60 protein-coding genes are annotated in these 54732 nt (G+C 64.5%); 35 read left to right on the top strand and 25 right to left on the bottom strand.

What is annotated here, in order from left to right:
• Positions 1-140: 140 nt before the first annotated feature.
• Positions 141-842, bottom strand: a complete 702-nt coding sequence (rpe, locus tag IVB42_RS17825) for a ribulose-phosphate 3-epimerase (protein ID WP_247470696.1) — start codon at positions 840-842, stop codon at positions 141-143.
• A gap of 250 nt (positions 843-1092) precedes the next feature.
• Between rpe and IVB42_RS17820 the strand changes: the two genes are divergently transcribed.
• Complete coding sequence (locus IVB42_RS17820; RefSeq protein ID WP_247392679.1) at positions 1093-1887, top strand: EF-hand domain-containing protein; 795 nt, start codon at positions 1093-1095, stop codon at positions 1885-1887.
• A gap of 12 nt (positions 1888-1899) precedes the next feature.
• Here IVB42_RS17820 and IVB42_RS17815 read toward each other — a convergent pair whose 3' ends face one another.
• From IVB42_RS17815 to IVB42_RS17805, 3 genes are read right to left on the bottom strand one after another with little or no spacing between them, the layout of a single operon-like run.
• Positions 1900-2112: a KTSC domain-containing protein gene (locus IVB42_RS17815; RefSeq protein WP_085361687.1), complete on the bottom strand. Its 213-nt coding sequence runs from the start codon at positions 2110-2112 to the stop codon at positions 1900-1902.
• A 49-nt stretch (positions 2113-2161) separates the two neighbouring features.
• Complete coding sequence (locus IVB42_RS17810) at positions 2162-3157, bottom strand: P1 family peptidase (protein WP_085361688.1); 996 nt, start codon at positions 3155-3157, stop codon at positions 2162-2164.
• A gap of 58 nt (positions 3158-3215) precedes the next feature.
• Complete coding sequence (locus IVB42_RS17805) at positions 3216-6026, bottom strand: PAS domain S-box protein (protein ID WP_085385070.1); 2811 nt, start codon at positions 6024-6026, stop codon at positions 3216-3218.
• A 240-nt stretch (positions 6027-6266) separates the two neighbouring features.
• On the opposite strand from IVB42_RS17805, the gene IVB42_RS17800 reads away from it, so the two are divergent.
• The gene (locus IVB42_RS17800) at positions 6267-6653 is read left to right on the top strand and encodes a response regulator (RefSeq protein WP_018455572.1); all 387 of its coding nucleotides are present in this window, start codon (positions 6267-6269) and stop codon (positions 6651-6653) included.
• An 81-nt stretch (positions 6654-6734) separates the two neighbouring features.
• Here IVB42_RS17800 and IVB42_RS17795 read toward each other — a convergent pair whose 3' ends face one another.
• The 5 genes from IVB42_RS17795 to IVB42_RS17775 all read right to left on the bottom strand — a co-directional run bounded on the left by IVB42_RS17795 (position 6735) and on the right by IVB42_RS17775 (position 11826).
• The gene (locus IVB42_RS17795) at positions 6735-7853 is read right to left on the bottom strand and encodes a branched-chain amino acid ABC transporter substrate-binding protein (protein WP_018455573.1); all 1119 of its coding nucleotides are present in this window, start codon (positions 7851-7853) and stop codon (positions 6735-6737) included.
• A 157-nt stretch (positions 7854-8010) separates the two neighbouring features.
• Entirely contained in the window at positions 8011-8751 is a 741-nt protein-coding gene (locus IVB42_RS17790; protein WP_018455574.1) for an ABC transporter ATP-binding protein, read from the bottom strand.
• Positions 8748-9581, bottom strand: coding sequence for an ATP-binding cassette domain-containing protein (locus IVB42_RS17785; RefSeq protein WP_018455575.1), 834 nt, complete (start codon positions 9579-9581; stop codon positions 8748-8750). Before IVB42_RS17785 ends, IVB42_RS17790 begins: the two co-directional genes overlap by 4 nt.
• A complete protein-coding gene (gene livM / locus IVB42_RS17780) occupies positions 9578-10897 on the bottom strand; it encodes a high-affinity branched-chain amino acid ABC transporter permease LivM (RefSeq protein ID WP_018455576.1) in 1320 nt (439 codons plus the stop codon). The genes IVB42_RS17785 and livM overlap by 4 nt, the downstream gene beginning before the upstream one ends.
• Positions 10898-10908: 11 nt before the next feature.
• On the bottom strand, positions 10909-11826 hold the full coding sequence (locus IVB42_RS17775; protein ID WP_018455577.1) for a branched-chain amino acid ABC transporter permease: 918 nt from the start codon (positions 11824-11826) through the stop codon (positions 10909-10911).
• 338 nt (positions 11827-12164) lie between these two features.
• On the opposite strand from IVB42_RS17775, the gene IVB42_RS17770 reads away from it, so the two are divergent.
• The gene (locus tag IVB42_RS17770; protein WP_018455578.1) at positions 12165-12701 is read left to right on the top strand and encodes a hypothetical protein; all 537 of its coding nucleotides are present in this window, start codon (positions 12165-12167) and stop codon (positions 12699-12701) included.
• Here the strand turns inward: IVB42_RS17770 and IVB42_RS17765 are convergent.
• From IVB42_RS17765 to IVB42_RS17755, 3 genes are all read right to left on the bottom strand, one after another.
• Positions 12663-13055, bottom strand: a complete 393-nt coding sequence (locus IVB42_RS17765) for a carboxymuconolactone decarboxylase family protein (RefSeq protein ID WP_085351059.1) — start codon at positions 13053-13055, stop codon at positions 12663-12665. The two genes, IVB42_RS17770 and IVB42_RS17765, sit on opposite strands and share 39 nt — an antisense overlap.
• 107 nt (positions 13056-13162) lie before the next feature.
• On the bottom strand, positions 13163-13945 hold the full coding sequence (gene pcaD / locus IVB42_RS17760) for a 3-oxoadipate enol-lactonase (RefSeq protein WP_018455580.1): 783 nt from the start codon (positions 13943-13945) through the stop codon (positions 13163-13165).
• A gap of 36 nt (positions 13946-13981) precedes the next feature.
• Positions 13982-15337, bottom strand: coding sequence for a 3-carboxy-cis,cis-muconate cycloisomerase (locus IVB42_RS17755; RefSeq protein WP_026232978.1), 1356 nt, complete (start codon positions 15335-15337; stop codon positions 13982-13984).
• A 184-nt stretch (positions 15338-15521) separates the two neighbouring features.
• Between IVB42_RS17755 and IVB42_RS17750 the strand changes: the two genes are divergently transcribed.
• The 10 genes from IVB42_RS17750 (at position 15522) to IVB42_RS17705 (ending at position 23488) form a co-directional block, all read left to right on the top strand.
• Positions 15522-15968, top strand: a complete 447-nt coding sequence (locus tag IVB42_RS17750) for a carbon monoxide dehydrogenase subunit G (protein WP_018455582.1) — start codon at positions 15522-15524, stop codon at positions 15966-15968.
• A 164-nt stretch (positions 15969-16132) separates the two neighbouring features.
• Positions 16133-16618: a (2Fe-2S)-binding protein gene (locus tag IVB42_RS17745; RefSeq protein ID WP_007602418.1), complete on the top strand. Its 486-nt coding sequence runs from the start codon at positions 16133-16135 to the stop codon at positions 16616-16618.
• 33 nt (positions 16619-16651) lie between these two features.
• Positions 16652-17458, top strand: a complete 807-nt coding sequence (locus IVB42_RS17740; protein ID WP_247470691.1) for a xanthine dehydrogenase family protein subunit M — start codon at positions 16652-16654, stop codon at positions 17456-17458.
• A 62-nt stretch (positions 17459-17520) separates the two neighbouring features.
• Positions 17521-18456 (top strand): MoxR family ATPase, encoded by a 936-nt coding sequence (locus IVB42_RS17735; protein ID WP_026232979.1) that lies wholly within the window; start codon positions 17521-17523, stop codon positions 18454-18456.
• A gap of 132 nt (positions 18457-18588) precedes the next feature.
• On the top strand, positions 18589-19791 hold the full coding sequence (locus IVB42_RS17730; RefSeq protein WP_085361694.1) for a VWA domain-containing protein: 1203 nt from the start codon (positions 18589-18591) through the stop codon (positions 19789-19791).
• Between the two features lie 9 nt (positions 19792-19800).
• Complete coding sequence (locus tag IVB42_RS17725; protein ID WP_007602422.1) at positions 19801-20124, top strand: XdhC family protein; 324 nt, start codon at positions 19801-19803, stop codon at positions 20122-20124.
• A gap of 2 nt (positions 20125-20126) precedes the next feature.
• Positions 20127-20828: an XdhC family protein gene (locus IVB42_RS17720; protein ID WP_018455586.1), complete on the top strand. Its 702-nt coding sequence runs from the start codon at positions 20127-20129 to the stop codon at positions 20826-20828.
• Positions 20825-22429: a molybdopterin-binding/glycosyltransferase family 2 protein gene (locus IVB42_RS17715; RefSeq protein ID WP_018455587.1), complete on the top strand. Its 1605-nt coding sequence runs from the start codon at positions 20825-20827 to the stop codon at positions 22427-22429. The genes IVB42_RS17720 and IVB42_RS17715 overlap by 4 nt, the downstream gene beginning before the upstream one ends.
• Before the next feature lie 195 nt (positions 22430-22624).
• Positions 22625-23014, top strand: a complete 390-nt coding sequence (locus IVB42_RS17710) for a DUF4189 domain-containing protein (RefSeq protein ID WP_018455588.1) — start codon at positions 22625-22627, stop codon at positions 23012-23014.
• Between the two features lie 63 nt (positions 23015-23077).
• On the top strand, positions 23078-23488 hold the full coding sequence (locus IVB42_RS17705; protein WP_018455589.1) for a DUF2000 family protein: 411 nt from the start codon (positions 23078-23080) through the stop codon (positions 23486-23488).
• Positions 23489-23531: 43 nt separating this feature from the next.
• Here IVB42_RS17705 and IVB42_RS17700 read toward each other — a convergent pair whose 3' ends face one another.
• The 3 genes from IVB42_RS17700 to IVB42_RS17690 are packed head-to-tail and all read right to left on the bottom strand — an operon-like array spanning position 23532 to position 24753.
• Positions 23532-23945, bottom strand: coding sequence for a GFA family protein (locus tag IVB42_RS17700; protein WP_018455590.1), 414 nt, complete (start codon positions 23943-23945; stop codon positions 23532-23534).
• 11 nt (positions 23946-23956) lie between these two features.
• A complete protein-coding gene (locus IVB42_RS17695; RefSeq protein ID WP_247297309.1) occupies positions 23957-24421 on the bottom strand; it encodes an SRPBCC domain-containing protein in 465 nt (154 codons plus the stop codon).
• Positions 24418-24753: a metalloregulator ArsR/SmtB family transcription factor gene (locus tag IVB42_RS17690; protein WP_018455592.1), complete on the bottom strand. Its 336-nt coding sequence runs from the start codon at positions 24751-24753 to the stop codon at positions 24418-24420. The genes IVB42_RS17695 and IVB42_RS17690 overlap by 4 nt, the downstream gene beginning before the upstream one ends.
• A gap of 108 nt (positions 24754-24861) precedes the next feature.
• On the opposite strand from IVB42_RS17690, the gene IVB42_RS17685 reads away from it, so the two are divergent.
• From IVB42_RS17685 to IVB42_RS17650, 8 genes are all read left to right on the top strand, one after another.
• Complete coding sequence (locus IVB42_RS17685; protein ID WP_018455593.1) at positions 24862-25557, top strand: TetR/AcrR family transcriptional regulator; 696 nt, start codon at positions 24862-24864, stop codon at positions 25555-25557.
• Positions 25554-26342: an efflux RND transporter periplasmic adaptor subunit gene (locus tag IVB42_RS17680; protein ID WP_026232982.1), complete on the top strand. Its 789-nt coding sequence runs from the start codon at positions 25554-25556 to the stop codon at positions 26340-26342. The genes IVB42_RS17685 and IVB42_RS17680 overlap by 4 nt, the downstream gene beginning before the upstream one ends.
• Entirely contained in the window at positions 26339-27268 is a 930-nt protein-coding gene (locus IVB42_RS17675; RefSeq protein WP_247470687.1) for an ABC transporter ATP-binding protein, read from the top strand. The genes IVB42_RS17680 and IVB42_RS17675 overlap by 4 nt, the downstream gene beginning before the upstream one ends.
• Positions 27265-28428, top strand: a complete 1164-nt coding sequence (locus IVB42_RS17670; RefSeq protein ID WP_247337369.1) for an ABC transporter permease — start codon at positions 27265-27267, stop codon at positions 28426-28428. The genes IVB42_RS17675 and IVB42_RS17670 overlap by 4 nt, the downstream gene beginning before the upstream one ends.
• Before the next feature lie 31 nt (positions 28429-28459).
• Entirely contained in the window at positions 28460-29767 is a 1308-nt protein-coding gene (locus IVB42_RS17665) for an adenylate/guanylate cyclase domain-containing protein (RefSeq protein ID WP_085351070.1), read from the top strand.
• A 153-nt stretch (positions 29768-29920) separates the two neighbouring features.
• Positions 29921-30121, top strand: a complete 201-nt coding sequence (locus tag IVB42_RS17660) for a hypothetical protein (protein ID WP_247470684.1) — start codon at positions 29921-29923, stop codon at positions 30119-30121.
• Positions 30122-30180: 59 nt separating this feature from the next.
• Complete coding sequence (locus IVB42_RS17655; RefSeq protein ID WP_018455598.1) at positions 30181-30456, top strand: amidohydrolase family protein; 276 nt, start codon at positions 30181-30183, stop codon at positions 30454-30456.
• Positions 30457-30578: 122 nt separating this feature from the next.
• Complete coding sequence (locus IVB42_RS17650) at positions 30579-31493, top strand: PhzF family phenazine biosynthesis protein (RefSeq protein ID WP_085396321.1); 915 nt, start codon at positions 30579-30581, stop codon at positions 31491-31493.
• A 149-nt stretch (positions 31494-31642) separates the two neighbouring features.
• Here the strand turns inward: IVB42_RS17650 and IVB42_RS17645 are convergent, their stop codons facing one another.
• Positions 31643-32104 (bottom strand): DUF488 domain-containing protein, encoded by a 462-nt coding sequence (locus tag IVB42_RS17645; RefSeq protein ID WP_018455600.1) that lies wholly within the window; start codon positions 32102-32104, stop codon positions 31643-31645.
• Between the two features lie 22 nt (positions 32105-32126).
• Complete coding sequence (locus tag IVB42_RS17640) at positions 32127-32948, bottom strand: DUF72 domain-containing protein (protein WP_085385045.1); 822 nt, start codon at positions 32946-32948, stop codon at positions 32127-32129.
• Positions 32949-33063: 115 nt separating this feature from the next.
• Between IVB42_RS17640 and IVB42_RS17635 the strand changes: the two genes are divergently transcribed.
• The 4 genes from IVB42_RS17635 (at position 33064) to IVB42_RS17620 (ending at position 36638) form a co-directional block, all read left to right on the top strand.
• The gene (locus tag IVB42_RS17635; RefSeq protein WP_247470681.1) at positions 33064-33444 is read left to right on the top strand and encodes a hypothetical protein; all 381 of its coding nucleotides are present in this window, start codon (positions 33064-33066) and stop codon (positions 33442-33444) included.
• An 89-nt stretch (positions 33445-33533) separates the two neighbouring features.
• Positions 33534-33737 (top strand): hypothetical protein, encoded by a 204-nt coding sequence (locus tag IVB42_RS17630; RefSeq protein WP_085351075.1) that lies wholly within the window; start codon positions 33534-33536, stop codon positions 33735-33737.
• A 258-nt stretch (positions 33738-33995) separates the two neighbouring features.
• A complete protein-coding gene (locus tag IVB42_RS17625; protein WP_085351076.1) occupies positions 33996-35129 on the top strand; it encodes a glycosyltransferase family 2 protein in 1134 nt (377 codons plus the stop codon).
• Positions 35130-35135: 6 nt separating this feature from the next.
• Positions 35136-36638 (top strand): glycosyltransferase family 39 protein, encoded by a 1503-nt coding sequence (locus tag IVB42_RS17620; RefSeq protein WP_204511628.1) that lies wholly within the window; start codon positions 35136-35138, stop codon positions 36636-36638.
• Positions 36639-36663: 25 nt separating this feature from the next.
• Here IVB42_RS17620 and IVB42_RS17615 read toward each other — a convergent pair whose 3' ends face one another.
• Positions 36664-38553: an adenylate/guanylate cyclase domain-containing protein gene (locus IVB42_RS17615; RefSeq protein WP_247297313.1), complete on the bottom strand. Its 1890-nt coding sequence runs from the start codon at positions 38551-38553 to the stop codon at positions 36664-36666.
• A gap of 75 nt (positions 38554-38628) precedes the next feature.
• Positions 38629-39153, bottom strand: coding sequence for a FecR domain-containing protein (locus tag IVB42_RS17610; RefSeq protein ID WP_026232987.1), 525 nt, complete (start codon positions 39151-39153; stop codon positions 38629-38631).
• 647 nt (positions 39154-39800) lie between these two features.
• On the opposite strand from IVB42_RS17610, the gene IVB42_RS17605 reads away from it, so the two are divergent.
• Positions 39801-40874 carry a DUF2778 domain-containing protein gene (locus IVB42_RS17605; RefSeq protein WP_018455608.1) on the top strand — a complete coding sequence of 358 codons (1074 nt, stop codon included), beginning with the start codon at positions 39801-39803 and terminating at the stop codon, positions 40872-40874.
• 72 nt (positions 40875-40946) lie between these two features.
• Here the strand turns inward: IVB42_RS17605 and IVB42_RS17600 are convergent, their stop codons facing one another.
• Complete coding sequence (locus IVB42_RS17600) at positions 40947-41765, bottom strand: SDR family NAD(P)-dependent oxidoreductase (protein WP_247470678.1); 819 nt, start codon at positions 41763-41765, stop codon at positions 40947-40949.
• Positions 41766-41787: 22 nt separating this feature from the next.
• Positions 41788-42621 carry a MurR/RpiR family transcriptional regulator gene (locus IVB42_RS17595; RefSeq protein ID WP_018455610.1) on the bottom strand — a complete coding sequence of 278 codons (834 nt, stop codon included), beginning with the start codon at positions 42619-42621 and terminating at the stop codon, positions 41788-41790.
• 135 nt (positions 42622-42756) lie between these two features.
• On the opposite strand from IVB42_RS17595, the gene IVB42_RS17590 reads away from it, so the two are divergent.
• From IVB42_RS17590 to IVB42_RS17560, 7 genes are all read left to right on the top strand, one after another.
• Entirely contained in the window at positions 42757-44049 is a 1293-nt protein-coding gene (locus IVB42_RS17590; RefSeq protein WP_247361922.1) for an ABC transporter substrate-binding protein, read from the top strand.
• A 90-nt stretch (positions 44050-44139) separates the two neighbouring features.
• Positions 44140-45060 carry a branched-chain amino acid ABC transporter permease gene (locus IVB42_RS17585; protein ID WP_085351081.1) on the top strand — a complete coding sequence of 307 codons (921 nt, stop codon included), beginning with the start codon at positions 44140-44142 and terminating at the stop codon, positions 45058-45060.
• Positions 45061-45065: 5 nt separating this feature from the next.
• A complete protein-coding gene (locus IVB42_RS17580; protein ID WP_247470675.1) occupies positions 45066-46109 on the top strand; it encodes a branched-chain amino acid ABC transporter permease in 1044 nt (347 codons plus the stop codon).
• On the top strand, positions 46106-46849 hold the full coding sequence (locus IVB42_RS17575) for an ABC transporter ATP-binding protein (protein WP_247297322.1): 744 nt from the start codon (positions 46106-46108) through the stop codon (positions 46847-46849). The genes IVB42_RS17580 and IVB42_RS17575 overlap by 4 nt, the downstream gene beginning before the upstream one ends.
• Positions 46846-47547 (top strand): ABC transporter ATP-binding protein, encoded by a 702-nt coding sequence (locus IVB42_RS17570; RefSeq protein ID WP_247297324.1) that lies wholly within the window; start codon positions 46846-46848, stop codon positions 47545-47547. The genes IVB42_RS17575 and IVB42_RS17570 overlap by 4 nt, the downstream gene beginning before the upstream one ends.
• A complete protein-coding gene (locus IVB42_RS17565; RefSeq protein WP_204511621.1) occupies positions 47548-48207 on the top strand; it encodes an ATP-binding cassette domain-containing protein in 660 nt (219 codons plus the stop codon).
• A 30-nt stretch (positions 48208-48237) separates the two neighbouring features.
• Positions 48238-49674 carry an NAD-dependent succinate-semialdehyde dehydrogenase gene (locus tag IVB42_RS17560; RefSeq protein ID WP_247297326.1) on the top strand — a complete coding sequence of 479 codons (1437 nt, stop codon included), beginning with the start codon at positions 48238-48240 and terminating at the stop codon, positions 49672-49674.
• Between the two features lie 18 nt (positions 49675-49692).
• Here the strand turns inward: IVB42_RS17560 and IVB42_RS17555 are convergent, their stop codons facing one another.
• The 3 genes from IVB42_RS17555 to IVB42_RS17545 all read right to left on the bottom strand — a co-directional run bounded on the left by IVB42_RS17555 (position 49693) and on the right by IVB42_RS17545 (position 52407).
• Entirely contained in the window at positions 49693-51051 is a 1359-nt protein-coding gene (locus tag IVB42_RS17555) for a caspase family protein (protein WP_247470672.1), read from the bottom strand.
• Positions 51052-51161: 110 nt separating this feature from the next.
• Entirely contained in the window at positions 51162-51800 is a 639-nt protein-coding gene (locus IVB42_RS17550) for a glutathione binding-like protein (protein WP_247297330.1), read from the bottom strand.
• A 13-nt stretch (positions 51801-51813) separates the two neighbouring features.
• Positions 51814-52407, bottom strand: coding sequence for a cysteine hydrolase family protein (locus IVB42_RS17545; RefSeq protein ID WP_018455620.1), 594 nt, complete (start codon positions 52405-52407; stop codon positions 51814-51816).
• Between the two features lie 132 nt (positions 52408-52539).
• Between IVB42_RS17545 and IVB42_RS17540 the strand changes: the two genes are divergently transcribed.
• Entirely contained in the window at positions 52540-53373 is an 834-nt protein-coding gene (locus tag IVB42_RS17540; protein WP_018455621.1) for a LysR family transcriptional regulator, read from the top strand.
• Between the two features lie 109 nt (positions 53374-53482).
• The gene (lepB, locus tag IVB42_RS17535) at positions 53483-54229 is read left to right on the top strand and encodes a signal peptidase I (protein WP_247470669.1); all 747 of its coding nucleotides are present in this window, start codon (positions 53483-53485) and stop codon (positions 54227-54229) included.
• A 115-nt stretch (positions 54230-54344) separates the two neighbouring features.
• Here lepB and IVB42_RS17530 read toward each other — a convergent pair.
• A partial coding sequence (locus IVB42_RS17530) for a TCP-1/cpn60 chaperonin family protein (protein ID WP_275974740.1) occupies positions 54345-54732 on the bottom strand: 388 nt, incomplete at its 5' end.

Raw genomic sequence — 54732 nt, 5'->3', positions numbered from 1 at the left:
CCGCGAAAACAGGCAAGAATCACTTGCGGTGATTTGCGCGAATCAGGGAAGCCCGGAGGAGTACGGATCAAGTTGCAAATTTAGGCATTACGCGCCGCAACACCCGTAGAGGCCGCACGTCTGCGGAGTCGAGCGGGCCCTCAGATCGACTCGCCGCGTGCACCCGCGGCGGCGTTGCGGATTGCGGCGATGTTGGTCTTATAGGCATCCTGCGTGCCGCCCCTGAACACGGACGTGCCGGCGACGAAGGCGTTGGCCCCGGCCGCAGCCAGGGGACCTGCGACGTCGGGCCCGACGCCGCCATCGACCTCGATATCGATCGGCCGGCCCGCTGTCATGGCGCGGATGTCGCGGATCTTGCCGATCGCGGAGGGGATGAAGGCCTGGCCGCCGAAGCCGGGATTGACCGACATCACCAGCACGAGGTCGACCAGGTCCAGGACGTATTCGAGCGCACTGATCGGCGTGCCCGGATTGAGCGAAACGCCGGCCTTCTTGCCGAGTGCGCGGATCGCCTGAAGCGAGCGGTGCAGATGGGGACCGGCCTCGGCATGCACGGTGATGTGGTCGCAGCCGGCTTTCGCGAAGGCCTCGAGATAGGGGTCACAGGGCGAGATCATCAGATGCGCGTCGAAGATCTTCTTGGTGTGCGGGCGCATCGCCTTAATGACGTCGGGGCCATACGAGATGTTGGGAACGAAGTGCCCGTCCATGACGTCGAGATGGATCCAGTCGGCTCCAGCGGCGTCCACGGCGCGCACCTCCTCGCCGAGCCTGGAGAAATCCGAGGCCAGGATCGAGGGCGCGATTGCCAGGGGGCGGGGAGCGAAGGCTTGGGTCATGGCGGTTTCCCGTGGCGGCCGTGGAAGATGGACTCGCCTAACATGGGCCTCTCAGCCGGGCAATGCAGGGGCGGCGTGCTTCCTGTGGGCGGAAATTTCTGCCGCGACCGGCATGAATTGCCGGTGTTCCGGGCCGTGCAAAGTGCGGTGAAAGCGGATTTCATTGAGCTTTTTGCGCTGGCACGGCGCTTGCTGACTTCACCTGAACAGAACATTGGCCGCGGCATGCCGCATCGGTTGGAGTTGTGCAATGTTGTTTGCTCTTGGGGCCGTATCGAGCGCACTCGACGCGATCCAGTCGCTGACGAATTCGAAATCGTCCTCGTCGACGCAGAAGACGGGATCCTCGCAAAAGCCCGCGACCAATCCGTTCGCGATCGAGAGCGGCAGCAACAGCACGACCGGCGCGGCCTCGTCGGTCAATGCGGGCAAGACCCCGCAGATCTCGCCGGAGACGATGAACGCGCTGTTCGCTGCGCAGAGCCAATCCTCGGACAGCACCGGCAGCGCCGCCAGCTCGACCTCGTCGAGTTCGACGTCCTCCTCCTCGACGCGCCGCGACGCCGCCTTGAAGGATCTGTTCTCGCAGATCGATGGGGACGGCGACGGCAAGATCACCAAGTCGGAATTCGAGAATGCGCTCGGCGCCGGCGGCACCAATCTCGCGCAGGCCGACGACGTTTTCTCGAAACTGGATTCGAATACCGACGGCAGCGTCAGCCTCGATGAGATGTCGAAGGCGCTGAAGAGCGGCCATCGCGGCCACCATCACGCGCAAGGTGCGGGCGATGCCTCCGGCAGCGGTTCGGATTCCTCCTCGCGATCCAGCGGCGGCTCGACCTCGACCTCGACGACCGGCGCCGACGGTTCGACCACCACCACCGTCACCTATGCCGACGGCTTCAAGATGTCGACGACGGTCCCGGGCGCCCCCAGCTCCCGTAATTCGGCGTACGATCTGTTCGCGCAGTTGATGCAGCGGCAGGGCGGGCAGGTACAAGGCGCCTCAGCGGCTGTCGGTTCATCGATGTCGATGAGCGTGTAACCTTGCTCACGGCTAGCCTGCATATTCGTGCGTGATGTCACGATAGACATACCGATCACGGATTTCGCGGTTGAAGAACGTACCCTTTGAGCGCACATTCTTGAACGCGGCGGCGACCTCGGGCGGAACGTCCGCGTAGACATAGACGCGTCCGCTGACGAAAGTCACCGTCAGCTCGCGCCTATCGGGGGCGTAGCGGAAAAAGCGGATCACGGAAGACGGCATGGTTGTGCACCTTGTCGGCCAGGGTAACGCCGTGTCAGCCGTTTCGTTTCTATCCGAACCGGTCCTTCCACGCCGGCATTGCGCCGGCAAAGGACAGGGCCGTCGCATTGTAGACGCCGCGAGCGATGGCGCGTGCGACCACGTTGGCGGCGATCGTTCCGAGCTCGGTAAGGCCGACCAGCGGCTCGATCGGCTTCTCGCCCGTTGCGGCGGCGAACAGCACGTCGCCGTCGGTCGGGGCATGCACCGGATAGATCGCACGGGCGAACCCGGTATGCGCGATCATCGCAAGCCGCTTGGCCTGGGGTTTGGTCAGCGTGGCATCGGTGACAACGACGCCGATCGTGGTGTTCTCGCGCGCGTTCGCGGCGGGTCCGCCCTTGATGCGCATCGCCAGCATGTCCGGTGTGAACGTGGACGGCAGGCCGCGCCCGCCGAACTCGCCGTTCTCCTCGAAGGGCGCAGCCCAGAACCAAGGCCCTTCGCCAACGGTTGTGCTGCCGACCGCGTTGACGACCATGATCGCGGCGACCTTGATACCATTGGCCAGGACCGCGGAGGCCGACCCCAGTCCACCCTTGAAGGTCGCGGTGGTGGCACCGAGGCCGGCGCCGACGCTGCCCAGTGCGAAATCGTCGCTGGCGGCCAACGCTGCGGCGTAGCCGAGGTCGCGATAGGGCGCGAAGCGTCCCCAGGCCTTGTCGCCGCCGTTGAGCAAGTCGAAAACGATTGCGCCAGGCACGATCGGAATCACCGCCTCGCGAATCCGCAAGCCGCGGCCTTGTTCGGCGAGCCAGGCCTGGATGCCGCCGCCGGCGTCGATTCCAAAGGCGGAGCCGCCGGACAGCGCGATGGCGTCAACGCGATCGACGGTGCTGGCGAGGTCGAGCAACGCGTCTTCGCGCGTGCCGGGTCCGCCGCCGCGAACATCGATGGCCGCAACCGCGGGGGCGTCGAAGATGATCGCGGTCGTGCCAGTGGCGATTTTCGCATCCTCGGCATGGCCGACGCGGACGCCGGCGATATCGGTGAGAAGGTTTTTCAAGGCGGCTCCGCAGGCTGAAAGGCGCTCGCTTCAGCGATATCGCAGGGATGCCGCAGGCTCAACCCGCGAGCGCGGTCCTCAGCATCTTGGCGAGCTCGGACTTACGGTAGGGCTTTGCCAGCAGCAGCACGCCGGAATCGAGCCGCCCGTGATGGACGATGGCGTTCTCGGTGTAGCCCGAGGTGAACAGCGTCTTCAGGTCGGGGCGGCGGCGAGCCGCCTCGTCGGCGAGCTGGCGGCCGTTCATGTTGCCGGGCATGATGACGTCCGTGAATAGCAGGTCGATGTCCTTGTCGGCGTCGATGATGACGAGGGCCTCGGCCGCGTTGGCGGCTTCGAGGGCGGTATAGCCGAGGCTCTTGATCTGGGTCACGACATATTGGCGCACCAGCGCGTCGTCCTCGACGATCAGGATCTTTTCGTGGCCGCCGGTGACCGGCGCGTTCTGCAGCGCCTCGAATTCGGTCTCCTGCACGCCGCTCGAGCGCGGCAGGTAAATCTTCACGCTCGTGCCGTGGCCTTCCTCGCTGTAGATCTTGATGTGTCCGCCGGACTGCTTGACGAAGCCGAACACCATGCTGAGCCCGAGGCCGGTGCCCTTGCCGACCTCCTTCGTGGTGAAGAAGGGATCGAACACCCGGTCCATCAACTCCGGCGGGATTCCGGAGCCGGTGTCGCTGACGGCGATCATGACGTAATTGCCGGCCACCACGTCGGGATTCATGCTGGCATAGCCGTCGTCGAGGAAGATGTTGCGCGTCTCCAGCACCAGCGTTCCGCCGTCGGGCATCGCATCGCGCGCGTTCAGCGCGAGGTTGAGGATCGCGGTGGAAAGCTGACCCGGGTCGATCAGTGCCGGCCACGCATCCTCGGTGAGTTGCGGCATGATGGTGATCTGCTCGCCGAGCGTGGGATGCAGGAGCTTTGCGGCCTCGAGCGTCAATGCGTTGACGTCGATTTCGCGCGGTTGGAGCGGCTGCTTGCGGGCGAACGCGAGCAGATGCTTGGTCAGTTGCGCGCCGCGCTCGGCGGCGTCGTCGATCAGCTTGGTGATGGCGGCGAGCTCGGGACGGTCAGCGACCGCGTCCGCCAAAATTCCGATCGTGCCGGTGATGACGGTCAGCACATTGTTGAAGTCGTGCGCGACACCGCCGGTCAATTGACCAATCGAATCCATCTTCTGGACGTGCCTGAACTGCGCCTCGGCCGCCTGCTTCTCGGTGAGGTCGCGGCCGATGAAGAAATGGCGCTTGACCGGCTCGGACCAGGTGCCCATCCAGTTCAGCGTGACCTCGTGACCGTCGTAGTGGTAGTAGCGCGCCTCGAAGCTGCGCTTGACCGCGCCACGCCGCGCCGCGCGCATCTCGTCGCGCGTCTTCTGGAGGTCATCGGGATGAATGAACTCGGTGGCGCTGTGCCCGATCATGTCTTCCGGATTCAAGCCGAGAATGGTCTTCACGCTCGGGCTGACCTGGATGAAATTGCCAAAACCGTCGGTGACCAGGATCAGGTCCTGTGAGGTCTCGAAGATCCGCTGCCGCTCCTCGACCTCGCGGCGCAGTTTTTCTCGTGCCTGCTTCTCTTCCGTGATGTCGTGGGCGATCTTGGAAGCGCCGATGATCTGTCCGTTGGCTGATTTCAGCGGAGAAACATTGAGGACGACGTCGACCCGCCGGCCGTCTTTTCGGATCCGGACCGTCTCGTGCTGTGCGATCGTTTCGTTGCCGCCGACCCGGTTCAGGATACCCCTGACCTCGGCCTTGCGGTCCTCCGGGACGATGATGTCGATCGGCTGCCCGATGGCCTCCGCGGCGGCATAGCCGAACAGATGTTCGGCGGCCTTGTTCCAGCCCGTGATGACACCGTCGAGCGTCTTCGTGATGATGGCATCATTGGCGGATTCGACGACGGCGCCGTACAGGGCAAGGCGCTTGCCATAATAGTCGCGATCCAATGCCGACTGCTGGCGCAGCCTGCCGACGAGACCCAGCGTATGCGCCTGGAGGCGGACATTTTCGATCAGGAGCACCGCGAGCACGAAGGTCGCCGCGCAGAGGCCGTAGACACGACCGGCGTAGAAGCCGAGATCGAAGCGTGCCACGTTGACGATCGCCGACAGCGCGATGTCGAACAGCCATGCGCACATCACCACCATGAGCCAGACATCGATGACCGAATGCGGACGGCGGAACCACAGCGAGACCAGCGCGGCGAAGCTCAAGGACCAGACAAAGGACACCACGCCGATCATGATCTGCGTGTAGCCGCCATCGCGCAGCAGGACCGGAAGCAGGTCGTGCTGCGCAGTGACGATCCAGGTCAAGACGATCATGATCGTGACGACGCCGACCACGCTGGCGTAGATCGCCTTGCTTGCCGAGCCCGTGATCCGGGCGCCGCCGTCGGCCTCCTTCAGCCAGGCGTAGGCCAGCACGCAGAGCGGAAAGCCGCCGTGCCAGATCATGTAGAGCCAGACCGTGGTCTGCTGGTTGGCCCCCAGCAGCCCGGTCGGCGAAAAAAGTCCGGGGAAGGTGAGGGCATGGACCACGGCCGCGGCGGCTGTGAACAGATAGCCCGTCGCGAGCACGAGCAGCGCGCTGGTCCTGAGCACCGCAAACTGCGACAACAGCAGGACGGCGGTGACAATGTCCGCGACCACAAGGGCGGATTGATAGCTGGCGACGAAGGCTGGCACGGGCAGTAGCGAGATACCCGCGAAGGGCACGGCCACTGCGAACAGGATCGACGAGACGCCCACGATCGCCAATGCTGCGGTGCGGTCCTTCGGGGTAGCCGGCAACGTCGAAAGGAATGTGCTTCGATCGGTCGTCGCAGACACGTGCAGCTCGCGCAGATCGGTTTTGAGCATCTTCGCCAATCTCATTTGGCCCAATCAATTTCTGCCCATGGTAGCCGGTTCTGGGCACGCATCATGACAAAACCCACTGCGACTCAACCGAAGGTTACAGTTTACTTAATTTTGGGGGGAACGCGCACCGGGGATCGGGTAAGATGCGCTTTACTGGATGGTGCAATAATGCTCTCCCGCAGCTGCGGGTTCCAGGTTTGAACCAGGCATTTTGATTTCAGGATCCGGGAGTTGTTCCCTATGCCCCGCGTTCTCATCATCGACGACCAGAAGGACGTCCGTGCGATGGTCGCGATCGTGCTGCGCGTCAACCGTTATGAGGTCGTTGAGGCCGACAGCGGCGCAGCCGGGGTGAAAGCCTTCACCGAGGTCGGCTTCGACGCGGCAATCGTGGACATTTTCCTCGGCGATACCAGTGGCGTCGAGGTCATCACGACCCTGCGCGAGCTTGCACCGAGCCTCCCGGTCGTTGCCGTGTCGGGGATGACGGCGCTGGACTTCATGGAACAATCGCCCCACCTCGCCAGCGTGGTCTGCCTGCAAAAGCCGTTTCGGCCGAACGATCTTCTTCAAGCGCTGAGGAAGGCCCAAGCCGCGGTGGACGGCGCGATACAAGCAGCAGTCTGATCCTAACGCAGGAAGGAACGCCCCGGGCGAGCCGGGGCGCGATGATGATTGGAGGAGGCCTTCAGGCCCCGGCAAGCGTGCTTAGGTGCCGTTGCCGCTGATCGCGGCGTAGCCGCCCTTGGCGTCCCATTTGTAGACGACGTAGTCGAGCTGCTTGATATCGCCCTTGGAGTCATACTCGATCGGCCCGATCACGGTATCCCACTTGCCGGCCTTGATGGCTGCCATGACCTTCTTGGCGTCGGTGGTGCCGGCCTTCTTGGCCGCCTCCGACCAGACCTGCATCGCTGCGTAGGTGTAGAGCGTGTAGCCCTCGGGGTCGATGTTCTTGGCCTTGAAGGCTTCGACGATCTTCTTCGCGGTCGGCTTGTTGCGCGGATCGGGGCCGAAGGTGAACAGCGTGCCTTCGCCGGCCGGGCCGGTGATGGAGGCGTATTCCTTGTCGGCGAGTGCGTCGCCGGCCATCAGCACGGTCTTCAGGCCCTGGTCGCGCATCTGGCGCAGGAGAAGGCCGCTCTCTTGATGGTAGCCCCCGACATAGACGAGATCGATGTTGTCGCGCTTCAGCCGCGAGACGATCGCGTTGAAGTCCTTGTCGCCCTTGTTGTAGGACTCGTACATCTTCTCGGTGACGCCGGCCTTGTTGAGCGCCTTCTTGGTCTCGTCCGCAAGACCCTTGCCGTAGGTGGTCTTGTCGTTGAGGATGGCGATGTTCTTGCCCTTGTAGTTCTTGGCGATGAACTGGGCGGCGACCAGGCCCTGCTGGTCGTCGCGGCCGCAGACGCGCGCCACGTTCCACAGTCCGCTATCGGTGAACTTCGGATTGGTGGAGGCGGGAGTAATCTGGAGCACGTTGCCGTCGGCATAGGCTTCCGACGCGGGTATCGACGAGGACGAGCAATAATGCCCGGCCACGAACGGAATTTTCGCGCCGGCGATCTTCTCGGCGATCGAGCGCGCCTGTTTCGGATCGCAGGCGTCGTCCTCGACGGACAACGCGAGCTTCTTGCCGTTGACGCCGCCGGCGGCGTTGATATCGGCTACGGCCATCTCGGCGCCGTTCTTCATCTGGCGGCCGAAGGCGGACTCGCCGCCGGTCATCGGACCTGCGACTGCGACGGTGACATCCTGCGCGAATGCCGCGCTCGACAGCGCGATCGATGCGCCGAATGCCAGACCGATGAGCTTCAGTGATTTCATGAGATACCTCGAGGGTGGTCGCCTGTGGAAGTTACCGGGCATGCCCGGTTCAAACCGGCGCCATTCTTGAATGAATTCGAGGAGAAGTCACCGGCAAAATACGGGCATTGGCAGAGATATCGCCAAATTCGGCCGCACGGGTTCGCCTTGGGCGGCCTCAGCCGTGCCGGCCGCCTTCCAGGTAGGCGGCGCGAATCTCGGGGCGCTGCAACAACTCGGCACCGGTCCCGGCCAGGGTGATCAGGCCATTGACCATGACATAGCCGCGATGGGCGAGCTTGAGCGCGTGGTTGGCGTTCTGCTCGACGATCAGCACGGTCAGGCCGTCCTGCCGGTTCAGAGTGCGGATCGCATCGAAAATCTGGCGCGCGATCAGCGGCGCCAGACCGAGCGAGGGCTCATCAAGCAGGAGCAGGCGAGGGCGGCTCATCAAAGCGCGGCCGATGGCCAGCATCTGCTGCTCGCCGCCAGACAGGGTTCCCCCGCGCTGGCCGTAGCGTTCCTTCAGCCGCGGAAACAGCGTGAACACGCGTTGTAGCGTCACCTCGCGTTCGGCGTCGGTGCATTCGGTGGCGTCCGCCCCCATCTGGAGATTTTCCGCCACGCTCATGCGCGGGAAGATGCGGCGGCCTTCCGGCGATTGCGCGATGCGCAAATGCGCGATCTCGTGGGTGGGCACTTCGGTGATGTCGCGGCCTTCGTACAGGATCTGGCCGGCGCGGGCGCGGGGCTTGCCGAAGATCGTCATCATCAGCGTCGATTTGCCGGCGCCGTTGGCGCCGATCAGCGCCACGATCTCGCCGGCATTGATCTCGAGGTCAACGCCCTTCAGCGCCTCGATCTTGCCGTAGGCAGCGCGAAGGCCGTGGATCGCGAGCAGGGCAGTGGGCGACGTCACGACCCGCTCTCCATCACGGCCGCCGCCTCTTCCTCATCGGTGCCGAGATAGGCGGCGATCACCTTCGGATCGTCGCGAACCTCGCGCGGGGAGCCTTCAGAGATCTTCACACCGTGGTCCATCACCACGATATGGTCGGAGATCTCCATCACCACGGACATGTCGTGCTCGATCAGCAGGATCGAGGTGCCGAGCTCGTTGCGGATCGACAGCAGCAGCTCGCTCAGGGCGGCGCTCTCGCGCGCATTGAGGCCGGCGGCGGGTTCGTCCAGGCACAAGAGCGCGGGCTCGGTGCACATCGCGCGTGCGATCTCGAGTCGTCGCTGGTCGCCATAGGCAAAATTACCGGCAGCATCGTCGGCGCGATCGAGCAAATTGACGCGCTTGAGCCAGTCGGTGGCGAGATCGATCGCGCGCTTCTCGGCGTCGCGGTAGACGGGCGCGCCAATGAGCCCGAGCAAGGTGAAGCCGGAGGCGCGCATCAGCGCGTTGTGCTGCGCCACCATCAGGTTTTCCAGCGCGGTCATGCCGGGAAACAGGCGGATGTTCTGGAAGGTGCGGGCGACCTTGGCCTGCTTGGCGATGCGGAAATCGTTCAGCCGTTCCAGCGCGATCACCTTGCCGTCGTCATGGCCGAGGCGGATGGCGCCGCCGCTCGGCTTGTAGAAGCCGGTGATGCAGTTGAAGACCGTCGTCTTACCGGCACCGTTGGGTCCGATCAGCGCGGTGATCTTCTTCCGCTCGGCAGCAAACGACAGGTCCTGCACCGCGACGATGCCGCCGAAGCGCATGGTGAGCCGGTCGACCTCGAGAATCTGGTCGCGGCTCATCCGTGCCCCTCCTTGACGAGGTCCGATGAGATCGCGTGGGCCTTGGTCAGGTACACGGTCGGCGCGCGATGGCCGATCAGGCCGCGCGGCCGCCAGATCATGATCAGCACCATGGCCATGCCGAACACCAGCATGCGATAGCTCTCGAGGCTCCGGAACAGTTCGAAACCACCGATCATGGCGAGCGCTGCGAGCGCCACGCCAAGCTGCGAGCCCATGCCGCCGAGCACGACGATGGCGAGCACCAGCGCCGATTCCTGGAAGGTGAAGGATTCCGGGCTGATGAAGCCCTGGCGGGTCGCAAAGAACGCGCCGGCAAAGCCGCCGAACATCGCACCGGTCGCGAATGCCGTGAGCTTCGTCGTGGTGGTGTTGATGCCGAGCGCGCGGCAGGCGACCTCGTCCTCGCGCAGGGCTTCCCAGGCACGGCCGATCGGCAGGCGGCGCAGCCGGATCGTCACCCAGTTGGTGAGCAGCGCGAGCGCCAGGATCAGGTAGAACAGGAAGACGATGCGATGGGTCGGAGAATATTCGATGCCGAGTCTGGCGGCGAGCCCGTTGTCGCTGTTGTCGAGCGGGATGCCGAAGAAAGAGGGGCGGGGAATGCTGGAGACGCCGTTGGGGCCGCCGGTCAGATCCTGCCAATTAATGATGACGAGGCGAATGATCTCGCCGAAGGCGAGCGTCACGATCGCGAGGTAGTCGCCGCGCAGGCGCAGCACGGGGAAACCGAGCAGCACGCCCCAGAATGCGGCGAGGACGCCCGCTAGCGGCAGGCAGATCCAGAATGACCAGCCGAAATTGGTCGCAAGCAGCGCGTAGGAATAGGCGCCGACCGCATAGAAGGCGACATAGCCGAGATCGAGCAGGCCAGCCAGCCCGACTACGACATTCAACCCCCAGCCCAGCATCACATAGGTGAGCACGAGGATGGCGAGATCGAGGATGTAGCGCTGGTCATAGAAGATCACAGGCACCAGCAGGGTGAAGATCAGAAGCGCCGGTGCGAGATAGCGGCCGAGGAACGACATTCCGCTCTGCACCGCCGGCGGCACCAGCTTCTCGGCGCCGGTCGGACCGATCCATTGCTTGAGCAGCTCGAGCACGATCGAGCCGCCGAATACCGCGGCGACGAGGGAGGCGACCTCGCCGAAGCGCGTCCAATAGGTGAGCTGGCCGTCGGAACCGGCTTCGGTGCGGACGCCGACCATCAGCGAGAACAGCACCAGCGCGATCAGTGCGTTGACGCAGGCGGTCTTCAGGAGAGCGGGGATGCCCGATGCGGTTTTGGCCGTATTGATCGAGGGAGCTTTCACGCGCGCGACCGTCAGACTTTTTCGACTTCGGGGCGGCCGAGCAGGCCGGTCGGCATGAAGATCAGCACGACGATCAGGATCGAGAACGCGGCGACATCCTTGTATTCGACCGAGAAATAGGCCGACCAGAACGTCTCGATCAGCCCGATCGCGAGCCCCCCGAGCATGGCGCCGGGCAGCGAGCCGATGCCGCCGAGTACGGCCGCGGTGAACGCCTTGATGCCGGCGACGAAGCCCATGAAGAAATCGACCAGGCCGTAATAGAGCAGGTACATCAGGCCGGCCACTGCGGCGAGCGCAGCGCCGATCACGAAGGTCATGGAGATAGTGCGGTCGACGTTGACGCCGAGCAGCGCCGCCATGGTCTGGTCCTGCTCGCAGGCGCGCATGTCGCGCCCGAGCCGTGTGCGCGACACCAGCCAGGTGAAGATCGCCAGCAGCACGATGGTGGTGATGACCACCACGATCTGGATATTGGAGAGCTGGATGACGAAGCCATCGGCGCTCTCGTGCAGCGTATAGCCGCCGGTGATCACTGGCGGCACTGGCTTCACCCGCGCGCCTTGCGCCACCTGCGAATAGTTGGTCAGCACGAACGACATGCCGATCGCCGACAGCATCGGCGCGAGGCGGAAGGAGTGGCGCAGCGGACGGTAGGCGATGCGCTCGATGGTCCAGCCATACAGGGCGGTGATCGCCATCGAGACCAGGATCACGATCAAAAGGATCACCGGGACCGCAGTCAGGCCCGTCGAGACCAGCAGAAGGAAGGTGATCAGGGCGATGAAGCCGCCGATCATGAAGACATCGCCATGGGCGAAGTTGATCATCCCGACGATGCCGTAGACCATCGTGTAGCCGATCGCGATCAGCCCGTAGATCGAGCCGAGCACGAGACCGTTGATGAGCTGCTGGGCGAAATAATCCATAGGCTGCCGTACCCAAATCTGACGCGGCTCAAAGGGAGCTCTTCGAGAGAGTGCTGGTTTCTTCTCGGGCCCCGGCAGCCCTTAAGCATTCTCGTTTTGTAACAGGAGGGAACTGGCGGCTGCAACCGGCCTCGCCTCCGCATCAAGGCTTTTACAGAGATCATTTGGCGCTCCGGTTCCCCCGCAATGGGCGGAACCGGCTCCGTCAGCGCCATCGGATGCCTGTCGGGAGGCAGTTAAGGTAAACAAAGGGTTTAAATTGCCGCCACAGTCTGATGCGAGTTAGCTCCCGGCAGAGCCTTTCATCGAAGGCGCGGCCAAACGAAGCGGGAAGCGGCATGTTCGGAAACTGGCGGATCGGTTCGGTCAACGGCGCACTTCTGGCGGCCTATTTCATCCCGACCTGGACCCTCGTTGCCTTCAACATCATGGTGGCGCCGGTGCACGGCCTCTATGAGCGGCCGAGCGTCGCAGTCGCTCTTTTCCTCAGCGACCATCTCCAGATGGCGGGGATGGACACGGTGCGCGCCGCCTGGCTGCTGGCGCTGGGGCGCTTAACGGTGGTGGCGTTCTTTGCGATCTACCTTGCGCTGCTCTGCATCCCCCGTATCCGCAAGAACGGCGGCAGCGACGAAGCGCTCGGCATTGCGCTTGCGATCGGCAGCCTGATCTCGTTTGCGAGCATGATCATGGCCTCGAAGGTCGGCGAGATGGCCGCGCTGCGGCTGCACGCCACCGAACTTCTGCTCTTGCTCGGTGCCGCCATCGTGGTGGTGATCGAGCGGCCCGCGGCGGCGCCCAAGATCGTTCAGAAGCCCGTCGAGGCCACCCCGCCGCTAGGTCTTGAGCAGGCCGAGCTCCTGCACAATCGCTGAGGCTTCCTTGACGGCGTGGTTCGCCGCCGGCACGCCGCAATAGATCGCCTGCTGCAGCAGGATTTCCTTGATGTCGTTGGGCGTGAAGCCACCCTCAGCGAGGGCCGCGCGCACATGCAGGCGGAATTCATCCCATTGCCCAAGCGCAACCATGGTGCCGATCACCAGCACCCGCCGCGTGCGCTCGTCGAAATGCGGCCGCGTCCAGATCTCGCCCCAGGCGTAGCGCGTGATCATGTCCTGGAAATCGGTGTTGAATGCATTGCGACCCGCGATCGACTTGTCGACCCAGGCATTGCCCAGCACTTTTCGGCGCACGTTCATACCGGCATCGCGGCGTTTCTGGTCGTCCATGCTGTTTCCTCCTTCGTCATTGCGAGGAGCGAAGCGACGAAGCAATCCAGTCTCTCACGGCAGACGGATTTCTGGTTGCATCGCTGTGCTCCCAACGACGGTTGTGGCTAGCGTTGCGTCAAAAAGCCCACGACCGCGTCGGTGAATGCGTGCGGCTGCTCGACATTGGAAATGTGGGCGGCGTCAATGATGGTCATGCTCGCGCCGGGAATGCTTGAGCGGATCAATTCACCCGCCGAAATCGGCGTCGCCATGTCGTGGCGGCCGGCGATCACCAGTGTCGGGTTCTTGATGTTCGGCAGCAACGCGCGCTGGTCGAGCGTCGACAGCGCTTCGCAGCAGGCGAGATAGCCTTCGAGCGGCGAGGCCAGCAGCATCTCCTTCATCCTGGCGGTGATGTCGGGCGCGCGCTCGCGGAAATCCTGGGTGAGCCAGCCGGCGATGACGGCGTCGGCGACGGCGGCGATGCCGCCCTTCTTCACCGCGTCAATGCGCTCGAGCCATTTGGTCGGCTCGGCGTAGTAGCAGGAGGTGTTGGCGAGGATGAGCTTGCCGAAGCGCTCCGGCGCGTTCGCGCCGAGCCATTGCCCAACCATGCCGCCCATCGACAGGCCGCACCAGTGCACTTTTTCGATATTGAGGTCGTCCAGGATGGCGAGCACGTCGCGGCCGAAGCGCTCCATGGTGTAGGGGCCGGGCGGAACGTTGGACTTGCCGTGGCCGCGGCGGTCGTAGCGGATGACGCGGAATATCTGCGTCAGTGCCTTCATCTGCGGCTCCCACATCTGCAGCGTGCAGCCGAGCGAGTTCGAGAGCATCAGCGTCGGCCCCCCGTCGCGGCCCTCGACGGAGACGTTGATCAGGCAACCGTCGGCATCAATCATGGGCATGCGGGCGTCTCCGTTTTATTTGCGCGCAGGACTGCTTTATTCGCGTTCGAGGCTGTCGAGCAGGCGATCGATCAGGGCTTGGGAAGCGCCTTGATAGGCCATCGGCTCGAGCAACGCCGCAATTTTTTCCGGCGAAAGATGCGCAGTGACATGCGAATCGGCTGCGAGCACCTCGCGCAGATGCTTCTTCTCGGCGACCGCGCGCTTGCTCGCGGCCTCGATCAGATGATGCGCATCGCTCTTGCCGATCGTCTCGGCCAGCGCAAAGGTAACCGCTTCCGCCATGATCAGCCCGTGCGTCGCATCGAGATTGCTGCGCATGCGCGCGGCATCGACATCGAGACCCTCGGCGATGTCGACGATGGCGGCAAGCGCGCCGGAGGTGACCAGCATCAATTGCGGCAGCGTCGGCCATTCCGCGTGCCAGGGACCGGCGCTGCGTTCGTGGTCCTGCACCTGTGCGGCAAAAATCGTCGCTGCGAGCTGAGGCGCCATGGTCGCGCAGCCGAGCGCGCTTGCGGCTGCGACCGGGTTGCGCTTGTGCGGCATGGTCGAGGAGCCGCCGCGGCCTTCCCCGGCGGGCTCGAACGCCTCTGCGACGTCGGTCTGCATCAGCAGCGAGACGTCGCGCGCGATCTTGCCGCAGCTTCCGGCGAGAATCGCGAAGGCTGATGCGGCTTCCGCGATGCGGTCACGGTGGGTGTGCCAGGGGGCTTCTGGCAATGGCAGGTTCAGCTCCTGCGCCAGCCGTTCTGAAACGACGAGCCCCTTGTCGCCAAGTGCCGCAAGCGTGCCGGCCGCGCCGCCGAATTGCAGTGCGAGGCCCTCGCGGCGCAGCCGCCTGAGGCGGCAGCGGGCGCGGGCAAGGCTTGCGGCATATTCGGCGGCCTTCAGTCCGAACGGCATCGGCAGGGCGTGCTGGAGCCAGGTTCGCGCCACCATTGCCGTGTTGCGATGACTGCGCGCAAGTGCGGCAAAGCCCTTGATGGCGCGGCTGAGATCGGCGTCCAATGCATCGATGCCGGCGCGAAGCGTGAGCATGGTCGCGCTGTCGATGACGTCCTGGCTGGTCGCGCCCCAATGCACGTAGCGTGCGGCCTCGGCGTCGGCCTTGCCGACATTGGCGGTTAGAGTCTTGACCAAGGGGATCGCGAGATTGCCGGATCGAGTCGCGGCCTCGGCCAGCGCAGCCATGTCAAAGGTATCGGCCTTGCACGCGGCTTCGATCGGGCCCACCGCGGACGCGGGAATCACACCCGTGGCCGCCTCGGCTCGGGCGAGGGCTGCCTCGAATTCGAGCATATTCTGAAGGGTCGACCGGTCGTCGCAGACCGCGCGCATGGCCACGCTCGACAGCATCGGCGCGAGCAGGGGGGAGAGGGATGTGCTCATATTGTGCGGGACCTAACCACCATGACCCGCCTGTGCCAATCCCAAACCGGCGGCGCAAGCTTTTTGCAGTTGCGAATATGCATTGCACGTGACCGAGGGCCACCCTTTCTTTTGCCGCCTCCGTGCGGTACTTGAGCTGCATTATAGTTGCGCGATCCAAGTTCGGTATCCCGGGAGGCACCCAATGGCCATGACGATGAACGGCGAAGTCCAGCTTGCGGCGCCGCGCGAGGCCGTGTGGGCCAAGCTCAACGATGCCGAGGTGCTGAAGGCCTGCATCCCCGGCTGCGAGGAGCTGGAGAAGACCGACGATGGCGGCTTTCGCGCGACGGCGAAAATGAAGGTCGGTCCGGTGTCGGCGCGCTTCAAGGGCAAGGTCACACTGTCCGATCTCGACCCGCCGAACGGCTACAAGATCTCCGGCGAAGGCGAGGGCGGGGTGGCCGGCTTCGCCAAGGGTGGCGCCGTGGTCAAGCTTGCGGAGAAGGACGGCGGCACGCTTTTGTCCTACGAGGTCGAGGCGCAGATCGGCGGCAAGTTGGCGCAGCTCGGCCAGCGCCTGATCAACGGCGCCGCCAAGAAACTGGCCGACGAATTTTTCGCGAACTTCGCCAAGGCGGTACAGGGCTGAAGGCCAACACCTCAAGCATTGCGCCTTTCGGCATATCGCGTTTTGTCATGGCGCCTTGCATTCCGGGTGATGTTGCCCCGGGGCATAATGGCCCATATGATGGGTTGGAATAAATATAAGAACCGCTTCGACGGGACCCGTCGGGGCGCTGATAGAGAGTGTTTATGGCAAAAATCTCCCTCATCGTGAACGGCAATCCTGTCACGGCCAATGTCGATCCCCGCACCCTGCTGGTGCAGTTCCTGCGCGAGAATCTGCGGCTCACCGGCACCCATGTCGGCTGCGACACCTCGCAGTGCGGCGCTTGCGTCGTGCATCTGGACGGCAAGGCCGTGAAGTCCTGCACCACGCTCGCCGTGATGGCCGACGGCCACGAGGTCAAGACGATCGAGGGCCTGGCCGCCGACGGCGCGCCGCTGCATCCGATGCAGGAGGCCTTCCGCGAACACCATGGCCTGCAGTGCGGCTTCTGCACGCCCGGCATGATCATGACCGCGATCGACATCGTCCATCGCAAGGGCAACGAGCTCGACGACCACACCATCCGCGAGGAGCTGGAAGGCAATCTCTGCCGCTGCACCGGCTACCAGAACATCGTCACCTCGATCTCCGCCGGCGCCAAGGCGATGGCGAAATCCGATCTCGCGTAAACCTCGCGCGCACTCTGCGATCAGGACATTCAGATGTACGATTTCAAATACCATCGCCCCGGGACCGTTCGGCAGGCCGCCAACCTCCTGGTGAAGAACGAAGACGCCAAGGTGATCGCCGGCGGCCACACGCTGATTCCCGTCATGAAGCAGCGCCTCGCCAGCCCGCCGCATCTGGTCGACCTCTCCCACATCGATGGGCTCAACACGATCGAGATGAAGGGCCGCGCGCTCGTGATCGGTGCCACCGCCAGGCATGCCGAGGTCGCAAGCTCCGCCATCGTCGGCGAGGCGATCCCGGCGCTCGCGAACCTGGCCGGCCAGATCGGCGATCCCGCCGTGCGCCACAAGGGCACGATCGGCGGCTCGCTCGCCAACAACGACCCGACAGCGGACTATCCGGCTGCCGTGCTTGCGCTCGGCGCCACCATCGTCACCAACAAGCGCCGCCTCAAGGCGGAGGAGTTTTTCCAGGGCCTGTTCACGACGGCGCTCGAAGCCGACGAGATCATCACCAAGGTGATGTTCCCGCTGCCGAAGAAGGCGGCCTATATCAAGTTCCGCAACCAGGCCTCGCGTTACGCGCTGGTCGGCGTGTTCGTGGCGCGGCGTCCCTCCGACGTGCGGGTCGCGGTCACCGGCGCCGGCTCCGAAGGCGTGTTCCGTGTCACCGCATTCGAGGAAGCCCTGAAGAAGCGCTTCGCCGCGAAGGCGCTTGAGGGCATCGAGGTGCCGTCGGACGGCCTCAACAGCGACATCCATGGCAGCGCCGAATACCGCGCGCACCTCATCGGCGTGCTGACGCGGCGTGCCCTCGACGCCGCCAACGCCAAGGAGTGAGTGATCCTCACGCCTCGGCCCAAACTTGTCCCCGGTGAGGGCGTAGCGAGACTGGCTTTTTCATGACCTCAGCGGCCAATACGTCCGGTGCCAATACTTCAGTTGTATTGCCGGCATCGGTCGATTCGATGCTCGAACTCCTGACGTCGCGCGGCTATCTCGCCGAGCGATCGCTGGCCACGGTGACCTATCTGTCGCTGCGCATGGGCCGGCCGCTGTTTCTGGAAGGCGAAGCCGGCGTCGGCAAGACCGAGATCGCAAAAGTGCTGTCGGCGGCCTTGGGGCGGAAGCTGATCCGTCTACAGTGTTACGAAGGCCTCGACGTTTCCTCGGCGGTCTACGAATGGAATAGCGCCGCGCAGATGATCGCGATCCGGATGGCGGAAGCCGCCGGCGACACCGATCGCGATCAGCTCTCCTCCGATATCTTCGCCGACCGCTACATGATCAAGCGGCCGCTGCTGCAGGCGCTGGAGCCCGACGTTGCGGGACCGCCGGTGCTCTTGATCGACGAGCTCGACCGCGCCGACGAGGCGTTCGAGGCGTATCTGCTCGAAATCCTCAGCGACTTCCAGGTGACGATTCCCGAATTCGGCACCGTGAAGGCGCCGCATCCGCCGATCGTGATCATCACCTCCAACCGCACCCGCGAAATCCACGACGCGCTGAAGCGGCGCTGTCTCTATCACTGGGTCGATTATCCCGATGCCGATCGTGAGCTCGCGATCGTCAAGTCGCGCGTGCCGGGCATCTCCGCGAAACTGTCGCAGCAGGTCGTGCGCTTCGTCCAGGCGCTACGCAATCAGGATTTCTACAAATCGCCGGGCGTTGCCGAGACCATCGACTGGGCCACTGCGCTGTCGGAGCTCGACGCCCGCTCGCTGACCCCGCAAGTGGTCGGCGACACGCTGGGCGCGCTGCTCAAATACCAGGACGACATCACGCGGATGCAGGGCGACACCTTGCAGAAGGTGCTGAAGGACGCGACGAGCGAGTAACTTGTCATTCCGGGGCGCGCGGGAGCGTGAACTCTGGTGCGCAATTGCGCACCTGAGAATCTCGCGCCACAATCTCTGGATTCCGGGTTCGTCGCTTCGCGACGCCCCGGAATGACGGAGCGAGGAAAGACCATGGCCATCAACCACCTTGCGCCTGAGCAGACCGAGCAGTTCGCCGACAACATCGTGGGCTTCGCCCGCGCGCTGCGTTCGGCCGGCATGCCGGTCGGGCCGGGTGCGGTCATCGATGCCATGAGCGCGCTTGAGGTGATCGACATCGGCCACCGCGCCGACGTCTTCACCACGCTGGAGGCGATCTTCGTCAAGCGCCATGAACATGCGCTGATCTTCAAACAGGCCTTCAACCTGTTCTTCCGGGCGTCGGAAGAGTGGAAGCACATGCTGGATTCGGTGCCGTTGCCGGAGCAGGCCAAGAAGAAGCCGCAGGCCGGCTCCCGCCGCGTCCAGGAGGCGATGTCGCAGCCTCGCATGACGGAGACGCCGCAGCACCAGGAGCAGGATTTGCGCCTGTCGGTCTCCGACAAGGAAATCCTTCAGAAGAAGGATTTCGCTCAGATGAGCGCGGCTGAGATCACCGAAGCGCTCCGCGCTGTCGAGCGGATGCGGCTGCCGCAGGCCGAGCTATTGACGCGCCGGCACCGGCCTGATGCGCGCGGGCTTCGTCTCGATTTGCGCCGCACCTTACGCGCGTCCTTGCGCACCGGTGGCGACATCATCGACATCCATCGCCTCGGGCGGATCGAGAAACCGGCGCCGATCGTCGCGCTGCTCGACATCTCGGGTTCGATGAGCGAGTACACCCGCCTGTTCCTGCATTTCCTGCATGCCATAGGGGACGCGCGAAAACGTGTCTCGGTGTTCCTATTCGGCACTCGCCTCACCAACGTGACCCGGGCGCTGCGCCAGCGCGACCCCGACGAGGCGCTGGCGAGCTGCTCGGCCTCGGTCGAGGACTGGGCCGGCGGCACGCGGATCTCGGCCTCCCTGCACAATTTCAACAAATTGTGGGCGCGGCGCGTGCTGAGCCAGGGCGCCATCGTGCTGCTGATCTCCGACGGGCTGGAGCGGGAAGCCGATTCCAAGCTCGCCTTCGAGATGGACCGGCTGCACCGTTCCTGCCGGCGGCTGATCTGGCTCAACCCGCTGCTGCGGTTTGGCGGCTTCGAGGCCAAGGCCCAGGGCATCAAAATGATGCTGCCGCACGTTGACGAATTCCGTCCGGTACATAATTTGAGCTCGATCCAGGAGCTGATCACCACGCTCTCCCGGCCGCTGCCGCCGCATCACCGCAGCTTGATCCGCTCCGCAGCCTGAGAGGTAGCCATGCTCGATCGCGACGAGGATATTCTGAAGGCGGCGGAGGACTGGCAGAAGGCCGGCCGTGGCGTCGCGCTCGCCACCGTGGTCGAGACCTGGGGCTCGGCACCGCGTCCGGCGGGCTCGAGCCTAGTCATCAACGACGAGGGCACGTTCCTGGGGTCCGTCTCCGGCGGCTGCGTCGAGGGCGCCGTGGTCACGGAGGCCATGGATGTGATCCAGAGCGGCAAGCCCAGGATGCTGGAGTTTGGGGTTGCCGACGAGACTGCCTGGAATGTCGGGCTGTCCTGCGGCGGCACCATCCGCGTCTTCGTCGAGAAAGTCGGCTAGCCGTGAAGCTCGAGATCCTGCACGAACTCAATACCGAGCGCGCCGCGCGCCGCGCGGTGATTTTGGTCACCGACACCGAGAGTGGTGAGCAGCGCCTGGTGAAGGCCAAGGATTTTGCCAAGGATCCATTAGGCGCCGAGCTCGACAAGCAGCTTCGCATGGGCAAAAGCGCCAGCGTCGAAGCCGGCGGCAAGAAGCTTTTCCTCAACGTCTATGCGCCGACCGCAAAGCTCGTCATCGTCGGCGCCGTCCATATCAGCCAGGCTCTGGCACCGTTGGCGCGCTCGCTCGGCTACGACGTCACCGTGGTCGATCCGCGCACGGCCTTTGCGAGCCCCGAGCGCTTCCCCGACGTTCCACTGGTCGCGGAATGGCCCGACACGGCGCTGCCGCTGCTCAACGTCGACGCCTACACGGCCTTCGTCGCGGTAACGCACGATCCCAAGATCGACGATCCCGCGCTGCTGCACGCCTTCGAGCGCAACTGCTTCTATATCGGCGCGCTCGGATCGCGGAAGACGCACGCCAAGCGCGGCGACCGGCTGCGGGCGCAAGGCGCCAAGGAGGCTGACATCGCGCGCATCCACGCGCCGATCGGGCTTGCGATCGGCGCGGTCTCGCCGTCCGAGATCGCGGTCTCGATCATGGCCGAGATCACGGCGGTGCTTCGCCTGCCGCCCAAAGAAAAAGAAGAAGCCGCATGAAGTTCGGCCCGGCGAGTCCCAGGGATGCGATCGGCGGGGTGACCGTCCACACCCTGCGCCAGGGACCGCTGGTGCTGAAAAAGGGCACGACGATCGGCCCGGCCGAGGTCGAGGCGCTGGAGCGCGCCGGCATCAAGGACGTTGTGGTGGTGCGGATGGAGGAGGGCGATGTCTCCGAGGACATCGCTGCCGCCAGCATCGCGCTCGCGGTCGGCGGCGAGGGCATCCATGTCGAGCGCGCCTTCACCGGCCGGGCCAATCTGTTCGCCGCGCAGCCAGGCGTGCTGGTGATCGATCGCGCCGCGGTGGACCGCATCAACAATATCGACGAGGCCATTACCTTTGCCACGCTCTCCGCCTACAAGCCGGTGGTCGAGGGCGAGATGGTCGGCACCGTCAAGATCATCCCGTTCGGCGTCAAAGGAAACTTGCGTGATGCCGCGGTGAAGGCCGCGGGTCGCGACGTTCTGAAGATCGCGCCTTACGTCATCAAGCGCGTCGGCGTGGTCTCGACGCTGCTGCCCGGCCTGTCCTCCAAGGTGATCGACAAGACGTTGCGGGTCACCGCCGAGCGGCTGGCGCCAGCCGGAGCCGGCATCATCGCGGAGCGGCGGGTTCCGCATGAGGAGCAGGCGCTGTCGGCTGCGATCAAGGAACTGCTGGGACTTGGCGCCGAGCTCGTGATCGTGTTCGGTGCATCCGCGATCGCCGACCGCCGCGACGTGATCCCTGCGGCCGTGACCGGCATCGGCGGCGAGATCGAGCATTTCGGCATGCCGGTGGATCCCGGCAACCTGCTGCTGATTGCCCGGGCCGGCGCCGTGCCGGTGCTGGGCGCGCCCGGCTGCGCGCGCTCGCCGGTCGAGAACGGCTTTGACTGGGTGCTGATGCGGCTGCTCGCGGGCATCAAGGTGACGCGGTCCGAGCTGATGGGCATGGGTGTTGGCGGCCTCCTGATGGAGATCGTCACGCGCCCGCAGCCGCGCGCAAAACCGGAGATCGAGGGCAACAACCAGGTCGCGGTCATCGTGCTCGCAGCAGGCCGCTCGACCCGGATGGGTGGGCCGAACAAGCTACTGGCCGAGCTCGATGGCAAGAAGCTGGTGCGAATAGCGACCGAGCAGGCGCTGGCCTCCAAGGCGTCCGAGGTGATCGTCGTCACCGGCCATCAGACCGAGCTGATCGAACAAGCCTTGCAGGGCCTGAAGGTGCGTTTTGTCAAAAATCCGGATTTTGCCGGCGGCATCGCAAGCTCGGTCAAGGCGGGCATCGCGGCCGTTCCCGAGGCGTCCGACGGCGCCGTGGTCTGCCTCGGCGACATGCCGCTGATCGACGCCGGCCTGATCGACCGTCTCATCGACGCGTTCGCACCGGACCGCGGCAATCTCATCGTCGTGCCCGTCAGCGAAGGTCGCCGCGGCAACCCTGTGCTGTGGTCGCGCCGCTTCTTCAAGGAGTTGATGACGCTCGACGGCGATGTCGGCGCGCGCCATCTGATCGCCAAGCACACCGAGGCCGTCGCCGAAGTGCCGGTCGACGGCGAGAGCGCCTTCCTCGACATCGACACGCCGCAGGCATTGGAAGCGGCACGGCGGGGATAGCGGTTCGTAGGGTAGGCAAAGGCGCGCAGCGCCGTGCCCACCATCCCTCGACACGGTGGTGTTTGATTGGTAGGCACGCGTCGCTTTGCCACCCTGCGGCACGCCCAGGCCTCAATTCAACGCCCCGTTCACCATCTGGAAACAACCGCCGCTTACAGTCACCTTCACCTGCCTTGGGGGGAGGGGTGTTTTTCCATGGCTTCGAACGTCGTCGCGCGCCGTTGCGCGATGTTTTTCTTTGCGCTGTCCGTCTGCATCGCGGGCGCTCGCCATATCACGGATGCGCATGCCGCCGGTGCATTTGCGGTCGGCAAGTGCGGCGCTTACGGCCAGGCCTTTGATTATGGCGCCGAGCACGAAGCCCGTGCGGCGGCGCAGAAGCAGTGCAAGGGCGATTGCACGACCGTGACGATGAAGCGCGCCTGCGCCGCGATGTCGGTCGATCTTTCCAATCCCTGCGGCGCCTATGGCTATGCCGTCAAGCCGAAGATCTCGACCACGCTCAATGCCGCCACGCGCGAATGCTACAAATACGGCGGCAAGGAATGCGTGATCCGCGCCTGGGCCTGCGACGCCAAGGGTTGATTCCTGTTGCAGTCATTCCGATCGTGCGTAGCATCGAATCCGGAATGACAGTCGGGGAGTTGCATGCAGTTCGATACCAAGATCGCCATCGTGATTCGTACCGATCTTCAAGCCTGGCAGAAGCTCAACGTCGCGGCCTTCCTCACCAGCGGCATCGCCGCGGCCTTTCCGGAATGCATCGGCGAGCCCTATGAGGACGCGTCGGGCACGAAATATCACGCGCTGATCGGTCAGCCGATCCTGATCTATGGCGCCGACGGTCCCGCATTGACGCGCGCGCTCGATCGGGCCCTGACGCGCAACGTCAAGCCGGCGGTCTATACCGAGGACATGTTCAAGACCACTCATGATGCCGCCAACCGCGAGGTGGTGAGGGCAGTGGCGCGCACCGATCTCAATCTCGTCGGTCTCGCGATGCGCGCGGAGCGCAAGGTGATCGACAAGATCGTCGACGGGTTGAAGTTTCATAGTTGACGTGAACGCGCGCGGTCTTGCGCGCGCTTCCACCTGCGATGCCTCACCCCGGCGGCATGCCCGCGAATTTGGGCAGGTCAGGGTCAAGACGATCCCAGTGATGTCCGCGCGCGGCGAAAGTGACCGCCTGCGGCTTGTAGCGGGCGGGCTCGTCGAGGCTTGCGGCGCGGATCGTGAAGACGTCGGGCTGTGCCGCGAAGGTCATGTACACAGGCACGCCGCACTGTGTGCAGAAACCGCGCGTCTTCACGTTGCCGCTGTTGGCGACCATGTCCCAATGCTTTGCCTCGCCCGTCACCGTGACGCCGTCGCGTGCGAATGTCATGTACGAGCCGTGGGCGCTGCCGCTTTCGCGCTGGCAGTCCCGGCACTGGCAGTGATTGCTGAACAGCGGCTCACCGGCAATCGAATAGCGGATCGCGCCGCAGGCGCAGCCGCCGGTATAGGGCTTGGTCATGCGATTACTCCTTACTTGTCTTCGCCGCTGATCTCGTCGAGCTGGCGGACGACCTTCTTCCAGCCGCCGCTCATGCCCGTGTAGGCCGATTCGTTCCTGGGCAAGACGAAGCCCGCATGAACCAGACGGATCCGCGTGCCGTCCTCGACCGGGGTGAGGGACCACGTCACGACGGTGTCGAGCGGCGCGCCGTAGCCAATGTTGCGCTCATCGCCGCCCTTCCAGGCGTAGACGAGGCGGCGGTTCGGCATGACTTCCAGGACCCGGCAATGGATGACACCATCCCATGCGCCGCCCGGCGTGGTCTGGTAGGTGAAAGAGTTGCCTTCGACGGCCTCGAAACCGGTCGGCGGCATCAGCCAGCGCGCGATCAGCTGGGCGCTGGTCAGCGCCTTCCAGATCGTCTCCGGCGCATGAGGGAGCACCTCGTCGATGACGATGTCTTTTGTCTCGGCTTTCAATCCAACAGCACTCACGGGTCGATCTCCTTCAAGAGGTCACGCAGGTTCTGGAAGCGCTCGCGCCAGAACACGCCGTAATGGTCCATCCAGGAGACCAGCGGTTCGAGGCCTTGCGGCGCGGCACGGTAATAGACGTTGCGGCCCTCGGCACGCTCGGCGACGAGGCCGGCCTGCTTGAGGGACTTCAAATGTTGCGAGATCGCGCCTTGCGTCACGCCACTTCCCCGCGTGATTTCAGCGACGCTGATCTCCGTGCTCTCGAACACGCGTTCGAAGACGGCGCGTCGCGTCGGGTCCGCGAGGGCGCGCATGACGGTGGTAACGGGATTTGGGGCGGCTTCGATCATAGGATTAGATTAGCCGTCGCTAATGAATTAGTCAATACTAATTTGTGGACCAGATTGGGTCCGTAGCGCTGTCTTGACTATGACTGACTGGTCAGTCATATCCGATCAATGACCAGGAAACCCGCCAAAGCCGCCACGCCGCCCGCAGCTCGCTCCAACGCGAAGGCCAATTCACGCGCTGGGGAGGATGCGGTGTCCGCGCCGAGCCGTGCCACGCGCGCGGCGGAGCGGCGCGCGGCGATCGTGGATGCCGCGATGGAGGAATTCATCGCGCGGGGCTTTGCCGCGACGCGGCTCGACGACATCGCGAAGCGTGCGGGTGTCGCCAAGGGCACCATCTACCTGCACTTCAAGGACAAGGAATCGATGTTCGAGGAGCTGGTCCGGACGGTGATCGTGCCTGTCGTGACCCGGTTGACGGCATTGCCGCCACCGGCGGGCTCGGTGCGCGATCTGGTCGAGGCGTTTGCGAGCAACTTCCTGAAGGAGGTCATCGGCACCAGGCGCGGCGATCTCGTGCGCCTGATCGTGGCCGAGGGGCCGCGGTTTCCCTCCGTGGCCGACTTCTACTACCGCGAGGTCGTCTCGCGCGGCATCTCCGCCATGCGCGCCCTGATCGAGCTCGGCATCGCCCGCGGCGAGATCCGCCAGAAGAACCTGGCGCATTACCCGCAGATCCTGGTCGCACCCGCGATGATCGCGGTGATCTGGCAGAGCCTGTTTGCGCGGCACGCGCCGCTCGACGCGCAGGACATGCTGCGCGTTCATCTCGATTTGATTTTTGGCGAACGGAGCACGACATGAGGTCGTCGCAAGCAATTTCTGTACTCGCATTGATCGCGGTCCTCGCGACCGGGCTTGCCGGCTGCAAAGACAAGCGTGATCCCGGCTTCCAGGGCTGGGTCGAGGCTGACATGATCTTCGTTAGCCCAGACGAGGCGGGTCGCGTGACGAAGCTCAACGTCCGCGAGGGCGATCAGGTCAAGGTCGGCGATCACCTCTATTCCGTCGACGACGATCTCCAGCTTGCCGATCTCAACCAGAACAAGGCGACGCTGGCGAATGCGCAGCAAACCTACGATCGCGCGGCTTCGCTGAGCAAGACCGGCTCGGGCACGCAGGCCAATCTCGACTCGGCCGTCTCCGCCTTGCGCGTCGCCGAGGCGCGGGTGGCGACCTCGGAGACGCGGATGGCGCGGCGCAAGGGCTTTGCGCCGGTCGCCGGCACCATCCAGCAGATCTATTTTCGCGAGGGCGAGATGGTGGCGGCCCAGCGGCCCGTGCTCTCGATCATGCCGCCCGGCAACATGAAGCTGCGCTTCTTCGTGCCGGAGACCGAGCTGCCGAAGCTTGCGATCGGCGATACGGTGCGGATCGCGTGCGACAATTGCGCCGCCGATCTCACCGCAAAGATCTATTTCATCGCAACCTCGGCCGAATACACGCCGCCTGTCATTTACAGCCTCGAGGAGCGCAACAAGCTCGTCTATCTGATCCAGGCGCGGCCTTCGCGTCCCGACGCCTTGCGCGTCGGACAGCCGATCGACGTCTATCTCAATCCAAAAACTCCGGTGGCGGACAAACGATGAGCGGCAATGGCATCGCGATCGACGTCAAGGGCCTGACCAAGTCGTTCGGCGGCCGGGAGGTCGTGCACGATCTGTCGATGCAGGTGAAACGCGGCTCGATCTACGGCTTCCTCGGGCCGAACGGCTCCGGCAAGACGACGACCATCCGCATCCTCTGCGGCCTGCTCACACCCGACAGCGGCGAGGGCACCTGCCTCGGCTACGACATCCTGAAGGACGCCGAAAAGATCAAGCGCCAGGTCGGCTACATGACCCAGCGGTTCAGCCTGTATCAGGACCTGTCGGTGCGCGAGAATCTCGAATTCGTCGCGCGGCTCTATGGCCTTGCCGACGCCCGCGGCGCCGCGCGCGACATGATCAAGCGGATCGGGCTCTCGGGGCGCGAGGAACAGCTCGCGGGCGAACTCTCCGGCGGCTGGAAGCAGCGGTTGGCGCTAGGTGCCTGCACATTGCCCGGTCCGAAACTGCTGCTGCTCGACGAGCCGACCGCCGGCGTCGATCCCAAAGCGCGGCGCGATTTCTGGAACGAGATTCATGCACTCGCGGCCGACGGTCTCACCGTGCTGGTCTCGACCCACTACATGGACGAGGCCGAGCGCTGTCACGAGATTGCTTATATCGCCTATGGCCATCTGCTCGTGCATGGCACCGTGGACGAGGTGATCGCGAAATCCGCGTTGACGACCTACACCGTGACGGGCGAGGACCTGAACGAGCTCACGGCTGCGCTCACCGGCAAGCCGGGAATCGACATGGTGGCGCCGTTCGGCACGTCGCTGCACGTCTCCGGCCGCGACGTCGCCGCGCTCGAGGCCAGCATCGCGCCGTGGCGCGAAAAAAGCGGACTGCATTGGCACAAATCATCGCCGTCACTGGAAGACGTGTTTATCGAATTGATGAGCCGTTCCAAGGACAATTTCCAATGAGCGCGGTCGATCATCCTGAACCCCAGCACGCGATCCGGGAGCGCTTCGGCTTCTGGAGGCGCTCCTATGCGATGCTGATCAAGGAGTTCATCCAGCTCAAGCGCGACCGCGTGTCATTTGCGATGATCGTGATGCTGCCTGTGATGCAGCTGCTCTTGTTCGGCTATGCCATCAACACCACGCCGCACAATCTGCCGAGCGCGGTGCTGCTTCAGGAGGATTCCGATCTCGCACGCTCGATCCTGAAGGCGCTGGAGAACACCGCCTATTTCCGCTTTCTCTACGAAGTCCACGACGTCGAAGATTTCGACAATCTCCTGAAATCCGGCAAGGTTCTGTTCGGCGTCGAGATCCCGCGCGGCTTCGAGCGGGCAGTGCGGCGCGGCGATAAGCCGGCGCTGCTGGTCGCGGCTGACGCCACCGATCCAGTGGCGGCGAGCGCGGCGATCGGCTCGCTCGGCATGGTCGTGCAGACCGCACTCAAGCACGATCTCTACATCGGAGATCCCCCGGAGATGCCGTTCGAGATCCGCGCGCACGCCCGCTACAACCCCGCCGCCGCGTCGAGCCTCAACATCGTGCCGGGCCTCGTCGGCACCATCCTGACCATGACCATGCTGATCTTCACCGCGCTCTCGGTCACGCGCGAGGTCGAGCGCGGCACGATGGAGAGCCTGCTGTCGATGCCGATCAAGCCGGTCGAGGTGATGTTCGGCAAGATCATTCCCTACGTGCTGGTCGGGTTCGTGCAGGCGTTCCTCATCATTGGCATCGGGGTCGGCCTGTTTGGCGTGCCGGTGCTCGGAAATCTGTTCCTGCTGGCGCTGCTCTCGGCGCTCTTCATCACGACCAATCTGGCGATCGGGTACACGATCTCGACGCTGGTGCAAAACCAGCTCCAGGCGATGCAGATGTCGATGATGTTCTTCCTGCCGAGCATCTTGCTGTCCGGATTCATGTTCCCGTTCGCCGGGATGCCGGCCTGGGCGCAATATGTCGGTGAGTGCCTGCCGCTGACGCATTATTTGCGCATCGTCCGCGCCATCATGCTGAAGGGTGCGAGCATGCAAAATTTGCGTTTCGACGCGTTGGCGCTGGCGGTCCTGATGCTGCTCGCCATGACCATCGCCGTGACGCGCTTCCGCCGCACGCTGGATTGAGGCAAGATGCCCCTGGAATCAAGGGGGCGGAATGGTCAGTTTTGCGAGCAGGAAGGCCCGGCAGCATGCCGTGATGTCCGAAGACTTCGAGCGCGAGCTGACGCGCGAGGTGCTGCGCACCGAGCTCGTGCGAGTGAGGGCGCTGATCACGACGGGCTGCGTCATCGTCGTGTTCCTCACCGCGATCTACCTCGTCAATTCCTCCGTGGTGCAGCGGGTCTGGCGGGGCACGGAGGGGCTTGCCGAGGTCTATGGTCTCCTGACCGGCTTCATCCTGTTCGAGGTCTGGGTCCACAGCCAGATCAGGCGAAACCTCAAGCTCGACCGCGATCTGCCGGTGATCCGGCGCTATATCGGCGCGCTGATCGAGACCTCGCTGCCGACCGTCATCCTGATCCTGCAGATCCGCAGCATGGGCGCGAGCCAGGCGCTCGGCTTCGTCGTGCCGCTGATCTATTTCATTTTCGTCATCCTCTCGACCCTGCGGCTCGACTTCTGGCTGTCCACCTTCACCGGCTTCGTCGCTGCGGGTGAGTTGCTCGCTGTGGCGCTGATCTTCGATCCCGCGAGCGGGAGCGGCGAGCCGCAGATCTATTTCCACGCGGTTCGAAGCACCATCATCCTGATCTGCGGCGTGCTTGCAGGCGCGGTCGGTGCGCAGCTCCGCCGCCAGTTCGCCGCAAGCATTGCCGCAGCGACCGCGCGCGACCGGGTGACCAACCTGTTCGGTCAGCACGTGTCGCCACAGGTCGTGGAGCGGCTGATGGCGGCGGGGACGAGCGTCGCCGGCGACCTCCGCCGCGTCGCCGTGATGTTCGTCGATTTCCGCGGCTTCACCGCCGGCGCGCAGTCGCGCACCCCGCAGGAGGTGGTCGACCGGCTCGACGGCGCCTTCGCCGTCCTGGTCGACATTCTCGACCGCGAGGGGGGCATCGTGAACAAGTTTTTGGGCGACGGCTTTCTGGCCCTGTTCGGCGCGCCGCTGGAGACCTCCGACGCCGCGCACCGCGCGGTCGCCGCGGGCCGCGAGATGCTGACCGCGATGGCGCGCATCAACGCGCAGACGAGCTGGCCGCTCAGAATCGGAATCGGCATCCATTTCGGCGAGGTCGTCGCCGGCAATATCGGCTCGCCCCGGCGCAAGGAATACACTGTCATCGGAGACACCGTGAACTTCGCCTCCCGGCTGGAGGCGCTGAACAAGGAGTTCGGCTCGCAGCTCTTGATCTCGGCGGCGGTCCGCGAGGCGCTGGGCGAGGACGGCGACGATGCGGTGTCGCTTGGGGAGGTCGAGGTGCGCGGCTATGAGCAGAAGGTGGCGGTGTTTCAACTGGGGTGAGGGCCGCCGCCTGCGCCTTCACTTGTGAGTCGCGTTTCGTTGAAGCGGCTCGCGTTTCGTTGAAGGCGCGTGATGAAATATCCTTGGTAGCTTTGGGTCTTGCACGGTGGAAGCCGAAAATCTCAGCTTCCCTTTGTTACCCGGAGAAAGCCAATGACTCGATCGATCCTTGTTGCAGCCGCCCTGATCGCCGCTGTCACCCAAAGCCAGGCCGCAGCGGCGCGGGACAGCGTGCCGCGCCGCGCCGCAACTCACGTGGCGGCCGACTGCGTCAGGGCTCCGGCAGCAGGCGCGTATGCCTCTGCGCCTTACGCACAGCCGCCTTGCCTGCCCAACACGGCGTCCGCGTACTAACTCGCGGCAGAGACGAAGCCGGGCCGGTGAAGTCCGCCAGCCCGGCGTCGCGAACGCTGATGGCGGACTGCGCGGGATCTCGCGCTGGAGGCCGAGTAGATTCGGCGCCGTATCGCAACGGCGCGGCCGGCGAAGATTTTGCGAAGACGGCCTACCCGCTGCTGCGCAACGCGTACGGCCTCGATCGACTGCTCTGGGGCAGCGACTGGCCGCACACGCAGTTCGAGAAGGCGCAAAGCTACGCGAAGAACCGGCGATTTATCGATGGGCTGATCGTCGATCAGAGTGAACGCGCGCAAGTGCTCGCATCGCCACGTTCGCTCTGCCGCTTTTGATCCGTCTTCCGCGATTGCTCCGATTGCACTCTATTTTGGGGCATGACGGGCGATGTCGCCGGCTTGTAGAGTGCCGGCGATGCAGCCGACCGAGGCTGCGCTTGCGTGAAGAGGAAGCGAAGATGCAGCGCCGCTACATCACCGTCGACGTGTTCACCGACCGCGCCTTCGGCGGCAACCAGCTCGCCGTGGTGCTGGATGCCGGCGGGCTCTCCACGCAGCAGATGCAGGCGATCGCGACCGAGTTCAACTATTCGGAGACGACCTTCGTACTGCCGCCGCGCGATAAGGCCAACGACGCCGAAGTGCGCATCTTCACGCCGGTGTTGGAGATCGCCTTTGCCGGTCATCCCAATGTCGGCACAGCCTTCGTGCTGGCGTCGCTGGCGAAGGAGCCGAAACCTCGCCTGCTGTTCGAGGAGAAGGCGGGGCTCGTGCCGGTCGAGATCGTGCGGGAGCAGGGCCGGGTGGTCAGAACGGAGCTGACCGCGCCGCAGCCGCTGGCGCGGTATGCGCCACTGTCACCTGCTGAAGCCGCGAGTTGCATCTCGCTCGGCGCGGATGACATCAAGACCGACAACCACGCAGCGCACGTCGTCACCGTCGGAAACGCGTTTCTCGTGCTGGAGCTGCATTCGCGCGAGGCGCTGAAGCGGGCCCGGCCGGATGCCGCGGCCTATGGCAAGATATTGCCACGCGATGGCGCCCGCTCGGTGTGGTTTTATACCCGTGACGTGCCCGCAGCGGAGGCGCCATGTGAGCGCCAGGCGCGCATGTTCATGCGCGGCGCCAGCGGCCTCACCGAGGATCCCGCGACCGGCAGCGCAACCGTCGCAGCCGCCGCGCTGTTCGCCGATCTCGATCCCAGGCGCGACGGCGAGTTGAGGCTCACGGTCGGCCAGGGCTTTGACATGGGCCGGCCCAGCATCCTGCAGACGCGCGTGCGCAAGCAGGACGGCAAGATCGTCTCCGCCCATGTCGGCGGCAGCTGCGTGCAGATGATGGAAGGGACGTTGAGGCTTGATGGGGAGGGTTAGCTCTCTATTCCATCGTCATGCCCGGGCTTGTCCCGCCTGCGCGGCCGAAGCCGCTTCGGCGAGGCGAAGGCCCGGGCATCCACGTTCTTCGTGCTGCGTGGCAAGGCGTGGATGGCCGGGACAGGCCCGGCCATGACGGAGAGAGTCGTTCAGGCCTGCCGTCCCGCCAAATTCTTCACCGTTACCCCATCGCGCTCCTCGATGATCTCCGCGATCATCTGGCGGTGGCAATGGGTGTGGTCGCGCTCGTAGCAAAGCAGGCAGACGGGACCGGCTTTCTTCACCAGCGCCGAGAGCTCGTCCATCTGCTCCCTGGCCTCCGGCGTCTTCAGGTGCTTTGAGAAAACCTTCTCCAGTACATCGTATTGCCCGCTGCGGGCGGCGAGGCGGCCTTCCTTGGGCGTGCCGAGCGCTGCCAGATGGACATAGGCGATGCCGCGTTCATCGAGGCCTGCGGCGAGCTGCCTCTTGGAAAAGCCGGGCCGGCGCGATGACGTCACCGCGCGCACGTCGACGACGAGCTTGACGCCGGATTGCTCCAGCTCGTCGAGCACTGCCTTCGGCGGCGTCTGCTCATAGCCGATGGTGAAGAGCTTTTTTGCCTTTGCCATGAGACACCTTTAGCGAAATACCTCAGCTCACCCGTGCGATCAGTTCCATCGCGCCGGCTGGCGCGCGCACCTTGCCCTCGTGGATGACATAGGCGAACACGTCGCGCGGCTCCTTCTTCGGCTTGGCCTTGTCGACCTTCGGCAGGTCGTCGGGTTCGCTTCCCTCGGCCCAGTCCTGAAAGCGCTTGGCCCAGGCATCGAGCTGCTTCGGCGGATAGCAGGTCTTGATCTCGTCATTGCCCTTCTGCAGTCGCGCATAGACGAAATCGCCGGCGACGTCGGCGATCGCCGGATATTTGCCGTGCTCGGCGAACACGACGGGCGTCTCGAATTCGCGGATCAGCGCGACGAAATCCGACGTGCAGAAACTGTCGTGACGGACCTCGACGACGTGGCGCAGCGCGCGTCCCTCGAGCTTGCGCGGCAACAGCTCGAGGAATTTTCCGAAATCGGCGCCGTCGAATTTTTTGGTCGGCGCAAACTGCCACAGCACCGGCCCAAGATGATCGCCGAGTTCCAGCACGCCGGAATCATAGAAACGCTTGATGGAATCCCCGGCCTCGGCCAGCACGCGCCGGTTGGTGGCGAAGCGCGGCCCCTTCACCGAGAACACGAAACCATCAGGCACCTCGCTCGCCCATTTGCGAAAGCTCTCCGGTTTCTGCGAGCCGTAATAAGTCCCGTTGATCTCGATCGAGGTCAGCTTCGAGGCGGCGTAGGACAGCTCCTTGGCTTGCGTGAGCTTCTCCGGATAGAACACCCCGCGCCATGGCTCGAAGGTCCAGCCGCCGATGCCGATGAAGATGTTGCCGGATTTTTTGGACGCGGTTTTTGCTTTGGCCACGGGAGGATCTCGGATGCGGGAGGAGGGCCTCCATCCTAATCAAACCAGTTGTGATTGGCCAGTTGCGACGTCCCGTCTAAGCTCGCGATAGGATCTGCGAAAAAAGGAGAACAAGATGCGGATGCTGATGGTGGGAGCGGCGCTCGTCATGATGACATCTGCTGCCATGATATCTTCAGTTATGGCCGACGATGACGATGCCAAGGGTGCGCAGAAGCTCGCCACGCAGGGCCGCGACGATTATTGGCATTGCCTGGCGCGGGAATATTCGCGCGTCGGCAATCAGGGCCTGTCGGAACAGGATTTTGGCCGCTCCGTCGCCGGAGCCTGTCCGTCGGAGCGACAATACTACCGGGTGGCACTGCTCGATTATCTCACCACGCAATATCCGGATATTGATGCCGGCGCCCATCTCGCGACCGCGAACAGGGCGGTGGAGGCGGCGCAGAAGGACATCGTGACGGCCTTCGCCAAGCACAAGCCGCCGCAGAAATAGCCCATTGAACCGGTGCGTCCGACAAGCCCTTCCGGCAGCGCGCTCATCCATGGTATCACTGGGCGCATCTGGAACAGGGATGGGTTTCCATGTCGTCTGAGTCGGTGGGGGGCATTTTGGGCGCGATCGTCGCGGCGATCGTGCTTGCGATGGCCGTCGTCTTTGGGCCGATCGGCCAGTACGGCAAGCCGCCCAAACCTGCGAAGGCCGAGCCGGCCGGGGCTGCGGCGCCGGCGGCCCCTGCCGCGCCCGTGCCGCGAGGGCCGGTGATCAAGGAAGTCCCGAACCAGTAAGCGCGTGAAAAAGGCCTCTTCCGCCCCTTGTAAAGCGGCGTTACCGTTCCCATTTAGCTTCTAACGGCGACGTTGAGCGAAAAACTCCGGCGCTGGAACGACCTTGGAATAGCACAGGCTGCGCCGGATGTACGCGCGGCCCGCCGTTCCGGGGTCGTTGGCATTTTGGGCCCCTTTTGGGGCCGCCCCCCAGAGAAACCCTGGCTTGCTGGCGCAAGTTCTTGGCAGCACAGGACGCGGCGGATATACGCTGCCGTCATGAATGAAGCGATCAGACCGGGCTCCGACATCCCACAGAAGGCTTCGCCGGCGCCCGAATTGTCGGTCGTCGTCCCGACCTTCAACGAACGCGACAATGTCACGGTGCTGTACCGGCGGCTGGAGGCCGTGCTGGCCGGCATCGCCTGGGAGGTCGTGTTCGTCGACGATAATTCGCCTGATGGCACCTGGGACGTCGTGCGCGCGCTGGCCCAGCGCGATAGCCGCGTGCGCTGTGTCCGCCGTATCGGCCGCCGCGGCCTGTCGGGGGCCTGCATCGAGGGCATCCTAGCCTCCAGCGCGCCCTATGCGGCCGTGATCGACGCCGACCTCCAGCACGACGAGACGCAACTGCCGAAGATGCTGTCGCTGCTCGCGAGCGGGCAGGCCGAGCTCGTGGTCGGCAGCCGCTACATCGAGGGCTACAAGAGCGAAGGCTTCAACAAGCAGCGCGCCGGCGCCAGCGCGCTGGCAACGGAACTCGCCAGGAAAGCGCTGCGGGTCGAGATCGCCGATCCCATGAGCGGCTTCTTCATGGTTCGCCGCGACCGCTTCGAGCAGCTGGCGCCGAAACTTTCCGTGCACGGCTTCAAGATCCTGCTCGACCTCGTCGCAAGCGCTAACGGCACCTTGCGCGCCATCGAAATTCCCTACACGTTCGGCGAGCGCCAGCACGGCGAAAGCAAGCTCGATTCCATGGTCGCGCTGGATTTTCTCGGCCTCGTTCTGGCGAAGTTCACCAACGATGCTGTCTCGTTACGTTTCCTGCTGTTCGCGATGGTCGGCGGGATCGGCCTCGTGGTGCATCTCACCACCCTGTTCATATCGCTCGAGCTGTTCAAGGAGCCGTTCGCGGAAGCGCAGGCCTCCGGCGCCATCGTCGCGATGACCAGCAATTTCGTTCTCAACAACTTCCTCACCTATCGCGACCAGCGGCTGAAGGGCTTTGCGCTGCTGCGCGGCCTGATCGCGTTCTACATCGTGTGCAGCGTCGGCCTGCTGGCCAATGTCGGCGTCGCCTTCTCGGTCTACGACCAGGAGCCGATCTGGTGGCTTGCGGGTGCGGCCGGGGCGCTGATGGGCGTGGTGTGGAACTACGCGATGTCCGGACTGTTCGTCTGGCGCAAGAAATAGCTCACGATGGGCGGGGCTGATGCGCGGATCGTCCGCAATACCGCGCTGGTGATCCTTGCGCTGGTCGGCTTGCGGCTCGTCGCAGCCGCCGTCACGCCGATCACCTTCGACGAAGCCTATTACTGGATGTGGTCGCAGAACCTCGCTGGGGGATATTACGACCACCCGCCGATGGTTGCCTACGTCATCCGCGCCGGTACCCTGATCGCGGGCGACACCGAACTCGGCGTTCGCGTGGTCTCGATCCTGCTCGCGCTGCCGATGAGCTATGCGGTCTATCGCTCCGCCGCGATCCTGATCGGCGGCGCGCGGGTGGCCGCGACCAGCGCCATCCTGCTCAATGTAACGCTGCTGGCCTCGGTCGGCACGCTGATTGTCACGCCCGATGCGCCGCTTCTGGTTGCCTCCAGCTTCGTGCTGTTCTTTCTCGCCAAGGTGCTGGAGAGCGGCCGCGGCATCTGGTGGCTCGCGGTCGGCGCAGCCGTCGGTGCGGCGCTCCTGTCCAAATACACCGCGATGTTCTTCGGGCTGGCGATCCTGATCTGGATCGCTGCCGTGCCGAAACTGCGGCACTGGTTTCTCTCGCCCTGGCCGTATCTGGGCGGTTTCGTTGCGCTCGCGTTGTTCTCGCCGGTGATCCTCTGGAATGCCGATCATCAATGGGTCTCGTTCGCAAAGCAGCTCGGGCGCGCCAGGATCGAGGATTTTCGTCCGGTCTTCATCGCCGAGCTGATTCCGACGCAGATCGCGTTCGCAACCCCGCTGGTGTTCATCCTCGGCGCGATGGGGCTGCACGCGCTGACCTGGCGCCGGGCCGGCGCACTCGCCTCGCGCGTGCTGATCGAGACGATGTTCTGGACCATCGTCGCCTATTTCGTCTGGCATTCGCTGCATGCCCGCGTCGAGGCCAACTGGTTCGCGCCGGTCTATCCGCCTTTCGTCATCGCGGCGGCCGCCGCCGCCAATCTGGTGCAGTGGAAGCCGCGGCAGCGTCGCCTGGTGGATTTCTGCCTGCGCTGGGCCGCACCCACCGGCATCGTGATGTTTGCCGCGCTGATCGTGCAGGCTAATACCGGCTGGCTGTCCGGCTATCGCCGCGATGCGACCGTGCGTAGCGTCGGCGTCGGCTGGCGCGAGCTCGCTGCCGAAATCGAAGCGGTGCGAGCTCGCAATGGCGCGACCTGCGTGCTTGCCCCGGACTACGGCACGACGGGCTGGCTCGCCTTCTATCTGCCGCGCGGCAGCTGCGTGGCGCAGCAAAACCAGCGCATCCGCTGGGCCAACATGCCCGAGCCGGATCCAAAGCTGCTTGCGGGCAAACTGATCTATGTCGACGAGCTGCGCTCTGACGGCCATCCCGCCGTCCACGATCTCTTTGCCAAGGTGACGCAGGTCGCGCAATTGCAGCGCAAGCGCGGCCCGCTCGTGATCGAGACTTACAGCATCGATCTGCTCGAAGGCGCCAAGGGCGACGTGCTGGACCGCTCGCCGCCGCCGGAAGCGCGGTAGCTCTCCTCGGAACGACGACGAAAGTTCAGTTGATCATCTCGGCCTTGGTCGAGGCCTGGTTCGGCCTGTCCTGGTCGCGCCAGAACCAGACGCTCACGACGCCGGAGCGGCCGCGGACCTGCGTGAGCAGGGGGCCCGACAGAACGCCGTGGGGAGCGCCCTGGAAATCGGCCGCATCCAGCAGCGTATCGCTGAGCGCGAGACGCGCGCCGTTTTTAGCAGCGACCTCCATCAACCGGCTCGCGACGTTGACGGTGTCGCCCGTCGCCGTGATGTGCTGATGGCTTTCGCCGAGGCGGGAGGCGACGATCGGGCCGAAATGCGCGCCGATCTTGAAGCCGAGCTGATCCCTGATCGCTGGCGGCAACCACGCGATCCAGCGCTCGACGCCGCGGTGCAGGTCGATCGCGCATTTCAGCGCGCGTGCGGCGTCGTCGGGCATCGCGCCGGGCAGGCCGAACAGGATCATGGCGCCGTCACCGAGAAAGCCGCTGATCATGCCGCCGCAATCGACCGCGGTCTTCTCGATCAGCGCGTGAAACGCCTTCAGAATGTCCTGGAGTTCACCCGGATCGATCCGCTCGCTCAGCGCCGTGAAGCCGGAGAGATCGATGAAGACCATTGCTGCGTCCTGCCGGACGGGTGTTGACAGGAAATTCGGATCCCGCGCCAGCCACTCCTGCACGGCCGGCGCCTGGAATTGCGCGAGCGACCGGCTCTTGGCGGCAAAATATTGCGTGCGGCGGCCTCCCGCCCACAATTGCACGCCGGCAAAGACCGCAACCGGCGGCACTGCCGCGGCGAGCGTGCTCGCGGCGTTCAACCAGACGCCATGCGTGAACGCAAACAGATTGAACCCGGCCCAGGCGATCATCACCGCGGCCGCGGCGACGATGCCGAGCGCGCTGCGCCGCCAGGCGAGCAGGCCCACCAGCAGCACCGGCAGCAGGATCGCGATGAGCGCGTCGGCGATGTGGACCTTGCGGTCGCGCACGATGCTGTCCCCGGCGACGAGATGGGTGATCGCGGTGGAGACCACTTCGACGCCGGGCATTAGAGAATCGAACGGTGTTGGGTAAAAATCACCGCCGCCGGCGACCGAGGCCCCGATCACGACGATCCGGTTCTCGATCGCCGCGCGACTTAACGTGCCGTCGAAGATGCTCTGTGCGCTGACGGTGCGGATGGTCCGGCGCGGGCCGTAATAGGTGATCGGTAGCGCGAAGTCGGCATCGGTGGGCACCGCGCGGTCGCCGAGCATCAGATGGTCCGGCGCGATCGTCAGCGACTTGTCGAGCGCGCGCGCCGCGACCCGCAACGGAAAGGACAGCTCGACCTTGTCGCTCGTCCGGAACAGCATCGGCACCGAGAGCGGCGAGCCCGATTGTCCGGTCGCAACATTGACGACGCCGACCTCGGCATGATCGGCGAACGCCGGCAAGGGCAGCAGGAAGCGCTCGGCCTGCGGCAGCGCGGCGAGGGGGCCTTGGCCGCTGGTCTCCACGGTCTCGCTGGCGGACGGGAAGATCGCTGCGGCGGCAAGGACGATGGGACCCGTAGCCAGCGTATTTGCCAGCGTAGCGTCGCCGATCGCAGCGCTGCGATCGACCAGCAGCAGGTCGATCGCGACGACCTTCGGCTTGAACTGCACGATGGTGTCGACGACGCGGGCGAGATCGGCGCGCGGCAGCGGATAGCTGCCGCCGCGCTTCACGACGGTGTCGTCGATCGCGACGATGGTGACGAGATCGGGCGGAACCCGCACGCCGCGGACCTGCGTCCGCCAATCCGTCAGCGTCGCCTCGAGGCGATCGAGAAACCGCAGATGACCGTTGGCGTGACCGGCATAGATGCCCGCGCCCCACAGTGCGGTGAGGACGAGTGCCACCAGGATCTGAACGCGTCGGCTACTCATGTGGTCGTGTTGCAATTTCTCTATCGTCCAAATGCTGTTCGCCGCGCCCAGGTGACCCGAACCATTGGCCAAGTCTTACTGACCAAGTCTTGCCATCAACGCGTCGACGCGCGGCTGGCCCCATGTCTTGACCGTCAACGGGCCTGTGGCTTCCACGTCGACGCCTTGGCCACGGTCTAATACCACGCTGCGCCCACCATTCCTTCGGCTCACGCCGACACGGCCGTCAGCCACGAAGACGGAGGTCTTGGCCTCTGCGACATCGACCGCCCATTTCGTGCCGCGCACCGCGGCGATCGCCTGCGGCGTCAGCACCTTGAAGGGATTGCCGCCGGGCTTCTTGGGCACCTCGACCAGCAGCGCTTTGCTGCTCAACTCCACCGAGTCTATATGTCCGTCGCGGTTAGCGTCCTTAAGTTCAAATCTGGCACCGCTTTCGGCAACGATCGTGATGCCGTTGTCGCAGCGCCAGGTCTGCGTACCGGCAGCAGATGGCGTCGCCGTGCAGCCCACATTGGCGGCAGGCTGGGCAATCGCGTGTCCGATCAACAGAAACGACCCCGCCAGAGCGAAAAACCCTGCGCGCACGAACTCTCTCATGCCAGCCTCCGTTTGCGTGCTCGGCACAGTTCAAGGCGATCTTGATACGGTACCGTATCACACGCAGAGGCTGCTGAAAAGTGCCGGTTGCCGTAGCTATTTTCTCGCTGCGGCCTTTTCCAGTGCGGTGCGATCAACTTTCGGTCAGGGCACCTGCTCGCGTGCGCGGTGTAGCTGCTGACAACCGCGCTGCGGCTGCGGAGCAGAGGGTGCTTGCACACCAGCCTCGCGCAACGCTTCCCCCGCTATCTTCCGGGTATTGAACACCACGAAAACGACTTGGTTGGATGGCCTTAGAGATGCGGCCGGAGACGGTCGCCGGCAACGCCAATCCCGCCGAGAATTATAGTTAACAGACGCCCTTAAGTCCGTAGTTCTGCGGGCTTTTTTCTCGAAATGGGACACCCCAACGGGTTGCCTCACATCCGCCCGAACTTAATCCGCATTTAACTAAAAGTGGCCTTAATGACGCTCCGACCCTCTGCGAGATGCTGTTCCCGGATCGTGACCAGCGGCGCTTCGAAGGGGGACCGAGTGACACCGTTCTGGACGCAAGGCGAATGAGTACGAGTATCGCTGCGCAAGGCATCGCGGCACGAAAGTCCAAAGGATTCTCGAGCAATTCCTATCGGAAGCCTTCCCGGAAAATGACCACCCAAAACGTGCTTGGCGCCGCCGTGATCGGCTGCGTCGTGCTTGGCGCCGGCTGGACCATCTACAGCAACATCTTTGCCGCCAGCGTCTATCCGACCGTCGGCAGCAGCGGCTACGACGAGCCCGTGATCAAGCGGGCGCCCAGGGTCGCGCTGCGCGAGGCCGGTGAGGCCGTCAAGGACGCCTTTGCGCTCTTGCCCGACCGCTTGCAGGTGGCAGCGCCGATCTCGCGCGAGATGTTCAACGATCGCTTTGCCGCGGCTGCGACCCAAGGCGTGACATCGAATGCGGCCAGCGCCGCGCCCGCAACCAAGGTCGCCGAAGCCAAGGACGCGCCGAAGCCGAGCGTGATCGCGAGGGTCGCGGAAGTCCTGAAGCCAGGTCCCGCCAAGATCGCTGACGCTGCGAAGTCCAAGCGCGGCGCTGACGCGCCGCTGCAGCTTGCCTCGGCAGATCCGGCCGAGATCGTGCCGGCGCCTGAGGCGAAGCCAAAATCGATTGCCGATCGCGCCAAGGCTGCGGTGATGTCGATTACCGGACCGCGCCAGTCGATGGTGGAAAAGCTCTGGGGCAAGCGCGAGCCGTCCGGTGGGCTGCTCGCCTATGCCTCGGCCGACGCCAGCGTGACCGCCTCCATCGCGCCGAGGGAGCAGAACCCCATGCTCGGCGGTTCGGCGCCCTATGAGCGTGACACCGCGGTCTACGACATCTCCGCTAAAACGGTTTACTTGCCCGACGGCACCAAGCTCGAGGCGCATTCCGGCCTCGGTTCCAACCTCGACGACCCGCGCTCCTCGCGCGTCCGCATGCGCGGTGTGACGCCGCCGCATATCTACACGCTGAAACCGCGCGAGGCGCTGTTTCACGGCGTGCCTGCGCTGCGCCTGACCCCGATTGGCGGTGAGAGCGCGATCTACGGCCGCGACGGCCTGCTCGCGCATACCTTCATGCTCGGGCCCAACGGCGATTCCAACGGCTGCGTGTCGTTCAAGGATTATTACGCGTTCCTCGACGCCTACCGCAACAAGGGCATCCGCAAGCTCGCGGTGCTGGCGCGCGTGGACTAGGCTCAGTCAATTCGAGATCACGCAAAGGGCCGCTTGCAGCGGCCCTTTTCTGTTTCGCTTCGCGCGTGCGTTTTAGCCCGGCCAGCACTGCCCGCCGCCGTCGATCCGCAGCACCTGACCGGAAACGAAGGCGCCCATGGGCCCTGCGAAGAATTCGACAACGCGCGCGACCTCGTCGACGGTTGCGATCCGGTCGAGCGTGCCGGTCTCGACCATTCTGTCGGGGTCGACTGCACGCGTTCCGAGGAAGCGGCCGGTGCGGGTATCTCCGGGCGCGATGCAGTTGACGGCGACGTCGTAGGGGCGGAGCTGGTCGGCCAGGCATCGCGTGTAATGGGTCACGCCGGCCTTCGAGACCGCATAGATCGAGCCTTGGGTACGTCCCTTGAAAGCGGCGACGGAGCCAAGCGTCACGATGCGGCCTCGTCGGCGCTCCATCATGCCGCGCGCGACCGCCTGGCATGTCAGGATGGTGGAGAGCAGATTGCGCTCCAGCACCGCGCGCACGTCGGCCTCCTTGATATTCACCGCATCGTTCGGATCGGGCTTGCCGCCGCCGGCCGCGATATCGCCCCCGGCATTGTGCACGAGAATGTCGATCGGGCCGAGTGCCGCTTCGGTCTCCGCGATGACGCGTGCGATGTCCTCGCCCTTGGTGAGATCGCCGAGCACGCGCTGGCTGCGAACGCCGCGGCCGATCTCGACGGCGACCGCGGTGAGGGTGGTGCCCTCGCCATACTCGGCCGGCCCGTTCTCGCGCATGCCGTGGATGGCGACGTCAGCGCCGAGCGCGGCAAGCTTCTCTGCAAAAGCGCGGCCGAGCCCGCGCCCCGCGCCGGTCACCAGTGCAACTTTGCCTGCCAGAAGCTTGTTGGTGTCATGCGATGTCATGATCTTGTTCCTGTTGTGAATGTCAGTCTGCGGCGAGGTCGAGGCCGATCGCCAACGCCTGCACGAGGCACATCGGTGCGACAAGCGTACGCAGCGCGGGCTCAGGCATGTCCTGGATCTCGAACACGACGCTCGCGCCCTCGACGATCGGGCTCAAAAGGCTGTCGGTGATGGAAATCGTGGGCACGCCCCGCGCGACGAGTTCGGGAAACAAGCGCGCCGTATCCGGATAGTAATTTCGGAAGCTGATCGCGACCAGCGCGTCGTCTGATGTCGCCGCGTGCGACTGCTCGTGGATGCTGCCGCCAAGGCCGTCGAGCAGGACGACGCGCCGTCCGAGCTTGCGCAGCACGTAGGCGAGGTGGATCGCAACCGGGAACGAGCCGCCCAGGCCGAGCAGATAGATGTCACGTGCCTTGGCAAGGATCGCGGTTGCGGCGTCGAGTTCGCGCGCATGGACGGATTGGCTGAGCGTGACCAGCGATGATTGCGCTTCGGACACGAAACGCGACAAGACCGCGGCCGGCTGGCGGCCGAGCACTGACTTCTCCTGGCTCTTCATGCGGGCGAGGCGCGCCTTGTAGCTTGGCGCGACGCCGGCGACGAGACGGGAGCGGAACACCTGCTGCATCTCGGTGAAGCCGCCGAACCCGAGCGCATGCGCGAAGCGAACGATCGCCGACGGCGGCACCCCTGAGCGCTGCGCCACCTCCGCCACGGTGCCGAGTGCGACATCGGTCGGGTGATCGAGCACGAACTCCGCGATCTGCTGCAGCCGGCCGGACAGTGCCCGGTGCCGCTGCGCGATCGCGCCGCGCAGTTCGTCATAAGTCATGGCGCCAGCCGCCTTGTTCATCGAGTCGGATCTCCGGATCGGCCGCCTGTTTAACGGCATTTCACCATTTGGATCAAATATTCTACTTTACATAATATATGGAATGAATATTCTAATCCCACAAGAAGCAAAAGACTTCGGAAACGGGAGGACACGATGAGAGGGCGTCAGATCTCACGGCGAAGCGTTCTGAAGGGCAGCTTGATGGCGAGCGTCATCGGCGGCGCCGGCAGCTTCTTTGGGCCGTGGAGGCAGAATCATGCCTGGGCGCAAGGCGCGAAACCGATCAAGCTGGGCCTGACGTGCGATGCCAGCGGTCAATACGGCAACAGCGGCCAGGATGATTTCCGCGGCATCAAGATGGCGATCGACGAGATCAACGCCAAAGGTGGCGTACTTGGGCGCCAGGTCACTTTCATCACGGCGGACACCGAGACGACGCCAGCTACGGGCAGCCGCGTCGCGGAACGTTTCATCACTCGCGAGGACTGCACCATCCTGATCGGCGCGCTGCATTCGGGCGTCGCCAACGCCATCACACAGGTCGCCAGCAAATATGGTGTGATCTACATGAACACCAATTCCTCCGCGCCCAGCGAAGCCGGGGAGAACTGCTCGCGCGTGAAATTCGTATGGGACGGCAACGGCACCAATTTTTCCAAGGCGTCGGTCAAGAACGCGGTGGACTCCATCGGCAAGAACTGGATGCTGCTGACCAACGACTATGTCTGGGGTCACACGACGTCTGCCGCGACCAGGACGCAGGTCGAGAGCGCCGGTGGCAAGATCCTCGACAATCTGCTGGTGCCGCAGAACACGCGCGACTTTACTGCCTATCTGCTGAAGATCCAGCAGGCCAAGCCCGATGTTGTGGCGACCGCCGTTGGCGGCGACGATATCAAGGCATTGCGCGAGCAGGTGGCGCAGCTCAAGCTCGACGGCAAGCCGGCCTGGATCAACAACCAGCAGGACTGGCCCGACGTATGGGGTGCGCCTGACAGCCTGTTCGGCGTGTTCGGCACCACTTGGTATCACAAGCTGCCGCTGCCCGGCGTCGCCGAATTCGTCAAGAAGTGGCAGGCCGCCAACAAGGACGGCCCGATCCCGGTGCCGGGCAACGTCTCCTACAACGGCTACATGTCCACGCGCGAACTGCTCCGTGCGATCGAGCGGGCAGGGTCGACCAACAACGTCAAGATCATCAAGGAGCTCGAGAACCTGAAGGTCTCGGCGACCGATCGCATGCAGCATTTCGACGCCTACATGGATCCGATGACGCACCAGATGCAGCAGACGATCTATCTGGCGCGGCGCAACGCCAAGCCGGTCGACAATGCCGATCTGTTCGAGATCATCAGCTGGACGGAGCCGAAATCGGCCGCCGATGATGCGGCACCCGGCAAGTGCAAGCTCACCCCCTACGAGCAGGTGCCGACCGTCGACTCCTAGAGACGGTGCGTCACATCGCAGAACGAGCGGCGCGCCTCCGGGACCGTCAGCCTCCCGGATGACACATGCCAGTTGCGAGAGCCAAGAACCTTGTTCGACCTTCTTCCGCATCTCCTCAACGGCCTGACGCTCGGCCTGTTGTTCGCGCTGATCGCACTCGGCTTCATGCTCATCGTCGGGCTGATGGAGCAGATCAACCTCGCGCACGGCTCCCTGTTCGCGCTCGGGGCTTATGTCGCCATGCAGCTCACGGGGCCGCGCCCTCCATTGCCGATGGAACTTGCGAAAGCGTGGCTCGCGCTGCCGCTCGGCTGGCGCTATGCGGCGACGTTGATCATTGCTCCCGTGATCGTGAGTCTGGTCGGCATGCTGATCGAGCTCTGCATGCGGCGCACTTACGGCAAGGATCCGCTCTACGGGCTGCTCCTGACCTTCGGCGCCGCGATGGTGATCGAAGAGATGATCCGCCTGGTGTGGGGCACGCGCGACTACGTGCTGCAGGTGCCGTCCGCCATCAACGGCGGCTTCCTGTTCGGCGACCTGATCTGGTCGACCTATCGCTTCTACGCAGCGGGCATCGCGGCCGGGGTCATCGGCCTGGTCTGGCTGTTGATCGAAAAGACCTCGTTCGGTGCGACGGTCAAGGCCGGCGCGCATGACAGCGAGATCGTTCGCGCGCTCGGCATCAACCTGTCGCGGTTGCGGATGCTGGTCTTCGTGTTCGGCACGATGCTGGCCGCGATCGCGGGCATCATCGTCGCGCCGATCTGGGGCATTCGCCCGCATATGGGCGTCGATGCGGTCATTCCTGCGTTCCTGGTGATCGTGCTCGGGGGCGTCGGCAGCTTTTGGGGTGCGGTCGTGGCGGGTCTTTTGGTCGGACTGTGTGTCGGCCTTGCCGGCGCCTACGCGTCCGAATGGTCGCTGTTGTCGATGTACATCTTGCTCGTGGCCGTCGTGACGTTCCGCGCGCGCGGCCTCTGGGGCAAAAAAAGCGTGCTCGAGGCCTAAAGGGAATGATTGTGGGACCAAAATCTTCACCGGACGCTGCGCGCCTCGTGACGCCGACGATGCTGGTGCTCTGGCTCGTGCTTGCAACGGTGCCGCTCTGGATCACGCGGATCGGGCTCTATCCCTATCTCGGGATCGAGATCCTGATCTGGTCGCTCTATGCGCTCGCATTCAACCTGGTGCTGGGCACCGCCGGACTTCCGTCGTTCGGTCATGGTGCCTATTTCGGCATCGGCGCCTACGCGTTCGGTCTCTGTCAGTTCGACATCGTCGCCAATCTCTGGATATGCCTGATTGCCGCGGCCGCGGCGGCAGGTCTCGCCGGCGTGCTGGTGGCGCTGTTCATCTCGCACAGGCGCGGCATCTATTATGCCTTCATGACGATTGCCTTCGGCCAGATCTTCTGGACGTTGGCGATAAAATCGCACCGGATCACCGGCGGCGAAGACGGCCTTCTCAAGATCAAACGGTTGCCGGCCGATTTCGGGCTTGTGTCGTTCGATCTCAACGACAATGTCGCGTTCTACTATTTCGTGCTCGCCGTCTTTGCGGTCGGCACCGCCGCATTGTGGAGGCTGGTGCACTCGCCCTATGGCCGCGTGGTCGCTGCGATCAGGCAGAGCGAAATTCGCGCGAGCCATCTCGGCTATAATGTGTGGCTCTACAAAGTCTCGATCTTTGCGCTGTCGGCCGCCGTCTCGGGGTTTGCCGGCGGATTGTTCGCCATGGCGCAGCTCGCCGCATTCCCCGACGTCATGAGCCTGCATCAATCCGGCTACGTCGTGATGATGACGCTCGTCGGCGGTGGCCTCGTCAGCTTCTGGGGTCCGGTGATTGGCGTATTTCTCTTCCTCACCGCCCGAGACGTGATCGGTGCGCTGACCAATGCCTGGATGCTCTATTTTGGTCTGCTCTTCATCGCCATCGTGCTGTTTCGCCCCGAAGGCATTGCCGGCGCGATATCCGCTGCCGTGCAGCAGCACTCACTCGGCGCCTTACGGCAGCGCGGTACCTCGGCGATGCGGCTGCTGTTCGGGAGCGGGCGATGAACATGATCGAAGCCGCGGCCGTTCATGTCCGCTTCGGCGACCGCGTCGTGCTGGAGAGCGTCGATCTCGCGGTCGCGGAGGGCGAGTTTCACGGTGTGATGGGCCCGAACGGTGCCGGCAAAACCACGTTCTTCAATGTCCTCACCGGCCGGGTGAAACCGAATCGTGGTCGAGTCCTGCTCGCCGGCGAGGATGTCACGGGCCTCAGCCCGCACCGCATCGCCGCCAAGGGCATCGCCCGCTCGTTTCAGATCATGACACTGTTCGACGAATTCTCCGCGCGTGACAACGTCATGATGGGCTTGCCCGAGTTTCGCGCCCGTGGCCACGATGTCGCGCGCGCAGCGGCGGGCGACAGCCGGCTTGCCGCGAAGGCCTCTGAATCGCTGGCGGCAGTCGGGCTTGCCGACAAAGGCGACATCCGCGCCAAGGACCTGTCCTATGGCGACCGGCGCGCGCTGGAGATCGCGGTCGCCCTGGCGCAGGCGCCCCGGGTGGTGTGCCTGGACGAGCCGACCTCCGGCCTCGGCTCCGACGGGGTGCACCGGCTCGCAGCCCTGATTGCTCGCCTGAAGGGGCGGCTGACCATCGTCGCGATCGAGCACGATATGGAGTTCCTGTTCTCGTTGGCTGACCGGATCTCGGTCATCCATTGGGGCCAGGTGGTGGCGCGCGGAACGCCACACGAACTGCAGCAGAACGAATGGGTGCGGCGCTCCAATCTCGGGAAGTTCGCATGATCCTCGAAGTGGACGCGGTCGATACCTTTTACGGCGAGACCCAGGCGCTGTTCGGCGCCTCGCTTGCCATCGAGCACGCCAAGGTGTTTGCGCTGCTCGGCCCTAACGGCGCCGGCAAGACGACCATGCTCCGCTCGATTCTGGGGCTGACGCGTCCGCGCCGCGGCTCCGTTTGTTTCGACGGTCACGACGTCACGCGCGATCCGACCCACGAGATTGCGCGCGCCGGCATCGGCTGGGTACCCGACGACCGCCGGCTGTGTCCGACATTGACGGTTGCGCGCAACCTGTCGATCGCGCAAAAGCGCACGCGCTTTCGCCACTGGAGCGTCAAGGAGGCCGCTGCGATCTTCTCACCGCTCGAATATCTCATGGAGCGCGACTGCGAAAACCTGTCGGGCGGCGAAATGCAGATGGTGGCGATCGCCCGCGCGCTGGTCGGCTCGCCGGGACTGGTGCTGTTCGACGAGCCGAGCCAGGGACTGGCGCCGAAAATCGTCGGCGACGTGCTTGCGACGATCCTGCGCATGAAGGATGAGGGTATTGCCTCGCTGGTCGTGGAGCAGAACGCCGAGATCGCGCTGTCGGTCGCAGACCATGCCGCGGTGATCGATCGCGGCCGGATCGTCTGGACCGGGGAGGCCGCGGCCTTGCGCGATGACCGCGGGCTTCGTCAGCGCTTGCTGGGAGTACAATAAGTGGCCGCACCGCTGCTCGTTCTCGACGACGTTCGAAAGGTCTATACACGGGGCCGCGTGATCCGCCGACCGACATTCACGCTACAGGCAAACCTGTCGCTGGACGAACCTGATATCGTCGGTGTCGTCGGCCCGAATGGCGCCGGCAAGACGACCTTGTTCGAGATGATGACGGGCTCGAACGCCCCGACCTCCGGGCGCGTGCTGGTCGCGGGCACCGATATCCATGGTGTCAAATATCGCGAGCGCGACCGGCTCGCGATCCACTATCACCAATCCTATCAGGTTAGGCGCTTCCGGAAGCGCATTCCGTCCGCCTTCCTGGCGCCGTCGCCAACCCGGACGCCGCTGGTTCACCTGTTCGACGAACCGCAGTTCAACCTGCAGGATGGCTATATCGGCTTCATGCTCGATTTCTTCCGCAAGCTGCGCGACGAGGGGCGGCTGGTCGTTCTCTGCATGCATCCGACGGCGGCCTGGCACCTCGACATCCTTGCCGAGATCGCCGGGCGATTCCTCTTTGTGGCCGGCGGTGGGGTGACACGCATGGCCGATTTCGGCGCTCTGGTCGCCGAGCCACGCTTCCGCTCCTATCTGGGGCCGGAGATGACAAAGGCGGCGGACGCGATTTGTCACCGAGCTATTCCCATCCCGACCTAACGCAGAAAAAAGCGACCACAGGAGAATCCGTTGGCCTATTCGAACACCCAGCTTTTCATTGGCGGCAAATGGCGACCGGCCCATTCGGGCAAGGTGATCGAGGTCCGCAATCCCGCGACTGAAGAGGTGATCGGCACGGTCGCCCATGCCGGACGGTCCGACCTCGACGAGGCACTCGCCGCAGCCAGCGCCGGGTCCAAGATCTGGCGAAACGTTGCTCCCTTCGAGCGCTGCCGCATCATGCGCAAGGCGGCCGCGATCATGCGCGAGCGCAATGACGAGATTGCGCCGCTGCTCACGATGGAACAGGGCAAGACTCTTGGCGAGGCCAAGATGGAGGCGATGGCTGCCGCCGACGTGATCGAGTGGTTTGCGGAGGAAGCCAAACGCGCCTATGGCCGCCTGATCCCTGCGCGTGGGCCGGGCATCTACCAGCTCGCGATCAAGGAGCCGGTCGGCCCGGTTGCGGCGTTCACGCCCTGGAACTTTCCGATCAATCAGGTCGTGCGCAAGCTCTCCGCCGCACTCGGCGCCGGCTGCTCGATCATCGTCAAGGCCCCGGAGGAGACGCCGGCCTCGCCCGCACAGCTGATCCGCGCGTTTGCGGACGCTGGCGTGCCCGATGGCGTCATCAACCTTGTATACGGTATTCCCTCGGAGATCTCGGAATATCTCATTCCGCATCCGGTGATCCGCAAGATCTCGTTCACGGGCTCGACCCATGTCGGCAAGCAGCTCAATGCGCTCGCGGGCCTGCACATGAAGCGTGCCACCATGGAGCTCGGCGGTCATGCGCCGGCGATCGTTTTCAAGGACGCCGACGTCGCATCGGCCGCGAAAATTCTGGCGGCGGCAAAATATCGCAATGCCGGGCAGGTTTGCATCTCGCCGACGCGGATGCTGGTCCAGGATGACGTGTTCCGTGAATTCGTCGACACATTTGTCGACAGCGCCAAGTCGTTCAAGGTCGGCAACGGCCTCGATCCCGACTCCAAAATGGGCTCGCTCGCCAATCCGCGCCGCGTCACCGCCATTGAGGGCATGGTGCAGGATGCCGTCGGCAAGGGTGCAAAGCTCGAGACCGGCGGTAAACGCGTCGGCAACAAGGGCCATTTCTTCGAGCCGACCGTAGTGAGCGACGTGCCGAAGGATGCGCGCGCCATGAACGAGGAGCCGTTCGGCCCGCTCGCGCTGATTTCGCGCTTCTCATCCTTCGACGAAGTTGTCGAGGAGGCCAACCGCTTGCCGTTCGGGCTGGCGTCCTACGCCTTCACAAGCTCGACCAAGACGGCGGCCGCGATCGGTTCGGCCGTCGAAGCCGGCATGATGTCGATCAACAGTTTTGGTCTGGCGCTGCCCGAAGTGCCGTTCGGCGGCATCAAGGATTCCGGCTACGGCTCGGAGGGCGGCACCGAGGCGATGGAGGGTTATTTCAACACCAAGTTCATCAGCCAGACGGGCGTGTGACCGGCCGGGAATGCGCAGCTAGCGTTTGACGAAAACCAGATTGCAGGCCCGCGCCTCGTTGCGCTTGCCGGTGCCGCGGGTGCGATCGAACTGCGCATCGACGGTAAAGGCGTAGGGCGAGCCGGGCGCGAGATTGTTCAGCGTGTACGCGCTCGCTCCCGTCGTGCCGCGCGCGCTCAAGGTGGTCTTGCCGTCCGCCGGGATCTGGCCGTCGATCTCGAGCCGGTTGATGTTGTTGCCCGGACCCTGCGCCTCGGCATGAAGCACGCCGTTCGTGACGGTGGCGACCAGAGGTCTGGTGAAGCCCTGCGCCTTGCCGGTGGCCAAGCAGTTCAACGTCACGTCCCAGCTGCCGTCAAAATCCTTGCTTCCGCCGCTCCGGCCGTTGCCTGGCGGCGCGAGCGCCACCTTCTGCTTCAGCCCCTCGATCCGAGCTTTGGCGAGCGTGGCGAAGATGCAATTCGGGAATCTCGCGAGGTGATCCTCGAAAGCGCCCAGCGTGCCGATGCCGTCGGCAGCCTTCCAGTGTGCTTCTGCTGCTGCGCAAGGGTCAGCCCGGGGCGCGGCTTGTGGCGCCGCCGGCGCCACCGTGACCGACACCGGTCCGTTCAGGTAGAACTTGCCGATGATCGACAGCGACAGCTCCGGGAGTTGGGTCTTGCCGCTGGAATCGTAGACGTCGCTGCTGATGTCGCGAAAGACTTCGCCGATCTCCTGCGGCTCCTCGATGTGCTTCAGGAACGCCGTCGTATAGGGGCTGTTGCGGCCGCTGCCATCGGCCGCCGTCTGCCCGGACTGGGTTGAGAACGACACGATCGTGCCGCGCGGTGCTTCGACTTTCGACAGGCCCCGCCCGATCGAGGCGCCGCGCGTCATGCCGGCGGAGCGTTTCAAGGTTTCGGCCAGCGGATTGTCGCGGCAGGAATCGAGGATGAGGATGCGCAGGTTCTTGGCCTGCTGCAGGTCGTTCACGATGTCGTCCACCCGCAGGAAGCGCTTCAGGTCGGCTTCGTCGCTCAGCACGGCATCGACAGGCATCAGATAGTTCACGCCGTTGTACTGCATCGCATGGCCGCTGTAGTAGAACATGGCGACGTCGGCTTTGCTCGCGGCGCGCGCGAAGCGGATGGTGAGGTCCTGCATGTCAGCTTGGCGCAGGTCGATGCCCTGGAGCACCTCGAAGCCGCTGCGCTTGAGCGAGGCGGCGACGTCTTCGGCATCGTGCGACGGGTTGGGAAGCTGCGCCGTACTGGCATAGGCGCCATTGCCGATCACCAGGGCGACGCGGGTTTCCGCCGATGCCGGCGCAACGGAAAGCCAGCAGACCAGGAGGGCAAGGCAAAGTCCGGCCGGGCAAAATCTGGAAAGAGCACGCATGAATGCCTTCCAAGGAAATGTCGAAAAATATCCCTCCAGATTAGCGCATGCCGCGCCGACATCAATGCCCTGCCGGAGCACCGCTCAGATTTCCCGGCCGTGACATCCTGTCACGCCGGGCTCGCCGCCATCGTCATGCGGACGGCCATTTCGGTCGCAATCGCGTCCCGCACGGCCGGTCGCGCCTGCATGCGCGCGAGATAGGCCGACAACGATGGCCATTGCGCGACGTCGATTCCCGCGGGACGGAGCAACAGCAAAGCCCAGGTGAGATGGGCATCCGCGACGGTGAAGCTGTCGCCGACGAGGAATTCGCGGTCCGTCAGATGCGCGGCAGGCATCGATAATGTCTGCGCTATTCTTGCACGCGGCTTGGCGAGCGAGGCGTCGTCCTTGTACCAGAAGGTTGGAAACAGGAACGCCTTGTGGATCTCGGCCCCGACGAAACTGAGCCATTCCTGGAGCCGATACCGGTCGGGATTTCCGAAGGCGGGTGCAAGGCCCGCCTGCGGCTTTAGGTCGGCGATGTATTGCAGCACCGCGGCGCTTTCGGTCAGCCGTTCGCCATTCTCCAGCACCAGGACCGGCACCGCGCCCTTTGGGGAAACGCCGAGGAAATCGCTGCCGTCGTCCACGACCTGCTTGGTCTGGAGATGGACCGGATGATAGCGGGCCTCGATGCCCGCTTCCATCAGCGCGATGCGGCTCGCAAGCGAGCAGGCCATCGGTGAGAAATAGAGTTGCAGCATCGCCTACGCTCCTTCAGGTCAACGTCTCGGTTTGTGCGATGATCGCAAACCGGTCCGACAATTCGGCCAGGGCGACCTCGTGGATGATCCTTGCGGAGAGCGCTCCGCCGCGGCCGTCGGGAAGATCGCGTGTGGCGCAGGCATCGGCTGCGATCGTCGTGCGCAGGCCGAGGTCGAGCGCGGCGCGGGTGGTCGAGCTGATGCACATATGGGTCATGAAACCGGCCAGCACGATGTTCGTGCGTCCGGTTGCGGCCAGCCGGACTTGCAGGTCGGTGCCGGCAAAAGCGTTCGGCAGCGCTTTTTCGATCACGGCTTCGCTGGCGAGCGGCGCCACGTTCCTGACGATCGCGCCGCGCGCGGCTTCGCGGTCGAACAGGCTGCCGGCACGTCCCTTGTGCGCGATATGGAAGATCGCAGCGCCGCTCGCCCTCGCGCGGGCGAGCAGGCGCGCGGCGGCGGCGATTGCGGGCTCCGCGTCCGGCAAGGCGAGCGGCCCGGCGCAATATTCGTTCTGGATGTCGATTAGCACGAGGCAGGAATCGGCGAGCCTGGGCGGAGTGAGATCGGCGCCGGACAATTCAAGCAGGGTTTTTGGGGCGGTCATGCGGGTCGGGCCTTCCTAAGGCATATCGGATGGCGCCACAGTAGCGCGGCGGCGGCCTGCCAATGTGCAGGACTATTGCAGCATATGGCTGCAAATTTGCAGGAGCCCGTCGTGCCTGCTAGGCTCATCGCCATGAACTGGGACGATCTGCGCATCATCGCCGCGGTCAGGGACGAGGGCACCTATGCCGGCGCCAGCGCGCGGCTGCGCATCGACGAGACCACCGTCGGCCGCAGGCTCGCGCGCATCCAGCGCGATCTCGGCGTGCCGCTGTTCGATGCGGTGGACGGCCAGCGCCGGCCGACGCGGAGTTGCGAGGCGGTGCTGGCGCATGTCGAGGCGATGGCCGCACATGCCGCCGAGATCGGTCGCGTCGGCGAGAGTCTTGCAGGCCCGGTGGGACGCCTGCGTATCGCCTCCACCAACACGGTTGCCGAGGAGGTTCTGTCGCCGCGCGCGAGCGACTTCCTGCGCGCCAATTCCGGCCTGACGCTGCAATTCCTCACCTCGAGCGAGAACGTCAAGTTCTCGCGCTGGGAAGCCGATCTCGCTATCCGGCTGCGCAAGCCCGACAAGGGCGACTTCGCGATCTCCAGGCTCGGTGACGTCAAGCTCTATTATTTTGAGCCTGTCACGACCGAAGGCGAGCCGGTGCTGTGCGCCTATCCGGACGAACTCGGTGCCATTCCCGAGATGCAATTCCTGCGTATGAAGCAAGCCCACGCGCGCTGCGTTACCGACAACGTTCGCGTCATCCGTAACCTGATCCGCGCGCATCAGGCCGCCGGCGTGTTGCCGGAGCATGTCTGCGCGGACTTACTCGGCGATCGCCGCCTGCGCGCCACGCTGCTGCCTGGGCGCCGCGACGTCTGGCTGCTGGTGCAGAACCATCTCAAGCGCGATCCGGCGACGCGGCTCACCATCGAATGGATCCGCCGCTGCTTCAGCGATCTCGCGCGCGGTTGATTGCGACCCGTGAACGCGATCCGCGCGCGGCGCGACCAAGTTATGGGATTGCGTACGCGCGAGGGTTGCGTAATCTCGCGACGACTACGGGCTTGATCAGGGCAGGCGCATGACCACTCTTCAGGAAACCATCCACCCGCAGGCCAAAGTGCGGGAATGGAAGGCGATCGTCATCCTGATCCTCCTGATTCCGGTGCTGTGGTCGCCGCCGTTCCTGTTTCGCATCTTCCTGTTTCAGCCGTTCAACATCCCTTCCGGCTCGATGACGCCGACGCTGGTCGTCGGCGACTACGTCTTTGCTGCAAAATATGCCTATGGCTATGGCCGTTATTCGTTTCCCTTCGCGCCGTCGTGGATCTCCGGGCGTTTCCGGGCCACCGATCCCGAGTATGGTGACGTCGTCGTGTTCCGGACGCCAAAGGACACCGCGGTCGACTATGTCAAGCGCGTGGTCGGGCTGCCCAGTGATCGCATCCAGATGCGGCAGGGCCAACTCATCCTCAATGACCGCCCGGTGACGCGCGTCGCTCTGAAGCAGGCATTCGCCGGCTCCACCTGCGGCGTGGATGACGGTGCGAAGGCCAAGCGCTGGCGCGAGACGCTGCCGAACGGCGCGTCCTACGTGACGCAGGACTGTGTCGACAACGGCTACTACGACAACACCGACGTCTACACCGTGCCGCCGGGCCATTTCTTCGTGCTCGGCGACAATCGCGACAACTCGAGTGACAGCCTCGTGATGTCGTCGATCGGATTCGTGCCGATGGACAATCTGGTCGGCAAGGTGACGCGGATATTCTGGTCGCTCGACCAGCACGGCGAACCGCACATGGAGCGGCTGGGGAAGGTGTGGTGAAGCCCCACTGTCATTCCGGGCTCCGCGCTGCTCCGGGATGGGACCACCGAAGAAAAACAAAACCCCGGCATCGCTGCCGGGGTTTCGCATTTTGTCGTTTGCCGGAATGGCTGGATCAGAAATCCATGCCGCCCATGCCGCCGCCCGGGGGCATCGCCGGACCGGAGCCGCCCTTCTTGGGCAACTCGGCGACCATGGCTTCCGTGGTGATCAAGAGCGCCGCAACCGAGGCTGCGTTCTGGATCGCGGTACGGACCACCTTGGTCGGGTCGATGATGCCCTTCTTGACGAGGTCAACATATTCGCCGGTCTGGGAGTCGAAGCCGTAGGCGTACGACTTGTTCTCAAGGACCTTGCCGACGATCACGGAGCCATCTTCACCGGCGTTGATCGCGATCTGGCGAGCGGGCGCGGAGAGCGCCTTGCGCACGATCTCGACGCCGGTCTTCTGGTCGTCGTTCTTGGTGCGCAGGCCCTTGAGCTGCTCGGAGGCACGGAGCAGG

The sequence above is a fragment of the Bradyrhizobium sp. 45 genome, assembly GCF_023073155.1.
Taxonomy (GTDB): domain Bacteria; phylum Pseudomonadota; class Alphaproteobacteria; order Rhizobiales; family Xanthobacteraceae; genus Bradyrhizobium; species Bradyrhizobium canariense_D.
Note: the sequence above shows the minus strand (reverse complement) of the source record. Positions and strands in the feature narration are given on the sequence as shown.

Coding starts and splice junctions, on each gene's coding strand:
- rpe (WP_247470696.1), bottom strand. CDS start 842: ATGACCCAAGCCTTCGCTCCCCGCCCCCTGGCAATCGCGCCCTCGATC.
- IVB42_RS17820 (WP_247392679.1), top strand. CDS start 1,093: ATGTTGTTTGCTCTTGGGGCCGTATCGAGCGCACTCGACGCGATCCAG.
- IVB42_RS17815 (WP_085361687.1), bottom strand. CDS start 2,112: ATGCCGTCTTCCGTGATCCGCTTTTTCCGCTACGCCCCCGATAGGCGC.
- IVB42_RS17805 (WP_085385070.1), bottom strand. CDS start 6,026: ATGCTCAAAACCGATCTGCGCGAGCTGCACGTGTCTGCGACGACCGAT.
- IVB42_RS17800 (WP_018455572.1), top strand. CDS start 6,267: ATGCCCCGCGTTCTCATCATCGACGACCAGAAGGACGTCCGTGCGATG.
- IVB42_RS17795 (WP_018455573.1), bottom strand. CDS start 7,853: ATGAAATCACTGAAGCTCATCGGTCTGGCATTCGGCGCATCGATCGCG.
- IVB42_RS17785 (WP_018455575.1), bottom strand. CDS start 9,581: ATGAGCCGCGACCAGATTCTCGAGGTCGACCGGCTCACCATGCGCTTC.
- IVB42_RS17775 (WP_018455577.1), bottom strand. CDS start 11,826: ATGGATTATTTCGCCCAGCAGCTCATCAACGGTCTCGTGCTCGGCTCG.
- IVB42_RS17770 (WP_018455578.1), top strand. CDS start 12,165: ATGTTCGGAAACTGGCGGATCGGTTCGGTCAACGGCGCACTTCTGGCG.
- IVB42_RS17765 (WP_085351059.1), bottom strand. CDS start 13,055: ATGGACGACCAGAAACGCCGCGATGCCGGTATGAACGTGCGCCGAAAA.
- pcaD (WP_018455580.1), bottom strand. CDS start 13,945: ATGCCCATGATTGATGCCGACGGTTGCCTGATCAACGTCTCCGTCGAG.
- IVB42_RS17755 (WP_026232978.1), bottom strand. CDS start 15,337: ATGAGCACATCCCTCTCCCCCCTGCTCGCGCCGATGCTGTCGAGCGTG.
- IVB42_RS17750 (WP_018455582.1), top strand. CDS start 15,522: ATGGCCATGACGATGAACGGCGAAGTCCAGCTTGCGGCGCCGCGCGAG.
- IVB42_RS17745 (WP_007602418.1), top strand. CDS start 16,133: ATGGCAAAAATCTCCCTCATCGTGAACGGCAATCCTGTCACGGCCAAT.
- IVB42_RS17740 (WP_247470691.1), top strand. CDS start 16,652: ATGTACGATTTCAAATACCATCGCCCCGGGACCGTTCGGCAGGCCGCC.
- IVB42_RS17735 (WP_026232979.1), top strand. CDS start 17,521: ATGACCTCAGCGGCCAATACGTCCGGTGCCAATACTTCAGTTGTATTG.
- IVB42_RS17730 (WP_085361694.1), top strand. CDS start 18,589: ATGGCCATCAACCACCTTGCGCCTGAGCAGACCGAGCAGTTCGCCGAC.
- IVB42_RS17725 (WP_007602422.1), top strand. CDS start 19,801: ATGCTCGATCGCGACGAGGATATTCTGAAGGCGGCGGAGGACTGGCAG.
- IVB42_RS17715 (WP_018455587.1), top strand. CDS start 20,825: ATGAAGTTCGGCCCGGCGAGTCCCAGGGATGCGATCGGCGGGGTGACC.
- IVB42_RS17710 (WP_018455588.1), top strand. CDS start 22,625: ATGGCTTCGAACGTCGTCGCGCGCCGTTGCGCGATGTTTTTCTTTGCG.
- IVB42_RS17705 (WP_018455589.1), top strand. CDS start 23,078: ATGCAGTTCGATACCAAGATCGCCATCGTGATTCGTACCGATCTTCAA.
- IVB42_RS17700 (WP_018455590.1), bottom strand. CDS start 23,945: ATGACCAAGCCCTATACCGGCGGCTGCGCCTGCGGCGCGATCCGCTAT.
- IVB42_RS17690 (WP_018455592.1), bottom strand. CDS start 24,753: ATGATCGAAGCCGCCCCAAATCCCGTTACCACCGTCATGCGCGCCCTC.
- IVB42_RS17685 (WP_018455593.1), top strand. CDS start 24,862: ATGACCAGGAAACCCGCCAAAGCCGCCACGCCGCCCGCAGCTCGCTCC.
- IVB42_RS17680 (WP_026232982.1), top strand. CDS start 25,554: ATGAGGTCGTCGCAAGCAATTTCTGTACTCGCATTGATCGCGGTCCTC.
- IVB42_RS17675 (WP_247470687.1), top strand. CDS start 26,339: ATGAGCGGCAATGGCATCGCGATCGACGTCAAGGGCCTGACCAAGTCG.
- IVB42_RS17670 (WP_247337369.1), top strand. CDS start 27,265: ATGAGCGCGGTCGATCATCCTGAACCCCAGCACGCGATCCGGGAGCGC.
- IVB42_RS17665 (WP_085351070.1), top strand. CDS start 28,460: ATGGTCAGTTTTGCGAGCAGGAAGGCCCGGCAGCATGCCGTGATGTCC.
- IVB42_RS17660 (WP_247470684.1), top strand. CDS start 29,921: ATGACTCGATCGATCCTTGTTGCAGCCGCCCTGATCGCCGCTGTCACC.
- IVB42_RS17655 (WP_018455598.1), top strand. CDS start 30,181: ATGGCGGACTGCGCGGGATCTCGCGCTGGAGGCCGAGTAGATTCGGCG.
- IVB42_RS17650 (WP_085396321.1), top strand. CDS start 30,579: ATGCAGCGCCGCTACATCACCGTCGACGTGTTCACCGACCGCGCCTTC.
- IVB42_RS17645 (WP_018455600.1), bottom strand. CDS start 32,104: ATGGCAAAGGCAAAAAAGCTCTTCACCATCGGCTATGAGCAGACGCCG.
- IVB42_RS17635 (WP_247470681.1), top strand. CDS start 33,064: ATGCGGATGCTGATGGTGGGAGCGGCGCTCGTCATGATGACATCTGCT.
- IVB42_RS17630 (WP_085351075.1), top strand. CDS start 33,534: ATGTCGTCTGAGTCGGTGGGGGGCATTTTGGGCGCGATCGTCGCGGCG.
- IVB42_RS17625 (WP_085351076.1), top strand. CDS start 33,996: ATGAATGAAGCGATCAGACCGGGCTCCGACATCCCACAGAAGGCTTCG.
- IVB42_RS17620 (WP_204511628.1), top strand. CDS start 35,136: ATGGGCGGGGCTGATGCGCGGATCGTCCGCAATACCGCGCTGGTGATC.
- IVB42_RS17615 (WP_247297313.1), bottom strand. CDS start 38,553: ATGAGTAGCCGACGCGTTCAGATCCTGGTGGCACTCGTCCTCACCGCA.
- IVB42_RS17610 (WP_026232987.1), bottom strand. CDS start 39,153: ATGAGAGAGTTCGTGCGCGCAGGGTTTTTCGCTCTGGCGGGGTCGTTT.
- IVB42_RS17605 (WP_018455608.1), top strand. CDS start 39,801: ATGACCACCCAAAACGTGCTTGGCGCCGCCGTGATCGGCTGCGTCGTG.
- IVB42_RS17600 (WP_247470678.1), bottom strand. CDS start 41,765: ATGACATCGCATGACACCAACAAGCTTCTGGCAGGCAAAGTTGCACTG.
- IVB42_RS17595 (WP_018455610.1), bottom strand. CDS start 42,621: ATGAACAAGGCGGCTGGCGCCATGACTTATGACGAACTGCGCGGCGCG.
- IVB42_RS17590 (WP_247361922.1), top strand. CDS start 42,757: ATGAGAGGGCGTCAGATCTCACGGCGAAGCGTTCTGAAGGGCAGCTTG.
- IVB42_RS17580 (WP_247470675.1), top strand. CDS start 45,066: ATGATTGTGGGACCAAAATCTTCACCGGACGCTGCGCGCCTCGTGACG.
- IVB42_RS17575 (WP_247297322.1), top strand. CDS start 46,106: ATGAACATGATCGAAGCCGCGGCCGTTCATGTCCGCTTCGGCGACCGC.
- IVB42_RS17570 (WP_247297324.1), top strand. CDS start 46,846: ATGATCCTCGAAGTGGACGCGGTCGATACCTTTTACGGCGAGACCCAG.
- IVB42_RS17555 (WP_247470672.1), bottom strand. CDS start 51,051: ATGCGTGCTCTTTCCAGATTTTGCCCGGCCGGACTTTGCCTTGCCCTC.
- IVB42_RS17550 (WP_247297330.1), bottom strand. CDS start 51,800: ATGCTGCAACTCTATTTCTCACCGATGGCCTGCTCGCTTGCGAGCCGC.
- IVB42_RS17545 (WP_018455620.1), bottom strand. CDS start 52,407: ATGACCGCCCCAAAAACCCTGCTTGAATTGTCCGGCGCCGATCTCACT.
- IVB42_RS17540 (WP_018455621.1), top strand. CDS start 52,540: ATGAACTGGGACGATCTGCGCATCATCGCCGCGGTCAGGGACGAGGGC.
- lepB (WP_247470669.1), top strand. CDS start 53,483: ATGACCACTCTTCAGGAAACCATCCACCCGCAGGCCAAAGTGCGGGAA.